The organism is Tritonibacter horizontis, assembly GCF_001518015.1.
GTDB lineage: Bacteria > Pseudomonadota > Alphaproteobacteria > Rhodobacterales > Rhodobacteraceae > Epibacterium > Epibacterium horizontis.
This window is the reverse complement of record NZ_LPUY01000040.1, coordinates 1-56,561: the sequence shown is the minus strand read 5'-3', so window position 1 is coordinate 56,561 and position 56,561 is coordinate 1. Positions and strand designations below refer to the sequence as shown.

Below are 56,561 nucleotides of genomic sequence, written 5' to 3'. Positions count from 1 at the left end.
AGCTCTACAAGGAGCTGGAAGCCATCACCGGCATGTCCTGCGGCCTGCACCACGTGGGCGGCGTGACGCTGGCAGACACGCAGGAGCGCTTCGACATGCTCAAGGCGGAGCGCGCCAAGCACCGCTTCATGGGGCTTGAGACAGAGATCGTAAGCCCCGAGGAAATCAAGAAAATCGCCCCTGTCACCAATATCGACGGCATTGTCGGCGGCCTATATGATCCGCTGGATGGGCATCTTGATCCCTCCGGCACCACCCACGCCTATGCCAAGGCCGCGCGCATGGGCGGCGCCACGATCGAGACCCATTGCAAGGTGATCGAGACCAACCAGCGCCCCGACGGCACCTGGGATGTGGTCACCAACAAGGGCACCATTCACGCCGAACATATTGTCAACGCCGGTGGGCTTTGGGCGCGCGAGGTCGGCGCGATGGCGGGCATCTACTTCCCGCTGCACCCGATGGAGCACCAGTATATCGTCACCGACGAGGTGCCGATGGTTGCTGAGATCATCGACGGCGGCGGTGAGCATCCGCATGTGATGGACCCGGCAGGCGAAAGCTATCTGCGGCAAGAAGGTCGCGGCCTCTGCATCGGGTTTTACGAACAGCCCTGCCGCCCCTGGGCCGTCGATGGCACACCTTGGGATTTTGGCCATGAGCTGCTGCCCGACGACTTTGACAAGATCGAAGAAAGCATTGAATTCGCGTATAAACGCTTCCCGGCCCTGGCCGAAGCTGGCGTCAAATCGGTGATCCACGGCCCCTTCACCTTTGCCCCCGATGGCAACCCGCTGGTGGGGCCGGTGCCGGGGGTGCGCAACTATTGGTCGGCCTGCGCCGTGATGGCGGGCTTTTCGCAAGGCGGCGGCGTTGGCCTGATGCTGGCGCAATGGATGGTCGAGGGCGAATGCGAACGCGACACGGCGGCGATGGATGTGGCCCGCTTCGGCACCTGGATCACACCGGGCTATACCCGCCCCAAGGTGGTTGAAAACTACCAGAAACGGTTCTCCATCGCCTATCCGAACGAGGAACTGCCCGCCGCGCGCCCCTTCCGCACCACGCCGATGTACGACATCTTTGACAGCATGGGCGCGGTCTGGGGCCACCAATACGGCACCGAGATCCCAAACTACTTCGCCGCCGAGGGCGAGGCCCGCTACGAGACCCCGTCGTTCCGTCGCTCCAACGCCTTTGACGCCACCGCGCGCGAGGTAAAGGCCGTCCGTGAAGCTGTTGGAATCAATGAGATTCACAACTTCGGCAAGTATCGCGTCAAGGGCGCCGGGGCACGTGCCTGGCTCGACCGGATCATGGCCGGACGGGTGCCGCAGCAGGGCCGCCTCAGCCTGACGCCAATGCTGTCGCCCAAGGGCCGCCTGATCGGGGATTTCACCATCTCCTGTCTGGCAGAGGATGACTTCCAGCTGACCGCCTCCTATGGCGCGCAGGCCTACCACATGCGCTGGTTCCTGCAGAACCGCGACGCAGGTGTCACCATCGACAATGTCTCGGATCAGGTGAACGGCTTTCAGATTGCAGGCCCCAAGGCACGCGAGGTGCTACAGGCCTGCACGCGCAGCGACATCTCCGATATGCGCTTCCTCGATGTGCGTCGCCTGACGGTGGGCATGGTGGACTGCCTGGTGCAACGGGTCAGCTATACCGGTGATCTGGGCTATGAGATCTACTGCGATTTGCCCAGCCAGCGCGCACTCTGGACCTCGCTTTGGGGCGCGGGTCAAAGCCACGGCATGAAACCCTTCGGGATGCGGGCGATGATGAGCTTGCGTCTGGACAAGTTCTTTGGCTCCTGGCTGTCAGAGTTCTCACCGGATTACACCGCAGCCGAGACCGGTCTGGATCGCTTTATATCCTTCAAGAAACCCGTTGATTTCATTGGCCGTTCCGCCGCCGAGGCCGAGCGTGTTACCGGTGTGAACCGCAAGCTCTGCGCCTTTGAGGTCTCCGCCGAGGACGCCGATGTGGTCGCCTACGAGCCGATCTGGCTCGACGGCGACGTGGTTGGGTTCTGTACCTCCGGCGGCTACAGCCACTATGCGCAAAAATCCATTGCGCTGGGCTTCCTGCCCGTTGATCGTATTGCCGACGGGCTGGAGGTCGAAATCGAAATTCTCGGCAAGAGGCACGCCGCCAGGCTGCTGGCAGAGCCGTTGTTTGACACCGATGGCACTCGGATGCGGGGCTGAACAGCAAAGAAGGTCAGAGTTACTGACCTGTTTCGCCCCCTGTTGCCGCCCCACCGTGCGATTGCCCCAAGGGCGGGCGCAACGTTTGCGACAGAACCGGTTCCCTATTGTTTCGCGCGCGAAACAATAGGGCAGAAATGCTGACCTTTGTGGTTGGCAGGACACGCGCAATTGCGCAATCTGGCCCCGGCAGTGCCACCACCGCGCACCGCCACAAACCGCAGCCAGCAGGACCAAGACCTTGCCCCAAGACCTTGCCATTCTTCTTCTTGCGGCGGGCGCCTCTTCGCGGATGCGCGGGGGCGACAAGCTCTTGGAGGACATATCGGGGCGTCCGCTCCTGACCCATTTGATCCGCGAGGCGCGGGCGACGACGCTGCCGGTCTGGGTCACGCTTCCCGCGCTCGACCATCCTCGTGCCGCCGCAGCGTCAGACGCACGGAGGGTCGTGGTCCCCGACGCCGCCGAGGGGATGGCGGCATCAATCCGACGCGGGGTTGCTGCGCTCCCTGCAACGACGCAGGGCGTCCTTCTGTTGCCGGCGGATATGCCCGAATTGACCTGCGATAGTTTTTTGGCACTTGCTGATCGTTTTGACGGGCCGGAGGGGCCGATTTTGCGAGCAACCGGGACGGACGCCGATGGCGAGATCCGTCCCGGTCATCCGGTATTGTTTCCGCACCGCTGTTTCGCGGCACTGACAGCCCTGCGCGGCGACACCGGCGCGCGCGCTGTCCTGCAGGGCGAACGCGTCCAGTTGGTTCCCCTGCCCGCAGCCCAGGCTCTGACCGATCTCGACACACCCGAAGCCTGGTCTGCCTGGCGTCACCGCCAGTCACAGACATAGACACGAACGCGGGCACGGGCACCCTGAGCTGAGAGCGCGGAACAGAAAAAGGCAGGTCCCGGGACCTGCCTCACTCTGTGTTCTGAAAGTGGACTGCACCTTAGTGGAGCAGCAACTTCGCTTCGTGTTTCTTCAGCGAGCGACGCGCCGCAGAATAGGCCGCGCGGCCCTGGTCGGTTTTCAACTCCGGGAACAACTCGAAAATCTCGTTGCGTTGGGCGTTGTCCAGCCCCCGCAAGGTCAGATCACCCGGCTGGAAGCTTTCGGTCCAGGCTCCATCGGACAGCACCACCTCGTGTTGATCGAACATGAAGTGGATATAGGTGACGGCAGAGGTCTCGACCGCATCGACACCCTTGAGGCCAGTCAGATGCTTGGCCGCAACCAGAACTTCGCGATCCTCGAAATACAGCGCCGTCTTGTCATTGGCGACCAGAACACGGTGGTTCGGGCTGACCATCATGTCGCGTTCCGGCAGGCCATTGCCAAGCGCACCCTGGCGGATCAGCACCGGCTGCAGATGTCCCGCACCGGCAAGATCAGCGCGATCCAGTTCCCGATGACCGACCCAGCGGATCGCTTGGATGCCATTGTCGCGGGTGATGATCCGGTCGCCGACCTGCAGCTCTTCGACCCGACGTTCGCCCTGTGGCGTGGCGATCAGCGTGCCCGGCGTGAAACAGGGGATCACCTGCTCGATTTCCGAGAATTCAAAGGTGCCGATGACGCTGTCGTCACCGTCCAGCAGGTTGATGGTGCCGGAGTAGCTGTTACCATCCGCATCCGCCGTCCGGGACACATATTCAAAGTTCTGACCTGTCAGGTCGAGAATGTCATAATCGTCACCACCAGAGCCGCCGTCGATCGTGTCACCATCGGTCGCCCCCATGAAGGTATCCCGATCATCGCCGCCGCTGAGACTGTCCGCCCCGTGGCCGCCGGTGATCACATCCGCACCCGCACCGCCATCGACGGTGTCGTCGTCAATCCCGGCGTCAATGGTATCATCGCCCGCGCCGCCAGAGATCAGATCGTCATCGTCCTGACCGTAGATCAGATCGTTGCCGTCGCCGCCGTCGATGGTATCCCTGCCATTGGTCGGATCGGGATCGGCATCGCGCCCGTCAGATCCATCATCGGTGATGTTCAGCCCATCCGGGAAGTCGGGGTCAAGCCCGCCATAGATGGTGTCATCACCGGCGCCGCCCATCAGGCTGTCAGAGCCTTCGCTGCCGATGATTTCGTCATTTCCATCACCACCGGTGACCGTGTCGTCGTCGATCCCGGCGTCGATAAAGTCGTCGCCCGCGCCGCCGTCGATCAGGTCATTGTCATCGCCGGTATAGATCGTGTCATTGCCCGCGCCGCCGGTGACCGTATCACGGTCGTCCAACGGATCCGCATCCGGGGTGATGGCCGGGATCGCCGGTGTGGTGCCATCATAGCCGGGAAAGCCACGGTCGACGGCCGGCGCAGAACCGGAGGTGTCGATATAGTCATCGCCGTCACCACCATCGGCGGAATCTCTGCCGTCGCCGCCGGTGAGCGAGTCGTCACCTTCGTTGCCGATCAGCGTGTCATCGCCTTCGCCGCCATCCAGCGTATCGTCGCCGGGTGTGCTGACGCTGCTGTCCGCGACGGTCGCGTCAAAGAAGACATCCGTCAGGAACACGCCCGAGTCGGAATCGCCGTCCTGGGAATGATGCACGACAATGCGCGAGACCGGCCCCGGAATGGTCACCAGAAGCGAGGTCGTCGTGTTGGTGGCCTCTGCATAGTTTCCAGACGCACGCGCGGTGTCGTCGCCGGCAACGCTGTCGTCATCCGACATTGTCAGCGCCGGGCCACCGGCCAGCACGACCTTGACCGGGTCGCCATTGGCGTCAAACGCCGTGACATGCACCACCCCGCCGCCGTCAATGTCGTTGACGCGGAACGAAACGTTTTCGACCGGATCAGAGAAATCCAGCGCATGTTCAGCCGATTGGCCATCGGTCAACAGGTTGGACCGGAGGCTGCTGTTGGCATCTGCGGCATCGCCGCCAGTGTCGATGTTGCCGACATATTGGTCGCGATCGTCAAAGGCGCTTTCGAGGCTCGCCTCGGATTCGGTGACGCTATAGCTGACGTTGACGTTGCCAGTGTCCTGGTCAAATCCGCCGTCCAACTCGTCGCCATTGTCAACCAGCGAGGCATCGTCCGGATCCGGCGCCAGATCCCATTTGAACACTTCACGGGTGGTTGCCCCCGCGCCCGGCGCGTCGGTGTCACCTTCTAGCACATCGTCGCCCGCGCCGCCCACAAGGCTGTCGCTGCCCGATCCGCCATGAACCGTGTCGTCGCCGGCCCCCGCCTCGACGGTGTCATCGCCGCCGCCCGCATGGACGAGATCATCGTCCGGGCCAACCGTTGGATCAATGGCATCGCCGGCGTCGATCCGGTCGCCCTCAGGGTCGCCAAGATAGGCGGTATCAATCAGGTCGTCGCCCTCGGTGCCTTCGACAATCCCATCGAGCCCTTCGCCGGTGACATCCGCATTCAGCACCGCGACATAATCGATGGAGCCGTCCAGCCCCTGATCAAAGGTACCTTCCGTCGTCTCGCGGGCGCCAAAGACAAAGCTCTGTTCATCGTCGCCGGTGATGTCAAAGGACAGGCCCGAAACATCCGAGGACACCGTGGTGCTGGTGCCTTGGGTTTCGTTCTCGACGATCAGGGTGACGCCATCGTCGCCCCAGCCGTAGGTCACATTGACGATATCGCCGACGACAAGAAAGGATGGGTCGGTCGCGAGCGTCACGCTGGCGCCGTCATCGCCGTGATAAAGCTCCACCGCGCCCTCTGGCGTGACGCGGATTTCAAAGAATTCATCCGGCGTATCGGCGAGTCCACGGCTAACGACCGTCTGGTCGCCGGGGCCAAAGCTATAGGGGCGGAAACTGGTGGTCAGGCTGCCCTCGGTCAGATCAAAGGAGGCGTCGTCGCCGTCGTCGACATCCATCCGCCCGCTGCCGCCATTGGTAAAGAGCCAGCCACCGCCGAATGTTGCATCCGCTGACGGGGTGCCATCCTGCGCGATCCCGTCGCCCAGACCACTGTCATCGGTTTCATACCCCGAGCGGAAATCCCATAGACCCACAACGTCTGCAGAATATGGATTATCAAAATTCTTAGCCATACCGCTCACTCCTTCGGCCGCATACCGGCACTCGGCCCAGCCCTGGACAGAGTTAATTTATTCACGACCGCCCAACAGGCTGTGCCGTATCGATCTCAAAAAAACCGTCGAGCAAAAAACCAGTCGATCCTTTGCTCGACGACTTAACACGCGGCGCCTACTCCGGGAGCAACGGGGAAATTCCCTTGATGATCCCGGCACCTGACTGGAGAGGTTAACAACATATTCTCCAAAACCGCATAATTAGAAGTAGCGAAGCGGCCGACCCCGACAAAGACAAATTTAAAGTTAACGCTCGCCCCGTCTGGACACAAAACGGCTCTCTCTGGCCAGAAACACGGCCCCGCCCGGCGGATTGTTTCTGATTTCCTATCGAACGGATAGCACTCAGAGCAAAAGGATGGCGAATTTTAACACAAAAAGCTGAAAATTGTACGGAACAGCCACCTTGCGACGTATCATTGTTTCCATCGGGAAAACAGTCGTCAGGCCATGATCCGCCCGGCGCGGCGCCACGGCCAGTGCCCTGTGAGACGGAAATTGTCGCGCTTCTGGCCACAATCCGCGATGGATCCCGAGAACCGTTTCGCAAAACCCGGGCCGGATGGCCTCCCCGGGGCTGCGAATCGCTCTGCTACAGGGGAGGTCGCCGCGGTGAAAGGCGCTCTGTTGGAACCGGTTTGTTAACAATGGCGCGACGTTTTGGCGCGCGCCACGGGCGTCTATTCGCCGGTCCAATCCGGCATTGCGGTCTTGTCAATGAAGGCACTGATACCGGCCTTGGCATCCTGCGCCATCATGTTTTCGGCCATCACCTGCCCCGCATAGGCATAGGCTTCGGCCAGGGGCATCTGCGCTTGTTGGTAAAAGGCGCGCTTGCCGATCTTCACCGCGGCGGGGGATTTGTCGGCGATCCGGCGTGCCAGAGCGCGGCTTTCGGCGGCCAGCTCCGACAGGGGCACCACCCGGTTGACAAGCCCCATCTCGGCCGCGCGGGGGGCGGAAATAAAATCGCCCAGCAGCAGCATTTCCATCGCGTGTTTGCGTGTCACATTGCGCGACAGCGCCACCATCGGGGTGGAACAGAACAGGCCGATGTTGACGCCAGACGTGGCAAACCGCGCGTCGTCAGAGGCAACGGCCAGATCGCAGCTGGCCACCAACTGGCAGCCCGCTGCCGTGGCAATGCCGGAGACTTCGGCGATCACGGGCTGGGGCAGTTCCACAAGACGTTGCATCACACCAGAGCAGGTCGCGAAGAGGTCCTGAAAATACTGGAACCCGCCATCCGGTTGGGCCCGCGCCGCCGTCATTTCCTTGAGGTTGTGCCCCGCGCAGAAGTGATCGCCAGCCCCGCGCAGGATCACCGCCCGCACGCTGCGGTCATGCGCGATCTCATCCAGCCGGGCGTGCAGCGCCATCAGCATCGCCTCCGACAGGGCATTGATGCTTCTGGGCTGCGCCAGTGTCAGAATGGCAACTGCGGCCTCGTCCTGCCGCGTGACCAATGGCTCGGTGGTGCCGGGCTCCGTCATGAAATGCGCCTCCCTTGTGTTCTGCGGAGCCTAGATCAGCGGCATCCGCCCGCCAAGGGGGGACTAGGTGCCCAGACCAAAGGCGGCGATCACCTCGTCCCGCATGCTGGCGCTGGTGGCGACGGTCAGCCGCCCCTGGCTGAGGGTCGGGGCATAGGCGCGGCCATCGGCCAGCTGGGCAAAGCCCCCCGCCTCTGTCGCGGCCAGCACGCCGGCCGCATGGTCCCAGGCGTTCAGCCCCTCGGTCTGGACAAAATCCGCATGGCCCTGCGCCATCATCCGATATTCATGGCAGGAACAGCACAGGGCATTGACCCGGCGCGCCGCGACCATGCCCTGCGTCAGCCGTGGCTGTTCGGCCTTGGGAAAGAGGTAATGCGGCAGGAACCCCGTTGCCTCTTCAAACGGGCGCTCCGCTGCGACCTGCAGCCGTTGCGGGCTTCGGTTCGGCGCGGCAAACCAAGCGCCACCGCCCAGGCTGGCCTCCACCCAATCGTCCATCACCGGATCATAGAGCAGGCCGAACACGGTCTGCCCGCGCACTGTCACGGCCAGAATCACCCCAAAGGTGGCCAGACCGTTGGCGTAGTTCCAGGTGCCATCAATCGGGTCGAGGATCACAGCAACATCGGCACCGGGCAGCTGATCCAGCAGCCCCGGATCCTCCGAAACGGCCTCCTCGCCGATCACCACGGCCTGGGGCAGGATCTGTGACACTGCGCGGGACATATGCGCCTCGGCAGCGACATCCGCATCGGTCACCAGGTCAATGGCCGAGGATTTCGCCTTGATCGCCCCTGCCCCCAGATTGCGAAAGCGCGGCATGATTTCAGCCCGCGCCGCGGCACGCACCAGTTCGATCAGCGCCAGTTCAATATCCCGTTCCAACCGCATGGCTGCACCTTCCTTGTTCGGATCTTTGCAGTGGTTCTAGTCCCTTGGCGTGGAAAGTTCACGCGCAACTCGGCGGCTCTGTGTGAAGTTTTGACGACAGGCCCGATAAAGCGTGGCGAATTCCTTCTTTTCGCGCCGCAACCGGGCAACTATCACATGGCAACGGTCGCGGTCCGGCGCCGCAGTGCCCCCATGGGCCGCCGGCGCCCATCGGGCCGACAACAGGAGAGACAGGTCATGAAAGTCAACGGCACCCCCTATCGCTCGCTCTGGTGGGACAGCACCAAAGCCGCGCTACAGATCATCGACCAGCGCTGGCTGCCCTATGATTTTCGCATCCAGCAGCTGGACACTGTCGCCGAGTATGCGACCGCGATCACCGATATGCATGTGCGCGGCGCGCCGCTGATCGGGGCGACGGCCGCCTATGGGATGGCCCTGGCCATGGCGCAGGACCCGTCCGATGCGGCGCTGGATCGCACCTGGGATCTGCTGCATGCCACCCGGCCCACCGCGATCAACCTGCGCTGGGCGCTCGATCGCAGCCGCGCGGCGCTTGCCCCCTTGCCCCCCAGCGCACGGGCCGACGCCGCGCTCCGTCTCGCGCATGAGATCGCGGATGAGGATGTGGAGATCAACCGCCGCATTGGGGAACACGGGCTGACACTGATCCGCGAGATCGCCGCGCGTAAACCTGTCGGGGAGCCGGTGCGCCTGTTGACCCATTGCAACGCCGGCTGGATCGCGACCGTCGACTGGGGCACCGCGACAAGCCCGATGTATCAGGCCCATGATGCCGGCATCCCGCTGCATGTCTGGGTCGACGAAACCCGGCCGCGCAACCAGGGCGCCCTGACCTCCTGGGAGCTGGGCAGCCACGGCATCTCTCACAGCTATATCACCGACAACGCCGGCGGCCACCTGATGCAGCAGGGCCAGGTGGATATGGTCATTACCGGCACCGACCGGACCACCCGGCAAGGCGATGTCTGCAACAAGATCGGCACCTACCTCAAGGCGCTGGCAGCACGGGACAACAACGTGCCCTTCTATGTCGCTCTGCCCTCGCCGACCATTGACTGGACCGTGACCGATGGTTTGTCCGAAATCCCCATCGAAGCGCGCAATCCGCGCGAAGTGACCCATGTCCAGGGGACCACCAGCAGCGGTGAGATTGGCGTCATCCAGGTCACGCCAGAGGGCACCCCGGCCGCCAACCCCGCCTTTGACGTGACGCCCAACCGGCTGGTCACCGGGTTGATCACAGAGCGCGGCATTTGCGCCGCCACTGCCGAGGCGCTGGCGGAGATGTTTCCCGATCTGGCGGGCTGACGCAGGCCCGCAAAATCGCCACGCTTTGGTCCCGCGCGCACCATCTGCGCGGGACAGGCACGCGCTGCACGCGGATTGGGCGCGGGGTTGCGCGCGGATTGGGCGCGGGTTGCGCAGGGCCTGTTTGCCGGGGGGGCATCGCCTCCACCGTGTTTGACCTGCTGACTGATACGGATTTAAGTTGTATCGTAGACTAATTTTTAAAGATTCGCTTACCGCTGCTGTTTCTGAGTCAAAAATTGTCTGGAATCCGATGCGACAACAAGATTCTGTCCCCAGCCTGCTGCAGAATGGCGACGGCACGTCCTACGCACGACAAAGAACATCCCGTCGTATCGGTCTGGGTCTGTCCCTCTTGTGTGTTGCAATCGGTCTGGCCACGCTGATCCTTGGCTGGCTCTTCGACCTGGATGTTTTCAAGCGTATTCAACCGGGCTACCCCGCCATGGTTCCGGAAACCGCGCTCTGCGTCATTGCGGGCGGCGTGGCCATTCATGGAAGACTTGCGCGCAAATTACGAATTGTCCCAGCGCTCCTTGCCGGTTTCATCTGGCTGATCGTGCTGGTGGGGCTTAGTCGCGTTTTCCATCCGCTCGCCATGGGCAACGGAGCAACGCGCGATGCAATGTCGCTTGCGACTGCGGGCGCCAGTCTGACCCTGGCCACCGGGCTGCTGGCGATGTGCCTTCCGAATGCATTTGGCCGACACACCATCACCCTGTTGGGCACGCTGGGGATCACAATCTCGGCGGTGCCCATGCTGGGCTATCTGTTCAATGCCGATGCGCTGTTTGCGACGACGATTTACACGGAAATGGCGTTGCATACCGCGATCACCCTGTTCCTGCTCAATCTGGCGCTGTTGCTGGCGCAGCCGAACAAGGGGTGGGTCAGAACAATCCTGGCCGATCAGATCGGCGGCGAGATGATCAGACATCTGATCCCGGTCATTGTGACTGGTCCGATCACCTTTACCATGACAGCGCTGATCGCCTCGCGACACGACATCTTCAACCCCGACATGCGCGCCGCGATCCTGACCTATATCATGATCGCAACGACCTTTGCCGCCGCAGTGATTTTCGCGCGTCAGAGCAACGCGGGTCAGATCGAAGCGGACGCCGTCCGGCGCAAATTGCGCGAGATCGAACGCGCCCACAAGGAGCAGCAAATTGCCACCCTGAGGTCGCAACACGCCGAGGGGTTGGGCAAACTGGTCGGTGGGGTTGCCCATGATTTCAACAACACACTGGCGGTCATCATGGGCAACCTGCAGCTGTTTGACGAAGACCCGGATGACGACAAACACAAGGAATACCTGCAGGCCGCAATCAACGCCGCACGGCAAGGGGCCGACCTGACCAGTCAGCTGCTGGCCTATGGGCGCAAGTCCATGCTCAATCCGGTCGAGGCACGATCCGAGGATCTGATCGACTCTGCGATGCGCATGTTCAGCCGTTTGCGCCCCGCCAATCTGGCCCTGAGCGTCGAAATCAGGGAGCGCAACGCCATTGTCCATGTCGATGGCACCGGTTTCCAACAGGCGCTGCTCAATCTGCTGATCAACGCCCGCGACGCCCAGCCCCACGGCGGCAGCATTCACGTGGAAACCTGTGTGACGGACCTGAACCGGGAAGATTTCCTGGATAAATTCCCCCAGTCCGACCTGATGTCGGGCCGATATGTCGCGATCAAGGTCAAGGACACCGGGCCGGGCCTGAAACCCGAAGAGATCGCCCGCGTCACCGAACCCTTTTACACCACCAAGAAATTTGGCGATGGCTCGGGCCTTGGCCTCTCTGTCGTCGAGGGGTTCTGCCGCCAATCCGGCGGAGACCTGACGCTGCGCTGCCATCCCGAAGGCGGGCTGGTGGCCACCATGCTGTTGCCCTTTGTCCGCACCGCTGCCGCGCCGTCCTCTGCGCCGCCCCAGGAGGCCGAGATCTCGGCGGCGCCCGCGCTCCGCATTCTTGTCGTCGAAGATATGCGCGAAGTGGGGCTGGTCATCGCGCGTCAGTTGCGCCGCGACGGGCATGAGGTCGTTCTTGCCGACACGGCCGAGGAAGCCTTGTCGCTTCTGAGCGGCGACTACCTTCCGGACCTGTTGCTGTCCGATATTGCCCTGCCCGGCCATATCCAGGGCAACGACCTGGTTGGCCTCTTCGCTGAAAATCACCCCACGATCCCGGCCATTCTGATGTCTGGCTATATTTCCAACGAGGTACGCGATGATCTCAGCCAGCGGTTCAGTGGCCAGGTGTTGAGAAAACCGATCGAACAGAGCGACCTGCGCCGTGCCATCCGGCGCGCCGTCGCGCGCTGAGGTCGTCGGCGTGGTGCATCTGCCCGCACGCCAGTCCCCCTGCGCCACAGCCGCCTTCACAGGCAGTGGCACAGGCATGAGCATGGGCATGGGCATGGGAGCCCGGGGAGTGCGCGCTAGCGCGGCGTCAGATAGGCGCGCACCGCGTCCTGCACCCGCCGGAACCTGTCTCCACCAAGCTTTTTACTACCGTACCAACGGGTTACGATGATTACGTGATCTTCGATATTGTCCCGTTCCATCATCCGCAGGATCACCATCCCGGCACCGTTTTCGCCATCATCGGCCTTGAGCCCGCCGGTGGGAAGGCGCGCGGCCCAACTGTTGTGCGTCGCCTTGGCATAGGACCGGTCCTGTTTCAATGTGGCCAAAACGGCGTCCACCTCTGCCCGGCTGGACACGGCGGCACCGGTCACGGCATATTTGGACCCGCGATCTGTCAGCACCACACCGAGCTTGCACAGCTCTGGCGCGGGGGGCTTGGGGGATGCCATTCGCGACCTCAGTTCAGCTGAAATTTGCGGATCGTTTCGGTGACCACCAAAATCCGGTCCGGGTTGGCGGGGTGCGTGCCGAGGAAACTGTCGCCCGGGTCGGGAATTTCCTCAAAGAACCGCACGCCGATGCTGGGCCGATAGCCGGCCAGATGGGTGATCACGGTCCCCATAGCATCGGCTTCCAGCTCGAAGGATTTGGAATAGCTGCGGGCCCCCACCACGGCGCCGACATATTGCGCATTGGCGATTTCCTCCGCCGTGCCCCCTTCGAGCGAGACCAGTTCCCCGAGGAACACCGCCCCCTGCATGGCGTTGCGCCGTTGTTTGTCCAGATGCCCCAGGATGTGATGCGCGACCTCGTGGCTCATCACAAAGGCCATTTCGTCCCGGTTGCGAAAACTCTGGATCATGGAGGCGGTAAAGATCACCACAGGACGCCCCTTGCGATCCACGGTCTGAAACGCGTTCGGCGGCTGGTCCGGGTCCAGGTCGACCTGCACCTGAAAATCGCAGTTCCGGCTGGGGTCTTTGTCCAGACACTCGGCCCTGGCCACCGGCTCGACCCGCTCTGCCACCTCCGCAAAGCTGCGGAAGCTGGGATCGACCGGCGCAAGGCTGGCGCAGCCTGCGAGACCGAGGAAAAAGAGAATCAAGACGCGGCGCATGGGACTTTCCGGTTGGGCATGGCGGCAGGCTAGACCGGTTTTTGCTGCAGGTGCAATCAAGTGACGCCGCTTGGCGTCTCTGTTTCGCCCCAGCCGCGCGAAGACCGCTTGCCAGCGCTTTGAAACCGGTGGCAAACTGGGCTTATGTTTACCATCGAGCATGAATTCGATTCCACCGTGATCACGCTTGTTGACGAGGGCGATTCCCCGCTCAACGAAGATGTGATCATCAATGCGTTTTCCGAATGTATCACTGTCGAGCAGTTCGATGCCCGGACCAATACGGTCCAGCGGCTCACCCTGTCGCCAGAACAATTGCGCGACCTCGCCGCGGCGCTGGATCTGCCCGAAGGGGTCTATCGGCTGGCGCTGCAATCCGATGGTTAGCGTGGCAGGTCGGCATCTTACCCCTTGAACTCTCTCCTTTGCCGTCCGACATAGGGCAGCAAAGATGTAAAGAGGTTTTACATATGCTGACCCGCAATGATGCTGCCCTGGATTTTCTGCTGTCCCGCCGGTCCCGTCCTGCCAAGACGCTTGTCGCGCCCGCCCCCAGCCGTGCCGAATTGAGGCCGCTGCTGACCGCCGCCGCACGGACGCCGGATCATGGCAAGCTGGAGCCCTGGCGGTTTATCGTGGTCGAAAAAGGCGCCATGGCACGGCTTGCCCAGTTGACCGAAGAGGCCGGAGAGCGGCTCGGCAAACCCGCCGAGGAGATCGCCAAGGGCCGCAGCCAGTTCGACCTTGGACAGCTCGCCGTGGTGGTGGTCGAAATCCAGAAGGACAGCCCCAAGGTGCCCGCGCTGGAGATGACCTATTCCGCCGGTGCCGTCTGTCTGGCGTTGCTCAACGCCGCGCTGGCAGCCGGTTGGGGCGCCAATTGGCTGTCGGGCTGGATGAGCCATGACCGGGGGTTCTGCGAGGCGGCTTTTGACCTGGCGCCCCATGAACGCATCGCCGGGCTGATCCATATTGCCACCGAAGGCGCGGTTCCGCCGGACCGGCCAAGGCCGGACCTCGATGCGCTTACGACCTGGGTCGATGCATGATCTTCACCGCGTTTGCCAAGGCTCTGGGGCAGTTCGGAGATCCGCGGTTCCGTCGGGTGCTGTTTCTCGGTATCGGGCTGACTTTTGCATTGTTGATTGCCGCTTATGCGGCGCTGTTGATGCTGATCCAATGGCTGGTTGGCCCCGACACGGCCCTGCCGTTCCTGGGTGAAGTCACCTGGCTGAATGACCTGCTGTCGGTCGGGTCGTTCTTCTTGATGATGCTGCTGTCGGTTTTCCTGATGGTGCCGGTGGCCTCGGCGATCACATCGATGTTTCTGGATGAGGTGGCCGAGGCGGTCGAGGCCAAACACTACCCCCATCTGCCCCCCGTGCCCGGACTGTCGTTCTGGGACGGGTTCAAGGACACGGTGAATTTTCTCGGCGTGCTGATCACCGCCAATATTCTGGCACTGATCTTTTACGTGCTGTTTGCACCGGCGGCGCTGTTCATTTTCTGGGGCTTGAACGGCTTTCTGCTCGGGCGGGAGTATTTCACCCTGGCCGCCGCGCGTCGGGTCGGTCTGGTAGAGGCAAAGCGCCTGCGCCGCCGCCATGGCGCGATGATCTGGGCGGCGGGGGTGCTGATGGCCATGCCGCTCTCGGTGCCGCTGGTCAACCTGCTGATCCCGATCCTCGGGGCGGCGACCTTTACTCATATCTTTCACGCGGTTGCCCGGCGGAGCTGACCTGCCCCGGGCGTCGCAAGGCGGGCGTCGCAAGACGCGCTATCAGGGGCGGTCTGGCAGCCTGTTGAACCAGTCAAAGTCATTGACCGAAATCACCCCGGACAGGATCACCCCAGCCAGAACGACCCAGATCAGCGCCGCCACGCCCGTGGTGATCCAGGCCTTGGCCTTCAGGAAATGCCGTTCCGGCGCACCGGCGTGGGTGCCCGGCACCACCTTGCCCCGGTCACCCTGGGTTTCCAGACGGATCGGGATCACGATCAGAAAGGTCAAAAACCAGATGACCGCGTATAATACCAGGCCCGAGGTGATACCCATGTGCCGTTCCTTCTGTTCTGTACCGGGGTCTGCCGGCTCCGCGCCGGTCTAGCCTCAAACCTGTTCGAGTTCCACCAGGCAGCCGTTGAAATCTTTGGGATGGAGGAAGAGCACCGGCTTGCCATGGGCACCGATTTTCGGCTCGCCCGTTCCCAGCACCCGTGCCCCCTGATCCCGCAGATGATCCCGCGCCGCAAGGATGTCTTCGACCTCGTAGCAGACATGATGGATGCCGCCAGAGGGGTTCTTGTCCAGAAACCCCTGTATCGGAGAGCCCTCGCCCAGGGGATAGAGCAGTTCGATCTTGGTGTTCGGCAGCTCGATGAACACCACAGTCACGCCGTGATCCGGTTCGTCCTGCGGCGCACCGACGTCGGCGCCCAATGCATCGCGGTATTGGGCCATGGCGGCCTCCAGATCAGGCACCGCGATGGCGACATGGTTCAATCGTCCGATCATGAGCAAAGTCCTTATGTAGGGTTATGAAATTACGCGTTAGAGATCAAATTCGCACGTATATTTCAAGGCCAACCCGACGGATCGCAGCCACCTATACCTGCGTCCAGACGTCACAGAACGGCCTGTTAAGGCATTGTTAGCCCAGACTCCATAACTTTGGTTTATCCAATAGTGAGGATCAGGACATGGATGATTCGGATCTCTTTGCCTCCGCAACACGGCTAGGCAATGGTCGCCGCCCCCTTCTGGGATTGACCATTCTTGTGGTCGAAGACAGCCGTTACGCGTGTGAAGCGCTGCGACTTTTGTGTTTGCGCAGCGGTGCCCGAATCCGACGCGCTGACAGTCTGAAATCAGCGCGAAAGCATCTTCAGGTCTATCGGCCCTCTGTCGCCATCATCGACCTTGGGCTGCCGGATGGGTCCGGCAGTGAATTGATTGCCAGCCTGGCGAGCACGACGCCACGGGTTTCGGTGATCCTGGGGATTTCCGGCGATGAAAATACCCAGACCACCGCGCTTGAGGCCGGCGCCGACGGGTTCCTGGCCAAACCGATCACCTCTCTCGCGGCCTTTCAGAATGCCATCCTGACCAACCTGCCCGCAGAGCGGCAGCCGGTGGGGCCACGGTCCGTAACGGACGAAGCGGTGGTGCCTGACATCCTGGCCTTCCGCGACGACATGGCCCATGCCGCTGACGTCCTGGGGGAGGCCGACAACGAGCGCTCGCTTGATTATCTTGCGCAATTTCTGGCCGGGGTGGCCCGCAGCGTCGGTGACGCGCCGCTTGCCACGGCGGCTGATCGCCTTGCGCGCATCCGCAAGGATGGCGGTCCGATCGCGGTGGAGACCGCGCATATCGCGGATCTGGTGCAAGAGCGGCTCGAACGCAAGATCGCGATTTGACGATGGTCGAAGCCATTGTTGTCACCGCTGCGACGCTTGTGATCGTGTTGGGTCTTCAGGCCGGGCTTGGCGCCCGCGACCGACGGGCGATGACCGAACAGGCAGGTCGGGCCCGGCGCTGGTTTTCCTGATCACAGCGTTTTACAGCCGCCCGTTACCGCGGCGCTTTAACGCCACCCGTTACCGCCGCGTTTTACCCCCGCTCGTTTCGGCGGCTGACACCGCAACCTGACCGACGACACCCGTTGTTCTGTGCAACGCCAGCCTACAACCTGCCACCGGACGCGCGCCCTGTAGGTCATGAAAACGCCCCCGAAGATAACTTCGAGGGCGATCTGTCACGCCGCGCGTTTCAATTGCGCGCTGCGGTCCGTTAGCAGGGCCTTAGCTGTCCTGCGGGATCACGCGCAGGCCCAGTTCCATCAGCTGTTCGCTCAGCGGCTCGCTCGGGGCGGACATCATCAGATCCTCGGCACGCTGGTTCATCGGGAACATGATGACCTCGCGGATATTCGCCTCATCCGCCAGCAGCATCACCATCCGGTCGATACCGGCCGCGCAGCCCCCGTGCGGCGGAGCGCCGTATTGGAAGGCGTTGACCATACCGCCAAAGCGCTTTTCGACCTCATCCTTGCCATAGCCGGCGATTTCAAAGGCCTTGAACATGATTTCCGGCTTGTGGTTCCGGATCGCGCCCGACACCAGCTCGTAACCGTTGCAGGCCAGATCATACTGGAAGCCGCGCACGGCCAGCGGATCGCCCTGCAGCGCCTCCATCCCGCCCTGCGGCATCGAAAACGGGTTGTGTTCAAAGTCGATCTTGCCGGTTTCCTCGTCCTTTTCATAGATCGGGAAATCCACGATCCAGGCAAAGGCAAAGCGGTCCTTGTCGGTGAGGCCAAGTTCCTCGCCAATCACGTTCCGGGCGCGGCCCGCGACGCTTTCAAACGCTTTCGGCTTGCCACCAAGGAAGAAGGCCGCATCGCCGACACCCAGGCCCAGCTGCTGGCGAATGGCCTCGGTGCGCTCGGGACCGATGTTTTTGGCCAGGGGGCCTGCGGCTTCCATGCCGTTGCCCTGATCGCGCCAGAAGATATACCCCATGCCGGGCAGACCTTCCTTCTGGGCAAAGGCATTCATGCGGTCGCAGAACTTCCGTGAGCCGCCGGTGGGGGCCGGAATGGCGCGGATTTCGGTGCCGTCCTGCTCCAGCAGCTTGGCGAAGATCGCAAAGCCGGAGCCTGCGAAATGTTCGGACACCACCTGCATCTTGATCGGGTTGCGCAGGTCAGGCTTGTCAGAGCCGTACCACAGAGCCGCGTCCTTGTAGGAGATCTGCGGCCAGTCCTGCGCCGCGTCCACCTTGCGGCCCTTGCCGAATTCCTCAAACACGCCCGCCATCACCGGCGCGATGGTGTCAAACACATCCTGCTGGGTGACAAAGGACATCTCCAGGTCGAGCTGGTAGAAATCGGTCGGCGAGCGGTCGGCGCGCGGATCCTCGTCGCGGAAACAGGGCGCGATCTGGAAATACTTGTCGAATCCCGACACCATCATCAGCTGTTTGAACTGCTGTGGCGCCTGCGGCAGCGCGTAGAATTTACCCGGATGCAGGCGGGACGGCACCAGAAAGTCGCGCGCGCCTTCGGGGCTGGAGGCGGTGATGATCGGGGTCTGGTATTCGTTGAACCCCTTGTCCCACATCCGCTTGCGGATCGACTGGATCATGTTGGAGCGCAGCACCATGTTGGTCTGCATCTTCTCGCGTCGCAGGTCGAGGTAGCGATACCGCAGGCGGGTTTCTTCCGGGTATTCCTGCTCGCCAAAGACCATCAGCGGCAGCTCTTCGGATTTGCCGAGCACTTCGATGTCGCGGATAAAGACCTCGATCTCGCCGGTGGGGATCTTGGCGTTTACCAGGCTCTCGTCACGGGCCTTCACCTCGCCGTCGATCCGGATGCACCATTCGGAGCGGACCTTTTCGATCTCGGAGAACACCGGGCTGTCCGGGTCGGCCATGACCTGGGTGATGCCGTAGTGGTCGCGCAAGTCGATGAACAACAGCCCCCCATGGTCGCGGACCCGATGGACCCAGCCAGACAGGCGAACGGTTTCGCCAACGTTGGATTTGTTCAATTCGGCACAGGTGTGGCTGCGGTAAGCGTGCATGGGTCAGGTCTCTTTCGGCTGCGGCCGGCGGGTTTGCTTGCAAGAAGGCCGGGCAAAATTTGTACGCTCCCGTACACAGGGTTCGCGCCCGGTTGTCAAGCAAACCAACCCTCCGCGCGCCGGATCGGACGTGATTTTCCCGCCGCCGCTGGCTGCCGCCCCCAACGACCACTCTGCCTGCGCAGAGCGACAGGCTTGGGGGTGGACGTGGCGCCGCGCGTAGCGCGGCCCGGCCCAACGGGAGCGGGCGCATTTTCAATGCAGCGCGCGACGGGCGGGAGGCCCCCCGCGCCCCTCTCGTCCCGCGCCCACGCCTCTGTGCTGGATCGCCGGCCTGGGTCGGTTCAGCCCGCTGCCTGAAGGATCGCGGGGATCTTGCCTCTGACGGCGTTCATCAGGTGAACATCCCGCGCCGTCTGCAGATCCGTCAGCGTCAGAACCGCCTCGCGCAGCGCGCCTCGGTCAAGCAGGCTCTGACGGAACACCCCCGGCAGACAGCCTGAGGCCAATGGCGGCGTCAGCCCGACGCCATCACAGGTCGTAACCGCGATGTTGGTGATCGTGCCTTCACACAGCTCGTCCCGCTCATTGAGGAAAACCAACTCCTGCAGCCCCTGCGGCAGGTGTGCGCGGGCACGGTCATAGCGCGCCCGTCGCGTGGTCTTGTGCCGCAGATAAGGATCAGCCTGATCCAGCCGCTCCGCCGCGATGGCAAAAACCCAAGAGGACGCCGCTTCAGGCATCGCCGATGTCGTCAATTCCAGCGTGCCGGTCGCGGACAGGGTCAACCGGCAGCGCAACATCTCTTGGCCGCGCAGCCCCGCCAGCAAACGCGCAACCCCGTTCGGATCGAAGGGGATGCCAAAGGCAGCGGCGGACCGGGACAGCCGCGCCAGATGCAACCGCAATCGGGCCACGCCTTTGTCCGAGCTGTTCTGCCCCGCCAACACTGGCGCATAGGCAAAGGTCTCAATCAGGCGGAAATCCGGGTCGTCACCTGCGCAAAGCGGGTTTTCCATAAAGCTTCCTCATATTCCGATGCCGCGGTGCTGTCCCAGACCACGCCACCGCCGACATTGAACCGCGCCAGCTCCGCGTCCAGGATCACGGTCCGGATCGCCACGCTGAATTCCGAACGCCCATCCGGAGCTGCCCAGCCGATGGTGCCACAGTAAATCTCCCGCGGCCACGGCTCCAGCTCTGCCAACACCTCCATCGCGCGCATCTTCGGCGCGCCCGTGATCGAACCGCAGGGATAAAGCGCGGCAAAAATCTCCGCGAGCCCGACACCCGCCGCCAGACGCGCGCGCACCAGCGAGACCATCTGATGCACGGTGGCATAGCTTTCGACCGCGAACAGCTCTGGCACATGTACCGATCCAATCTGGGCGACCCGGCTGATATCATTGCGCAGAAGGTCAACGATCATCAGGTTCTCAGCCCGGTTTTTCTCATCCTCGGCCAGGAAGGACCGGCGCCGCGCATCCTCTGCCGGATCCGCGCTGCGCGGCTGGGTGCCCTTCATCGGGCGGGTTTCAATGATCCCCTCGGCCGTGGTGCGAAAAAACAGCTCCGGACTGCGCGACAGGATGGTTGGCCCCTCCGCCTGATGGATCAAGGCTCCGTGGCCAACAGGCTGACGCTGGGCAAGCGCCGCATAAAGCGCCTCTGCGCCGCCAAAAGCCTGTGCCTCAATCGGAAAGGTCAGATTGGCCTGATAGATATCGCCGGCGGCGATCAGCGCCTTCACCCGGTCAAACGCCTGCTCGTAGCGGTGAAAATCCCAGCGCGGCGTCGCCCCGCCAAGCCCTGCATCGCCCGCCCAGGGCGCAATCCTTGCCGCCACCGGCGCGCGATACAGGCCAAATTGCAGCAACGGCAGACGCCGGTGCTCCGGCATGCGCGCCGCAAGGCGCGGCTCCAGCGCGTAGCCCATCTCGTAACTGGCAAAGCCCGCAACCCAATAGCCGGCCGCCCGCGCCGCATCCAGTTCCGCCAGCGCCGGGCGCACCTCGGCCGGGGTTTCAGCGCGGATCAGTCCTTCGGCGGCCTGAAACAGGGCCACGCCCCCATCTGGGCCATTGTCAAAGCGGATTTGCACCGTCAGGGTCTCCTTGGGCTCTCGACGCCCCGCCTATACCGGTTTGCGCCGCGCACGGAAGGGCCGAAAACGGCAATTTGCACCGCAGGGCCGATCCCCCTTGCACCTTTCGTCTCGCTGCCTATAACGCAGGACAATTTGGGTGCCCGCCTGCGCCCGATTCAGACTGCCACGCCCCGCAAGAACTCCAAAGGACCGCACGCCATGCCCAAAAGAACCGATATCCAGTCGATCATGATCATTGGCGCGGGGCCGATTGTCATCGGGCAGGCCTGCGAATTTGACTATTCCGGTGCTCAGGCCTGCAAGGCGCTCCGGGAAGAGGGGTACCGGGTCATCCTGGTGAACTCCAACCCGGCGACGATCATGACCGATCCCGGCCTCGCCGATGCCACCTATATCGAACCGATCACCCCCGAGGTGGTCGCCAAGATCATCGAAAAGGAACGTCCCGACGCGCTGTTGCCGACCATGGGCGGCCAGACCGGCCTCAATACCTCGCTCGCGCTTGAGGAAATGGGCGTGCTGGCGAAATACAACGTCGAGATGATCGGCGCCAAGCGCGAAGCCATCGAGATGGCCGAAGACCGCAAACTGTTCCGCGAGGCGATGGATCGTCTCGGCCTTGAAAACCCCCGCGCCACCATCGTCACCGCACCGAAAAAGCCCAACGGCAATGCCGATCTCGAGGCCGGTGTGCAGATCGCGCTTGAAGCGCTTGAGGATATTGGCCTGCCGGCGATCATCCGCCCCGCCTTTACCCTGGGCGGCACCGGCGGCGGTGTGGCCTACAACCGCGAGGATTACATCCATTTCTGCCGCTCCGGCATGGATGCCTCTCCGGTGAACCAGATCCTGGTCGATGAAAGCCTGCTGGGCTGGAAGGAATACGAGATGGAAGTGGTCCGCGACAAAGCGGACAATGCGATCATCGTCTGCTCCATCGAGAACATCGACCCGATGGGCGTGCATACCGGCGACAGCATCACCGTGGCGCCCGCGCTGACGCTGACGGATAAGGAATACCAGATGATGCGCACCGCCTCGATTGCGGTGTTGCGTGAAATCGGTGTCGAAACCGGCGGCTCCAACGTGCAATGGGCGGTGAACCCCGACGATGGCCGCATGGTGGTGATCGAGATGAACCCGCGGGTGTCGCGCTCTTCGGCGCTGGCCTCCAAGGCGACCGGTTTCCCGATTGCTAAGATCGCGGCCAAGCTGGCGGTCGGCTATACGCTGGACGAGCTGGACAACGACATCACCAAGGTGACACCGGCCTCCTTCGAGCCGACCATCGACTATGTCGTCACCAAGATCCCGAAATTCGCCTTTGAGAAATTCCCCGGTTCCGAACCCTTCCTGACCACGGCGATGAAATCCGTCGGCGAGGCGATGGCGATTGGCCGCACCATCCACGAATCGATGCAAAAAGCGCTGGCCTCGATGGAATCCGGCCTCACCGGTTTTGACGAGGTCACCATCCCCGGCGTGTCTGCCGGCCTGTGGGAAGATGTCGGCAGCACCGACAAGGCCGCCGTCATCAAGGCGATCAGCCAGCAGACCCCCGACCGGCTGCGCACCATTGCCCAGGCGATGCGCCATGGCCTGTCCGATGACGAGATCTTTGGCGTCACCAAGTTTGACCCCTGGTTCCTGGCCCGCATCCGCGAAATCATCGACGCGGAGCGCGACATCCGCAAGAACGGCCTGCCGATGCGCGAAGACGGGTTGCGCCAGCTGAAGATGCTCGGCTTCACCGACGCCCGCCTCGGCCTGCTGACGGGGCGCGACGAGGACAACGTGCGCCGGGCCCGCCACAACCTTGGCGTCAAGGCGGTGTTCAAGCGCATCGACACCTGCGCGGCCGAGTTCGAGGCGCAGACGCCCTATATGTACTCCACCTACGAGTCCCCGATGATGGGCGAGGTCGAATGCGAGGCGCGCCCCTCTGACCGCAAGAAGGTCGTCATCCTCGGCGGTGGCCCGAACCGGATCGGTCAGGGGATCGAATTCGACTACTGCTGCTGTCACGCCTGTTATGCGCTGACGGACGCGGGCTATGAGACCATCATGGTCAACTGCAACCCGGAGACGGTGTCGACCGACTACGACACCTCGGATCGGCTCTATTTCGAACCGCTCACCATGGAGCATGTGATGGAAATCCTGCGGGTCGAGCAGGACAAGGGCACCCTGCACGGCGTCATCGTGCAGTTCGGCGGCCAGACCCCGCTGAAGCTGGCCCGCGCGCTGGAGGCCGAAGGGATCCCGATCCTCGGCACCACACCCGACGCCATCGACCTGGCCGAAGACCGCGAGCGGTTCCAGGAGCTTGTGACCTCTCTCGGCCTCAAGCAGCCCCATAACGGCATCGCCTCCACGGGCGAACAGGCGCTGAAAATCGCCGAGGAAATCGGCTTTCCGCTGGTGATCCGCCCGTCCTACGTGCTGGGGGGGCGCGCCATGGAAATCGTGCGGGATATGGATCAACTGAAACGCTATATCAACGAGGCCGTGGTGGTTTCCGGCGACAGCCCGGTGCTGTTGGACAGCTATCTCTCCGGCGCGGTCGAACTGGATGTGGATGCCATTTGCGACGGCACCGACGTGCATGTGGTCGGCATCATGCAGCACATCGAAGAGGCCGGGGTGCACTCCGGTGACAGCGCCTGTTCGCTGCCGCCCTACTCGCTCGACAAGGCGATCATCGAAGAGATCAAGGTGCAGACCAACGCGCTGGCCAGGGCGCTCAACGTGGTCGGGCTGATGAACATCCAGTTCGCGGTCAAGGATGGCGACATCTATCTGATCGAGGTCAACCCGCGTGCCTCGCGCACGGTGCCGTTTGTTGCCAAGGCCACCGACAGCGCCATCGCGTCGATCGCCGCCCGCGTCATGGCGGGGGAGCCGCTGTCGAACTTCCCCAAACGCGCGCCCTATGAACCGGACGCCGGCTATGACGTCAACACGCCCATGGCGGACCCGATGACCCTGGCCGACCCGGACATGCCCTGGTTCTCGGTCAAGGAAGCGGTGCTGCCCTTTGCCCGCTTCCCCGGTGTCGATACCATCCTCGGGCCGGAGATGCGGTCGACCGGTGAAGTCATGGGCTGGGATCGCAGCTTTGCCCGCGCCTTCCTCAAGGCGCAGATGGGGGCGGGCATGGTGCTGCCCCGCAAGGGCCGCGCCTTTATCTCGATCCGGGACACCGACAAGACCGAAGTGATGCTCGACACCGCCCGGATCCTGATCGCACAGGGGTTTGACCTGGTCGCGACGCGGGGCACCCAGGGCTGGCTGACCGGTCATGGCGTGGCCTGCGCTGTGGTCAACAAGGTTTATGAGGGCCGCCCCCATGTGGTGGATATGCTCAAGGATGGTGAAATCCAGCTGGTGCTGAACACCACCGAGGGCAGTCAGGCGGTCGAGGATTCAAAGCCGATGCGCTCGGTCGCGCTCTATGACAAGATCCCGTATTTCACCACGGCGGCGGGTGCCCATGCAGCCGCCCGCGCCATCGAGGCGCAAGCCGAGGGCGAGGTTGAGGTCAAAAGCCTGCAGGGCTGAACCGGATCAGGCTTGGGGGGCGCCCGCAACCGGCCGCCGACCAGCCCGACACGAATTGACTGAACTGTCAGAGGTCCCGTTTTCGGGGCCTCTGGTCGTTTTGGGGCGCCGGATCTGAGGGGCGCTCTGGGTTGGCTCTCGTTCGGCTCCGGGGTGCTGTCCTTGCCACCGCGCCCGGACCTGCGTCGAGAGCGGACAGCTTCAGAAGATTGCAACCTTCGCCCGTCATGGTGCAGAACAGACCCAATGCCCTTGTGGCCAAACCTACCGGAGTTCTGTCATGACCCGCTTGTTCTGCTTTCTTGCCCTCCTCAGTCTCACGGCCTGCGGCGTGCCGTTCGTTCCCTTGATCTGATCCGACCGCCCTTTGCACCGCAGTCCCTGCCAGCGCCATCAGCCATCGCCCGGCGCGGCCCTGTCCTGCGCAAAGGTTTCGAAAACAAGCCAATTTTCGCGAAATTGAATTCCAGTTTTGCGCCAGCTTCACGCCCGGAGATTAAGGCAAGATTGCGGCGACTCACTGTTGACGGCAATGTGGTGGGGCAAAGATCAGCTCAGAAGGGCTGCGGTAGATCATGTTCCCTCCGGCCATATTTGCTCTCTCACCCCTCGCGATGGCCAATCTATGATCTCTCCTCATATCGAAAAGCCCCGAGGGTTATCCTTCCCCGGGGCTTTTCTATTGTGCGTCAGTCGGCTGTGTGCGCCCCCACATGATTTCGGGCACAGCTGGCTTTTGACCTCAACGTGACCCGAACCCCGCCCCCAACTGGGTTTGGGTCACGCGCAGGCCATCAGGCCGCTGCCGTTTTTTGCTCCCGGCGTTCCACCCCGCGAAAGAAGATCAGGTAGAACACCGGCGCCGCCACCAGCGTCAGCACGGAGGCAAAAGCAAGCCCCCCCATGATGGTCACCGCCATCGACACAAAGAAGGCGTCGCTCATCAGCGGAGCCATGCCAAGGATCGTGGTCACCGCAGCCAGCATCACCGGCCGCAGACGCGAGACGGAAGCCTTGACGATGCTCTCGCGCAGCGGCAGGTCTTCTTCGCGCCGCACGATGTCGATTTCCTCGACCAGCACGATCCCGTTCTTGATCAGCATCCCCGACAGGCTCAGCAGGCCAAGCAGCGCGGTAAAGGTAAAGGGCATGCCCGTGCCCAGCAGGCCGATCACCACACCGTTCACGCTCATCGGCACCAGGAGCCAGATAATGATCGGCTGACGGATCGCATTGAACAACAGCACCGAAATCAGCACCATGATCAGCAGCGACAGCGGCAGCTGCTTGCCGAGGCTGGCATTGGCATCGGCAGAGTTTTCATGCTCGCCGCCCCATTCCATCTTGTAGCCAACCGGGACCTTGATCGCCTCGACCGCGGCCTTGACCTCGCCAAAGGCGGTTGCCGCCGTCACATCGGCCACCACGTCGGCGCCGACGGTGATGGTGTAGACCCGGTCACGGCGATGCACGAGCGTGTTCTGCACCTCGTAAGTGATCCCGTCCAGCATCTGTTCGATCGGAATCCAACTGCCTGCGGTTTCAGAGAACACCACCTGGTTCATCAGGTTGTAGGGCTCTTGCGGCGGGCGCCGCATGACAATCGGGATCAGGCGTTCGCGTTCCCGGAAAACGCCCGTGGTTATGCCATCCGTCGAGAACTGCAGCGCACCGGCCACCGCATCGCGGGTGACCCCCGCGGTCTGGGCCCGGTCGGTGGCATAGACCGGTTTCAGCACCATTTCCTGTTCGCGCCAGTCGTGGCGGATGTCGCGGGTCAGATCGGTGGCCGTCTTGAGCGCCACCGTGGCCTGTTCGGCCAGGGCCCGCAACACCGCCGGGTCAGAGCCGGAGAAGCGCACTTCGATCGGAGCACCGCCGCCAGGACCAAAGACCAATCGCTCCGTTCTAAACTCGCCTTCCGGAAAACGCTCTTTGCCAAAGGCTTCGAGTTCCGCCTGGATCGGCGGGATCTGATCAAGCGTTTCCGTGCGGATGATCAGGTGACCATAGCTCGGGTTCGCTTTCTCCGCGGCATAGGTCAACAGGAACCGCGTCGCGCCCTGCCCGACAAATGTGGCCACCGACACAACGTCATCGCGCTGGCCCAGCCAGTCCTCGACCACGGCCATATGGGCCGACGTGGTTTCAATCGCCGTGCCTTGGGGCAGTTTGTAGTGCACGTAAAACAGCGGCGTGTTGGAGTTCGGGAAGAACTGCTGTTTCAGCATGCCAAAGCCCATGAAACAGACCACCGTGATGGCCGTCAGCCCGATCACCACCAACCAGCGCAGTTTGAGCGCGGCCCGCAGAACGGCCGCATAGCCGCGAAACAGGAAACCATTATAGCTCTCGTGAACCTCGCCCGTGCCGCGCTTGAAGAAGTAATGCGCCAGAAGCGGTGTGGCGGTCAGCGCCAACAGCCAGCTCAGCAGCAACGAGATGGCAATCACGGCAAACAGTGAGAACAGGAACTCCCCGGTCGCATCCGGGCTGAGCCCGATCCCGGCAAAGGCCATGATACCGATGACCGTCGCGCCGAGCAGCGGGATTTGTGTCTTCGACGCCGCCTCATGCGCGGCCTCGCGCGAAGATTTACCGCGCAGCATAGAGATCTGCATGCCCTCGGCGACGACGATGGCATTGTCCACCAGCATCCCCATGGCAATGATCAGCGCCCCGAGCGAAATCCGCTCCATTTCAATCGAAAAAAGCGCCATGAAAAACACGGTGCCCACCACCGTCAGCAACAGTGTCGACCCCACCACGATTGACGCGCGCCAGCCCATGAAAACCGCCAGTACGACGATGACGATTGCCACGGACATGGCAAGGTTGACGAGGAAATCGTTCGACGCCTTTTCGACCACGACGTGCTGTTGGTAGATCGGTTGCAGCTCGACGCCAAAGGGGATTTCGCTGTCCAGCTCGGCCAATTTGGCGTCAACCCGGTGCCCCACATCAACGATGTTTTCGTTGGCAACGCCGGACACGCCCAGGGTAAAGGCCTCGACCCCGTTAAAACGGATCAATTCGCTTGGGTCCAGTTCGCGACCGCGCCAGACATGGGCGATATCAATGATATTGATCGTCTCGCCGCCGACGCCGACGGTCAAACCGGCGATTTCATTGACGGAATCGGTCCCTTCTGGGGTTTGGAGCCGGGTATTCACCGTCCCCGCCTTGATCTCGCCGGACGAGCTGACAGAGTTCGAGGTCGCAATCGCATTGGCAATTGCATCGACCGACACACCAAGGTTGGTGGCGACAGGCATGTCCGGCTCGACATAGATCGTTTCATTGCGCAGGCCGGCAATATCCACATCCGCGACCCCCTCCACGGTCAGCAATTCGCGCCGTAGAAAGGTGGACAGCTCGTATTTTTCCTTGTCGGAGAACCCCTCCGCCGTGACCGCATAGAAAATGCCAAAGACATCGCCGAAACTGTCATTGACCTGAGGTTCGCCAACCCCATCCGGCAGACCGCGCGCCGCATCCCGGACGCGGGCGCGCAGCTTGGTCCAGATCTCGGGCAGTTCAGAACCGTCATAGGTGTCCTGCATTTCCACCTCGATCACCGAGACCCCCGGTTGGTTCATCGAGGTGATCATTTTGACTTCTGCCATCTTCTGGATGGCGGATTCCAGCGGCTCTGACACTTCCAGCGCCACCCGTTCGGCACTGGCGCCGGCATAGGTGGTCTGGATCACAGCCTGTTTGATGGTAAAGGCCGGGTCTTCGAGCCGGCCGAGGGTCATAAAGCCCCAGATGCCCCCGAACAGGGCGAAGAGCATGATAAGCCAGGTATAAAGTGGCCGTTGGATTGATCCGCGTGCAATATCCATGTGTCGCGACCTCAGTTGCTGAAGCCGGTGAACCGGCGAACCGGCTGACCGTCTTCCAGCGCGGCACCACCCGTCAGCACCACCTCGTCGCCATCATTGACGCCAGACAGTACGTCGAAACTGCCAAACTGGTTCGGCTCCAACGTGACCTCAGTCCATTGCACCGCCCCCCGGTCAGCGCCGGTCGGAGTGAAGATCATCACGCCGGTTTTGCCCGACGGATCGGTGATGATCGCCGTCACAGGCAGGGCAATGCGGCGCGCGCCGGTCTTGACGCTGATTTTCACCGTCGTCGAGGCGCCGGGCAGCACTTGCCGGTCCTCTGGCGGCTCCATCCGCAGGGTCACGCGATAGGTCTGCCCCACAGCAGACGCCTCGGCTGCGTATTCCAGAATCTCCGCCGGATATTGTTTGTCTGACCCGGGAAAGGTGGCGACGATACGGAATTCATCGCTTTCGCTGGCGCGTTGGAACAGCAGCTCCGGTACGTCAATCTCCACATGCAATTCCGACATATCATGCAGGCGCGTGATCGGCGTCCCGGCCGAGACGGTCGTGAACAGGGCCACCTCGCGGCGGGCCACCAATGCGTCAAACGGAGCGTAGAGCGTGGCGTGGTTGAGGTCGGTCTGCGCATTGCGGACGGCGACCTCTGCCAGGCTGGCCGCGGTTTCGGCATCTTCGATTGCGACCTGACTGACAGTTCCCGCCAAACGCGCGTTGCGTTCTTTCGCTCTGTCGGCCTGCTGTTTGTTCAGGACCGCTTGTTCCAGCTGCAATTCGAACTGGACCAGATCCAATTGCGCGATCAGCTCGCCCTTGGGGATCACTTCGCCTTCGGTGACCGGCAACCGCATGACCTGACCGCCAACCTGAAAGGCAAGGTCAACGGTTCGCTTTGCGGCGACCTGACCAAAGAACTGCCGCTCCAGAAGCGCATCGCCTGCGCTTGCCGTCATCAGTTTGACCGGCTTTAGCGGCGCGGCGTCCTGTGCCTGACCGAGAGAGGGCAGCGCCACGGCCACGGCCAGCGCCGCCGCGCGGACCCCTGCGGCTCGAAAAATTGAAAATGTCATGTCTGATCTCCTTCACAGGGTCCCACCGCGCCCGATTGAACGGCCTTGTTGTGGATTTTTTGGGCCAGGACCGCGAGCGTTTCCGCTTCTGCGCGGCTAAGGCCGGTTGTGTCATAAAACAGCTGCGCCGCGTCCGTGACCAAAGTCTCGCGGCGTTTTCGTCCTTCGCATGTCAATTCCAGCAGCCAGGCGCGACCATCTTGCGCATCGCGCACGCGCCGCACCAGCCCCAGACGTTCCAGCGTGGCCGCGGCCGCGGTGACGGCCGAGGGGGCCTTCATCGTCAATCGCGCCAGTTCCCCCATGCGGCGGGGCATGGCGAGAATCAGCAGCAGCTGGCACTCTGGCCGTCCCAGCTGCCCTTCCAGTCGGATTTCGTTCAGTCGCTGCTCCAATTGCCAATGGAGTGTAAAGACCCCCATGATCGCCTGGACCTCAGGCGTGTATAGGTCCCAGTTTTCCGAAGTGTCTGAACTCATGTCCCAATCCCAGTTGCCTCACCGCAGATAGTTCACTGGGTGAAATATTTAAAGGGGCCGATTTAACATTCCCCTACGGCACCGCGGCTGTGACACTTGACCTCCCGCCACGAAAGAGGCCCTATATGCGCCTCTTTGAGACTTGAGACGTGAAGTAGGACGATAACTAGTATGTATAGAGCTGCCATCACCGGCACCGGAGTCTTCACCCCTCCAGAGCAGATCACCAATGCAGAACTCGTCACCGCGTTCAACGCTTATGTCGACCTGCAGAACGCGCGCAATGCAGAGGCCATCGCCGCCGGGGACGTGGATGCGCTGGAGTATTCCTCCGAAGCCTTCATCGAAAAGGCCTCCGGAATCCAGAGCCGCTATGTGATGGACAAGTCCGGCATCCTCGATCCAGAGGTGATGCATCCCCAGCTGCGCCAGCGCAGTGACGACGAACCCGGCATCATGGCAGAAATGGCGCTGAAGGCGGCCAGACAGGCGCTGGACAAGGCAGGCAAAACTGCCTCCGACGTTGATGCGGTGATCTGCGCCGCGTCGAACATGGAGCGGGCTTACCCGGCGGTTGCCATCGAAATTCAGCAGCTTCTCGGGATCAAGGGGTTTGCCTTTGACATGAATGTCGCCTGTTCCTCTGCCACGTTTGGCATCCAGGCGGCGGCAGACATGGTGCGGTCCGGTTCGATCCGCTCGGCGCTGGTGGTCAATCCGGAGATCTGCTCTGGCCATCTGGAATGGCGCGATCGGGATTGCCATTTTATCTTTGGCGATGTCGCCACGGCGACGCTGATCGAGCGGAAAGAAGACGCGTCCGGCCCCTGTTTCGAAATTCTCTCGACGCGTTGCGCCACCGAATTTTCCAACAATATCCGCAACAACAACGGCTATCTGCGCCGCTCGCGCCCGGATGGGGTCGCGGATCGTCGGGATATGCAATTCATGCAAAATGGGCGCAAAGTCTTCAAGGAAGTGCTGCCGATGGTGAGCCAGCATATCGCCGACCATATGGCAGCGGAGCACATCGAAACAGACGCGCTCAAACGCCTGTGGCTGCATCAGGCCAACAAGGCAATGAACGACTTTATCGGCAAAAAGGTCCTGGGGCGCACGCCAGAGGGCAACGAACAGCCCAATATCCTTCAGGACTACGCCAATACCTCATCTGCCGGCTCGATCATCGCCTTTTCACAGAACAGCGACGATATGAAGGACGGGGAAACCGGTCTGATCTGCTCTTTCGGTGCTGGCTATTCTGTTGGCTCGGTGCTGCTCCGCCGTCACAGCTGATCGCCTGATCCACGACGGATCAGGTGCTTTCTTCCTCCAGGTGCAGCTTCATGTCGAGCAGCACTTGTTGCAGCAACACCGTTTCGCGCAGCAGCCGTTTTGCCTCGTTCACCGTAATGATGCCGTCAGCGATGGCATCCTGATACTCGCTCATCAGCTCGGCAAAGCGGCGGCTAAGCGCGATCACATCGGTGTTCACACCACCTGGGCGCGACTCGGCGGAGCCGCCGCCGGAATAGGACAATGTAATGTTCTTCAGATCCGCCAGCGCCGATGTCACATGCGGAAAAGAGGCCGCGCCTTCTAGTCTCGCGACCGCGTCAACGGGAATGAACCTGTCAGAATGTTCCGCGTTATCAGAGTAGTAACGACCCAGTGTTGCCTTGGACTTGCCGGTAATCTTGCACGCGGCTTCGATCCCCACATCCTTGACCAATGCCTCTGTGTGCTTCTTCAGATAGGATCCGATATCCGCCATATTGCTCTTTCACTCAATCGGCCCACCCTCATACACGTCTGCGGGGGAACCTTACGCTTAATTTCCCATTAAGATTGCTTAGCCGAAGTGGCAAACCTTTGCCATACCCACTGTGGCTTCTCAAATTTATGAGTGGTGTACGTTGCGATTTTGTTCATGGTGGGGATGTGTGGGTCACCCTTGTGAGTGGGGAATGACTTTTTCAGGGCAATTGATCTGCCCGACAGGTGCCTCCGGGTCAGGTTACCTTTCTGGATACAGCACTTGGTGCTCCGGAACAGGTCCCTGTAACCCGGGGGCATCGCTTTCCCACGGTCTGCTTTCTTTTCAACGGTCTGACCGCCTTCTTGCAGGTTCCCTGACATGCGTTTCGGGGCCGAGACCGGGGATGACACGGCATTGCGCGCCGGGTCCACAGAGGCGATGGAGCCCCCGTGCAGCGCGGCGCAAATTCTATCTTTTCTCGCTCCGCCGAAGCGGATAGATCAGCGCCATGGCCAAGCTCTATTTCAATTACTCCACCATGAATGCCGGTAAATCGACCGTGCTTCTGCAAGCGTCCCACAACTACCGCGAAAACAATATGCAGACCTATCTGCTTACGGCGCGGATCGACGACCGCGCGGGCACCGGGCGCATTGCCTCGCGGATTGGGATCGGCGCCGAAGCCGATGTCTTCCTGCCCGATGATGATCTGTTCGAACGCATCACCGCACGGCTGGCCGAGGGCGACGTGGCCGCGATTTTTGTCGATGAGGCGCAATTCCTCACCCGCGATCAGGTCTGGCAACTGGCCCGCGTGGTGGATGACCGCAATATTCCAGTGCTGGCCTACGGGTTGCGGGTCGATTTTCAGGGCAACCTCTTTCCAGGCTCTGCAACACTATTGGCGCTGGCCGATGAGATGCGTGAGGTCCGGACCATCTGCCAATGCGGCAAAAAGGCCACCATGGTGGTGCGGCAGGACGACCAGGGCAATGTGCTGACCGAAGGCGATCAGGTTCAGATCGGCGGCAATGAAACCTATGTCTCCCTCTGTCGCCGCCACTGGCGAGAAGCAATGGGAGACACGGGCGGGGCCACGCGCTAAGCACCCCCTACCCTCGCGCGCGCCAGCCCCGGCGGCAGAGATGCGACCGGCGCGTGTGGCCCGATCAGGCCGACCCTACCTGTTCAGGCGGGCCGGCCCACGACGGTCAGACCGGATTGGGCAACTTGCGTCCTTCAAGGCAGGCTGCCACATTGTCGAGCGCCATATGGCCCATATGACTGCGCACGTCTTCGGTGGCGGTTCCGAGATGCGGCAAGAGCGTCACTTGCTCCATGGCGCGCAGCGCCTCCGGGACGTCCGGCTCGAACTCGTAGACATCAAGTCCCGCCCCGGCGATCCGGCCGGCCTGAAGGGCTGCGATCAGAGCGGCCTCATCGACCACCTCGCCGCGCGCGATATTGACGAGATGCGCATGCGGCTGCATCGCGTCCAGAACCTGCGCGTTGATCAGGTGCCGCGTCTCGGCACCGCCAGGCACCGCAACCACCAGAATGTCCACCTCTGCCGCCAATGCGACCAGGCTTTGGGCGCGCTGCGCCGGATAGGTCGTCTCCTTGTCGCTGCGGGCAACATACGCGATCTCCATTCCGAACCCAAAATGCGCCCGCCGCGCAATGGCATCACCGATCCGACCGAGACCGATTACGCCCAGCCGCTTGCCGCTGAGGTGCAGGCCCAGCATCTGCGTTGGATGCCACCCCGCCCAGTTGCCGGACCGCACCAGCCGCTCCCCCTCGCCCGCGCGCCGCGCGCTCATCAGCATCAGGGTCAGCGCGATATCTGCTGTCGCATCGGTCACGGCACCGGGGGTATTGGTCACCTCGATCCCGGCGGCGCGGGCGGCCTCGGCATTGATGTGATTGTACCCAACACCGAAATTCGCCAACAAACGACAGCGCGGCGCTGGAACCTCTGCGAAAATCTCCGCGCTATAGGCGTCCCCGAGGGTCGCCACCACGACGTCAAAATCCTGCAGGCTGGCCACCATTTCGGCCCGGCTCATCGGCGCGGTCCGGGCGCGGATCTCAACGTTGAAGGCGGCGCGGGCACGGGCCTCTACCGCAGCGGTCATCGGGCGGGTGATCAAGACCCGGCCGGCAGCGTGCTGCGCCACCATCAATGCATCCGCCCGCCGGTCGGCACCTGTGCGGGCACAGCGCCATCCGGTCCGATCAAAACGATTTCTCCGCTCTCATCCGGCAGGCCAAGCACCAGCACCTCGGACATGAACTTGCCAATCTGGCGCGGTGGGAAATTGACCACCGCCATCACCTGTTTGCCCAGCAGAGCCTCGGGAGTGTAATGCGCCGTCACCTGGGCAGAGGTCTTTTTCTCGCCGATCTCAGCTCCGAAATCGATCCACATCTTGATCGCAGGCTTGCGCGCCTCGGGGAAAGGTTCGGAATGGGTGACGGTCCCGACCCGCACGTCAACCTTGAGGAAGTCGTCAAAGGTGATCTCAGCCATTGGACAGCTCCTTTGACCGGTCCGCGGCGGCGGCCACTGCGCGGCGCAACAGCGGCGGGAACCCTTTTTCCTCGTTCATCAGGACCTCAAGCGCAGCCTGAGTGGTTCCATTCGGGCTGGTGACATTGACCCGCAACTGCGCCGGGCTGTCGTCGGAGGACTGGGCCAGCGCCCCGGCGCCCGCAACGGTTGCCGTGGCCAGCTGCAAGGCCAGTTCGCCGGACAGGCCCTGCGCCTCGCCCGCGGCCGCGAGCGTCTCGATCAGGTGAAAAACATACGCCGGACCAGAGCCGCTGACGCCGGTGACCGCATCCATCTGCGCTTCGCTGTCCAGCCGCACGGTTTCGCCGACAGCCTGCATCAGGCCTTCGGCCTGCGCCATGTGATCGGCACTGGCGTGGGAATTCCCGATAAGCGCGGTGATTCCGCGGCCAATGGCAGCGGGCGTATTTGGCATCGCACGGATCACCGGTGTCCCGGCCCCCATCAACGCCTCGTAGGTGGCAATCGTCGTGCCCGCCGCAACAGAGATGAACAGCGTTTCGCCGCCACCATGAGACTTCAGCGACGGCAAGGCTGCGCCCATGACCTGCGGTTTGACTGCAACCAGAACGATTGCCGGACGGTCTGGTGCGGCGGCGTTGATATTTACCCCGGTCGCGCGGAGCCAGTCAGAGGGATTCGGGTCCATGACCCAGACGGCCTCACGCGGGATACCGCGTTCCAGCCAGCCGGCGAGCATAGCCGACCCCATTCTGCCGCAGCCCAATAGCACCAGCCCTCGCGCTGCGATCTGTTCCATATCCATGATGTCCCCCATCTGTTGCGGTCGTTGCCGTTCCTGATGGGGTAAGACTTAAGCCCGTCCGTAGGCCTCTGCAATGGCGACCTGCATCGCTTCGGCCGCAGGGCGTTCGCCCCAGACCATCAGCTGGATCGCCGGATAATAGCGTTCGCAGTTGCTGACGGCGGCCTGCACGATGGCATCCACCTGCTCCGGTGTCGCCATCTGCCCGCCCGAAAGAACCAGCCCATAGCGATAGAGCATCAGTTTATGCTCGGGCCAATAACTGAAGGCGCCGGCCCAGCATTGATCGTTCATCAGGTTGATCAGCTCGTAGAGCTTTTGCACCTTGGCCTCTGGCGGCTCCATCTCGAAGCTGCAAACCATCCGCAAGGTTTCGTCGTAATCCGACCAGGCGAGGGTCAGGGAATAGGTCCGCCACTGCCCCTCGACCGCCATCGCGATCTGGTCATCGGCGATGCGATCAAAATCCCAGTCGTGATACGACGCGAGGTTTTCAACGATGTCGATGGGGTGAATGTCGTCGTCCTGCAGGTGATGCTCGGAAAGTGCCATGATGCCACCTCTCTGGTCTCTAGCTTGGGGAACCGCAGATGGCCCCTATTGCTAGCTATAGGATCTAGGAACCGGGTGATTTCCCTGCCCCTATACTAAATATGGTGATCAGCTGCGCGGGTCGTGGCAACCCTTTATTTGGGGACAACTGCAATAAGTTGTGGATGAATGGAAAAACTATGCAAAATGTCGATGGTTTTGCTAGAGTGACAGGACACGGTCTCGCAGAGTCCCAGATATGGGGCCCTGTCAGGAAACCTTGATCGTGAACCTGATCCCAGAGAAGACGCGACCTGCGCCTATTGCGCGCGGACAGGATCGGTTTCACACCGCCCCCGCGCGCCGTCGGGACAAAGGCGACTCACCCCGTCCATCGCGACACAGCAATCGGGTGCCACCGGCGCGCCGAACGGCCCGGACGGCATGAGATTTACCTAACGGGAATTGAACCGGGCTGCGCGGACGCACAGCGCAACAGATACACCTCCAGCCAGACCCGCATCGCGCGCGCCAAGCCCGAAACGCCGAAGATCGCACCCGGTTGTGGGACTGCGCTTATTTCTGCGCAGCTTCCAAAGCTTCAAGACGCGCTTTGAGCGTTTCGTTTTCCTCACGGGCCTTCTGCGCCATGGCGCGGACCGCATCGAATTCCTCACGGGTGACAAAATCGCGATCCGCAAGCCAGCGGTCGATCACCCCCTTCATGGCGGTTTCGGCTTCGTCCTTGGCCCCCTGTGCCACGCCCATGGCGTTGGTCATCAGGTGTGAAATATCATCCATAAACTTGTTGCGAGTCTGCATGGCCATCTCCCATTGCATGTCTTACCTCTGTGAGGCTCGCTCCTTATATGGGCGCACAAGACACAAACGGCAAGCCGTTGACAGGCCTTGCCCCAACGAGGCACACAGACCCCATGCAGGCAGGACCGCTCCCCTTTCCCAACCTTTCGCCCGAGTTGTTCTCCATCTCTTTGTTCGGGATGGAGTTCGCGCTGCGCTGGTATGCGCTGGCCTATATCGTCGGTATCCTCATCGCCTGGGGGCTGGCGACACGGGCGCTGAGGCGGCCCGCTCTGTGGCCGGGTGGCACCCCGCCGATGCAGCCCCGGCAGGTCGAGGACCTGCTGACCTGGATCATCCTCGGGGTGATCCTCGGCGGGCGGCTGGGCTACGTTCTGTTCTACCAGCCGGGCGTCTATCTTGACGACCCGTTCCAGGTTCTGCGCATCTGGGAAGGCGGCATGGCGTTTCACGGTGGCCTGTTGGGCGTGGTCCTGGCGTCCTGGATCTATGCCCAGCGTCAAGGGATCGACAAACTGGCGATGGCGGATCTTGTGGCCCACTCGGTTGCGCCCGGTCTGCTGCTCGGCCGGCTGGCAAATTTCATCAACGCCGAGCTTTGGGGTCGCGCGACCGACCTGCCCTGGGGCGTTGCCTTTCCCACTGCGGCGGCACAGGACTGCGGACAGCCTCTGGGCGTGCTCTGCGGACGCCACCCCAGCCAGCTTTACGAGGCCGCGATGGAGGGGCTGATCCTCGGCGCACTGATCCTCTGGATGGTCTACCGCCGCCATGCCTTTCACGCGCCGGGCCGGGTTCTCGGGGTGTTCATGGCGGGCTATGGCAGCGCCCGTTTCATCGTTGAATTTTTCCGTCAGCCGGACGTGCAGTTCGTCACAGAAGGCAATCCGCTTGGTCTGGCCTGGCAGTTTGGTGGCGTTGGCCTGACCCAGGGGCAAGCGCTGTCTCTGCCGATGATCGCCATCGGGCTTTGGTTTGTGCTCCGATCCCGGCATGAGGCCGCGAAGGAGCGCCCGGCATGACCCTGAAGGATACGTTGATCCGGCGCATCTCCTTGGACGGGCCGCTCAGCCTGGCGGACTATATGTCCGAATGCCTGCTGAATCCCCAATATGGCTATTACACAACGGCGACCCCGATCGGCGCCAAGGGGGATTTCATCACCGCGCCCGAGATCAGCCAGATGTTTGGTGAATTGCTCGGGCTGGCGCTGGTGCAGGCCTGGCTCGACCAGGGGAGCCCGGACCCATTCACCCTGGCGGAGCTGGGTCCCGGGCGCGGCACCCTGATGGCCGATCTGCTGCGCGCAACGGCTGCTGTCCCCGGCTTTCATGCGGCGATGACGCTGGTCCTGATCGAGGCCTCGCCCCGCATGCGCGAACAGCAGGCGGTTGCGTTGAAACCCTACGCGCCGCGCTGGCTGCCGTCGGTCGAGGATCTGCCGCAACAGCCGTTGTTCCTTGTGGCCAACGAATTCTTTGATGCGCTGCCCATTCGCCAGTTCCAGCGCGACGGCACCGGGTGGCGAGAGCGCCGGGTCGGGCTTGACGCGGAGGGCACGGGATTGCGGCTCGGTCTGGGGGCGCAGGCCGATCAGCCCGCACTGGCGCATCGTCTGCCGGACACCAAGGACGGTGATCTGGTTGAAACCTGCGAAGCCGCCGCCGTGCTGACCGAAGCCATCGCCCAACGGATCGCCCGACATGGGGGCGCGGCTCTTCTTGTGGATTACGGCGACTGGCGGTCGCTGGGCGATACCCTGCAAGCGCTGCGGGCGCATGCCCCAACGGACCCGCTGCAGGACCCGGGCGCGGCCGACCTCACCGCGCATGTGGATTTTGAAATCCTGGCCGAGGCAGCCACCCGTGCGGGATGCGCGCATACGCGGCTTTGTCCGCAGGGGATTTTTCTGGAACGCCTCGGAATTACCGAACGTGCGCGCAGTTTGGCCGCCGCCCTCGACCCGGACCCGCTTGCACAGTTGACCGCCGCACATCGACGGTTGACGCATCCGCAGGAAATGGGAAACCTGTTCAAAGTGCTCGGCCTCTATCCGCCATCCTCCCCTCCCCCCGCAGGACTGGAACCATGACGCTTGAATTTGTCGCCTCCGATCTCCTGACCCCAATCGAACACGGGTTCTTTACCCGCAAGGGCGGGGCCTCTTCCGGCATTTTTCTCGGGCTGAACTGCGGCACCGGCTCTTCGGATCAGCGCGAGGCCGTTCTGTTGAACCGGGCTCGTGTCGCCGAAACCTTTACGGTCGCACCAGAGCAGCTGATCGGCATGCATCAGGTTCATTCTGCCGCGGTCAGCGTCGTGACTGACGTCCCGAGCCCCACCGATGAACCGCGCCCCAAGGTGGATGCGCTGGTCACCGCGACGCCGGGCCTGGTTCTTTCCGTTCTCACGGCCGATTGCCAGCCTGTGCTTTTTGCGGACCCAGAGGCGCGGGTGATCGGTGCCGCCCATGCCGGCTGGCGTGGCACGCTCGACGGCGTTCTGGAGGCCACAGTTGAGGCGATGCTGTCACTCGGCGCGCAGCGAGACCGCATCCGCGCGGTCATCGGCCCCAGCATTTCACAGCGCGCCTATGAGGTCGGCCCGGAATTCTTTGACGATTTCCTGCTCCAAGATCAGGACAACGCGCGCTTTTTTGCCCAGGGCACAGGTGATCGCATGATGTTCGACCTGCCCGCCTTTGGCCTGAGTCGCCTCCGCGCGGCAGGCCTTGCGCATTGCGAATGGACGCGCCACTGCACCTATAGTGACCCAGAGCGGTTCTACTCCTACCGACGCACCACCCATGCCAAAGAAGCCGACTACGGACGCCTGATTTCCTGCATTCGGCTCTGACCCGGTCGGCCCCAAGCTGAGGCAGGATGGACGCCGCGAATGCGGCCGGGCCGAATGAATTTCGCCACATTTGCAAGACCACAGCCCTATGCGGCTGCCTTCGGACCTCAACGGTCCGATTTTTTCGTTTATTTTACAGACGATTACAAAGGTATATTAATTTTAAAAAGTTTTCCTGAGAGCTTTCCGGTGTTTTCACTGCTCGGCCATATTCAGACCGCAATAGTCGTCAAAAACAGAATACATGAAAGCTAAGCTGTCGGGAGGGTTCCCTGCGCCAGTTGCACCGAACCGGCCGACCAGAAGACTCGTCAATCCTGCAAAATTTGTTGCAGGCCTCATCTCGCCTGCACCACAGACGCGGCGACGGTCCGGACAGGATCCCGGCATCCTGCCTTTTAGGGTGGCATGCCATGGACACCGGCCCAACGTCCCGTTTCGGGCGACGGATCGAGGAGTATCTCGCACGCGTAATCTCGGTGGGGGCCGGGACTGCGCCACGCCAATTGAGAGGGCAAGGAATAATGAGTGTACCTCAATCGTTGCAGCGCGCTGCAATGAATATTGCAGACACCAAACCGCTGTTGCGGGATCATTCTGGTGCCCGCGGCTCTGCCAAGCCGCAGCTGCGCCGATATGAGGTGTGCAGCCTGCTTTCGGGCGGTCAGGTTGCCGAAACCCGGCATATCGCCCCGGCGCTGCCTCTCTTTGAACAGGCCTTCACCGCTTTTACCCGTGGCTCGCTTGTTGAGACGGATCACGGTCCCATCGCGATCGAGGATCTGTATCCCGGCGACAGAATCCTGACCCGCAAAGGCACCTACGAGCCACTGATCTGGAAGGGCATGACGACGCTGATCCCCAGCCGCAAGGCTGCCACGGGCACGGTTCAGGCGCTCACCAGTTTCATGGCGGATGCCTTGGGCATGGAACGGCCGGCCTCCTGCGTCGTGACAGGGCCAGCGGCGCGTCTGCTGCGCACGCCCGCCCATATGCGCCACGCCGAAGGGGACAGCCCGCTGCTGACGCCGGTGCAGGAATTTCTTGATGGGATGAACATTGTCGAAACCGCGCCACCAGCCCCCATCGACATGTACCACCTCTGCCTTGCACAGCATGCGGTGATCCGCGTCGGCGGGCTTGAGCTGGAAACCTATCACCCTGGCCCCGACGCGCTGCGACTGGTGAGCTATCCGATCAAGACGCTCTTTTTGAACATGTTCCCACATGTGGAGCAGATCAGCGATTTTGGCCCGCTCGCCTTTGACCGGGCCCGGGTCATGCAGGCCTGATCAGGCGTTGCGCGCCAAACGTTCTTCCAGGACGTCAAACGGCACCCCCGGTTCATCCTTGGCACCCCGGATCACCAGCGACGTCTTGACGCTGGCCACATTTGGCGTTGTCAGAAGATCACCGGTCAGGAACCGCTGAAAGGTCGACAGGTCAGGCGCGACACATTTCAGGATGAAATCCACCTCGCCATTCAGCATGTGGCATTCCCGCACAAGCGGCCAGCCGCGGCATTTTTCCTCGAACGCAGACAGTTCCGCCTCCGCCTGACTTTCCAGACCGACCATGGCAAAGACCTGAACCTCGAATCCCAGCTCCCGGTCGTTCACATCCGCATGGTAGCCCCGGATCAACCCTGCCTCTTCCAACGCCCGCACGCGCCGCAGACAGGGCGGCGCAGATATTCCAACCCGTTTGGCCAGTTCGACATTCGTCATTCGGCCATCAGCCTGTAATTCCGACAAAATCATACGGTCAATCGGGTCAAGGCGAGTGGTGACCATTTCAGTGCCCTCTTCTCATTTTTGTAATTCTTATAGCAGCGATGCGCGATTGCGCAATATTGTTTCACAAGGCCGCAACATTCCTGTCATCAGCCCCATCAGGCGCGGCCCTCCCATTCGTTGACCTGCGCCGGAAAGGGGTGGCCGCATTGCACCCGGCGCCGCAACGAAGGGCTTTAAGCAGGCGCGCGACGCAGTTATATGCAGTCTCCGACGGCGGCAAGACCGCAAACACTCCGCAATAGACCGCAAGACGTTAGGGAAAGCACATGAGCGAAACGCGCCATACCAAGGTTCTGATCATCGGCTCCGGCCCGGCAGGCTATACCGCAGGCGTCTACGCCAGCCGGGCGATGCTGGAACCGATCCTGGTTCAGGGGATCGAACCGGGCGGTCAGCTGACCACCACCACAGAGGTGGAAAACTGGCCCGGCCACACCGAAATTCAGGGGCCGGACCTGATGGTCAACATGGAAGCCCACGCGCGCGCCATGGGCACCGAGATCATTGGCGATATCATCACCTCGCTCGACACCTCGACACGGCCGTTTGTGGCCAAAGGCGACAGTGGCAACACCTACACCGCTGATGCGGTCATTCTGGCCACCGGCGCCCGTGCCAAATGGCTGGGCCTGCCATCGGAAGAGAAATTCAAGGGCTTTGGCGTTTCCGCCTGTGCCACCTGTGACGGGTTTTTCTATCGTGGTCAGGAAATCGTGGTGATCGGTGGCGGCAATACTGCGGTGGAAGAAGCGCTGTTTCTGACCAACTTTGCCTCCAAGGTCACCCTGATCCACCGCCGGGACGAACTGCGGGCCGAAAAGATCCTGATCGACCGGCTGATGAAGAACCCCAAGATCGAGCCGCTGTGGTTTCACGAACTGGAAGAGGTGACCGGCACCGACACGCCACTCGGCGTGGAAGGCGTGCGCGTGCGTCACACCAAGACAGGTGAAATCACCGAAATCCCGGCAAAGGGCGTTTTTGTCGCCATCGGCCATGCTCCGGCGACAGAATTGGTCAAAGACGTGCTGGAAACCCACAATGGCGGCTATGTCACTGTGAAGCCTGGCTCTACCGAAACCTCCATTCCCGGCATCTTTGCGGCCGGCGATCTGACCGACCACAAATACCGACAGGCGGTGACCTCGGCCGGCATGGGCTGCATGGCCGCACTGGACGCCGAACGGTTCCTGGCGGAACAGGACTGACCCAAAAGCGCCAAGCCGGATACGACCTCAAGACTCTCGAAGGCAACTTCGGGGGTCTTTATCCTGCAAGGCCTCCGGAGTTGCCTTGGCGGCGGGGGCTTTTGTCGTCCGCCCTGCCCTGCCAGGGCGAAGCTGCGCCGAAAAACACCCAAATCAGCGATGCGGTCTCTTGCAAGACGGCCTGCGCAGGCACATTCTAAAAGAACGCAGCGTGTTCGAATTCCGCCGCGTGCGACTCATCGAAGTCATCGCCCTGATGCCGGTCAGGCAACCCTGATTTTTCTGAGGATCGATCTGCCCGGCATATCGCCGGCGCAGAATTTCAATCTGTGTGAGGTCATGATGGGAAAAGGCAATAACAAGCGTGGAAATAAGGAAGCCAAGAAGCCAAAGCAGGAAAAGCCCAAGGTGCTGGCAACAGCGAACTCTGGCGCTATGAAGCCGCTGTCTCTTGGTGAGAAGAAAAGCAAATAAAAGACAGACGGGCGAGCAGCAATGGCTCGCCCGCGCTCCCGGGCAGAGGATCCGGGCCTGGGGATCGCAGCTGTCCGCGAGATCGCGCCGAATGCCTCGGCAAGAGCCAGGCTTGGTGCGGCGCAGTGCGTCGACGTGTTCCGGGCGCGCCACTCTCCCGTGAAGATACGCGCCCGCAGCGCGAACAGGTGACAGCATCCAAGAGATCGCATACTGAACCCTGAACCGACAGGGGGTGTGACCAACCGTGGCGCAAGCACTTTGGCAAGGCAACTGGATCCAAATCAGCCGGCTCGTCTCCGGGCTTATTCTGTTCCTGTTTGCGTTTTTCCACTTCCTGAACGTGGCTGCTGGACTTGTTTCGCCAGACCTGTTGGAGGCGGTCCAAAAGGGGCGCGAAGCGATCACCGCAAATCCGCTTGGACAGCTTACTCTATTTGGCGCACTTACCACCCACATGGGGTTGGCCCTCTGGCAGGTTGCGACCCGGCGGACCCTGAGGATGAGCTTCAGCCAATGGTTCCAACTGGCGCTTGGTCTACTGATCCCGCTGCAACTTTTTCAGCATATCGTCCACACCAATTACGCCGAGCGCGTGTTCGGTGTGGAGGACGACATGTCCTCGGTCATACTCATGCTCTGGTCTTCTCCGGAAGCTTTGCAGCAGTACCTACTACTGCTCGCTGTCTGGATTCACGGCTGCATTGGTTTGCATATGTGGCTGCGGCTGACCTGGTGGTGGCGAATGACCACGCCCTATATGATCGGTGCCGCCGTGCTGGTGCCCAGTCTTGCGCTTGCGGGCTTGGTCACCGAAGGGCGGCGGATGTGGGACCTCTTTGACGACGACGGTTTCGCGGCGCAGATCATGGCCGATTACAACTGGCCAAACCCGACAGAGGCCTCCCATCTGGCAGAGGTCTCCCGCAGTGCGCTCTGGATTTTTCTGGGCCTCTTGGCAGCCGCCATCAGTCTTTATTATCTGCGACGGCTGGTCCAGCGCAGCCGCTCGGTCCGCGTCACTTACATTGACGGGCCACAGATCACAGCGGATCGTGGTCTGACCCTGCTGGAAATGTCGCAGATGCAGGGCATCCCGCACCCCTCCCTCTGCGGTGGCAAGGGCCGCTGCACCACCTGCCGGGTCGCGGTGCAGGACGGTCTGGACTTGCTGCCCGCCCCCAGTGCCGCCGAGACCCGCAGCCTCAGGGCGGTGAATGCCGCCGAAGATGTCCGCCTCGCCTGTCAAATTCGACCAACTGCGGCGCTGACGGTCAAACGGGTCTATACCCCGAAAGGGCGGCGACAGGTCCATTCAGCACAGGGCGAAGAAAAGGCCATCGCCATCCTGTTTCTGGACATTCGCGGCTTTACCGCGCGTTCTGCAGGGCTGTTGCCCTATGACGTTGTGTTTCTGCTGAACCGGTTTTTCGATGCCATCGTCCCCGAAGTCACCCGCGTCGGCGGCACCGTCGACAAATATATGGGCGATGGCATGCTGGCCTTGTTCGAAACAAGCGATCCGAAATCCTCCGCCCGCGCCGCGCTTGCCGCTGCATCGAATATCGGCGTGGCGCTGGCCCGGTTCAACCGGGTACTGGCCTCGGAAGGCGAGGACCCCGTCCGCATCGGCATGGGACTGCACGCAGGCACTGTTGTACTGGGTGAAATCGGCACCGTTGACAATGCGCCCCGCACCCTGATCGGCTCTGCCGTCAATGTCGCCAGCCGCCTGGAGGCCAAGACAAAGGAGCGCGGTGTCGAATTGCTGGTCTCGCACGAGGTTTTCCAAGCCGCCGAGATCCCCGATCCGGGAATCGAATTCGAAACCTTCGAGCTGCGCGGCGTGGATGTTCCGGTTCGCGCCCTGCCCCTGCCACGGGCATCCAGCCTCGATCCAGTGATCACCACACTGGACCCTTCCGCCATGACCTGAACCCTCCGTCTTGCCCGGGCCGCGAAAACGGGCAGTCTGTTCCACATTGAACGGTTTTGGGATAACCGTTGATCGTCCTCCGGCAATTCACGCCCAATTCTTCCTTTTTAGAATGTGCGACTAGACATTCTCCCCCGCGATGAGCTACTCCCGCGAATATCGCCGCCACGTCAGCCGAAAGAGACTTTTATGACTATGTTGAGAAATTTGGCACCCATCCCAGAACTCTTTGTATCTTATGATTCCGCCCAGAAATTAAAGGTTGAAGCCGGTGAACTGACCAGCCATGACCTGACACCCCGACAGATTTGCGACCTCGAACTGCTGATGAACGGTGGTTTCAACCCGCTCAAAGGCTTCCTGACCGAGGAAGACTACAACGGTGTCGTCGAAAACATGCGCCTCGCCGACGGCTCGCTCTGGCCGATGCCGATCACCCTTGATGTGTCCGAGGATTTCGCCTCGTCCATCGAGATTGGTCAGGACATCGCCCTGCGCGATCAAGAGGGCGTCATCCTGGCGACCATGACCGTGACCGATCGCTGGGAACCGAACAAATCGGTCGAAGCGGAAAAAGTCTTTGGCGCTGACGATGAAGCGCATCCCGCCGTGAATTACCTGCACAACCATGCGGGCAAGATCTATCTTGGTGGTCCGGTCACCGGCATTCAGCAGCCGATCCACTATGATTTCCGCGCCCGCCGCGACACCCCCAACGAATTGCGCACCTTCCTGCGCAAAATGGGCTGGCGTCGTGTGGTTGCGTTCCAGACCCGCAACCCGTTGCACCGCGCGCACCAGGAACTGACCTTCCGCGCGGCCAAGGAAGCACAGGCCAACCTGCTGATCCATCCGGTTGTCGGCATGACCAAACCGGGCGATGTGGACCACTTCACCCGCGTGCGCTGCTATGAGGCGGTTCTGGACAAATACCCGGCCGCCACCACAACGATGTCGCTGCTGCCGTTGGCGATGCGCATGGCCGGCCCGCGCGAGGCCGTCTGGCACGGATTGATCCGCAAGAACTACGGCTGCACCCACTTCATCGTTGGCCGCGACCACGCCGGCCCCGGCAAGAACTCCGCCGGCGAAGATTTCTATGGCCCCTATGATGCACAGGACCTGTTCCGCGAGCATCAAGAGGAAATGGGCATCGAGATGGTCGATTTCAAACACATGGTCTGGGTGCAGGAACGCGCCCAATACGAGGCCATTGACGAAATCAAAGACAAGGATGACATCACCATCCTGAACATCTCCGGCACCGAGCTGCGTCGGCGTCTGTCCGAAGGTCTGGAAATCCCCGAGTGGTTCTCCTTCCCCGAGGTTGTGAAGGAACTGCGCCGCACCAAGCCGCCGCGCGCTCAGCAGGGCTTCACCGTGTTCTTCACCGGCTTCTCCGGCTCCGGCAAGTCCACCATCGCCAACGCGCTGATGGTCAAGCTGATGGAAATGGGCGGTCGCCCTGTGACGCTTCTGGATGGCGATATCGTGCGTAAGAACCTCAGCTCGGAGCTGGGATTCTCGAAAGAGCACCGCGATCTCAACATCAAGCGTATCGGCTATGTTGCGTCCGAGATCACCAAGAACGGTGGCATCGCGATCTGTGCGCCGATCGCCCCCTATGCGGCGACACGCCGCCACGTGCGCGAGGAAATCGAACAGTTCGGTGCCTTCGTCGAAGTGCATGTCGCCACCTCCATCGAGGAATGCGAACGCCGGGACCGCAAAGGGCTCTACAAGCTCGCGCGTGAAGGCAAGATCAAGGAATTCACCGGCATCTCCGACCCTTATGATGTGCCGCAGAACCCTGAGCTGAGCATTGAGACCGAAAACACCGAAGTCGATAATTGCGCCCATCAGGTTCTTTTGAAACTGGAGAGCATGGGCTTGATCAGCGGGACCTGACCGGCTGACACAGCCTGCGTGATTTAGATCTGCATTTTCAACGGCTCGCCAGATTGGCGGGCCGTTTTCGTTTCAATGCCATCCTCGGCCTGATGCAGTGGCCTGTCGTGACCGACTATTGAAATCGCATCAGGGACCGCCTGAATTTCCCGATGTATCAACTGATTGCTAACGAAAGGGGCGTATGGCTTTTAAACGAGCTACAAGGAAAGCCATGTCGTACCTGATTGTTTCCCTGTCCTGCCTATCGGCCGTGTTGTTGGCCCCACTTCTGGCGCTGGCAGGGGCACCTGCGCCCATGGCAGGGGAACCGGCACTTGTTGTAGCAGCGCCCTGGTCGCGCGCCGTTGATATCGCTCGCCGCGCTGCGGTTTCAGAGATGATCACGGCCGAGGCCCCTATGGGGGTCTTGGTGATCCCCGAGGATGCGGAGGATATTCACCGCCTCTTCGACATGGGTGCCTGGTTCGTTATCGATGGAAAAAGGATCGCAGAACTATGCGCCGTTTGACCCGCTCCCTTCCCAAGCTCTCGTTGCCAAGGTTTATTTACTCGGGGCGGTTCATCCAGCAAGCAACCAGCTGGCTCCTCGTCCCCTTGCCAGCCATTGCCGCCTTTATGGTTGCCGAAGACAATAACGCCTGGTGGGTTTTCGGCCTGATCAGCGCCGCGCTTGGTGCACTCGGCTATGTCGCGACGCGCCTAGACAAAAGCGCGCATGACTATCTGCTCAGCGCATGTCTGGTCGGTCATTGTATCGTCCTGACCTCCTCGATGAGCGGTCACGCTTGGCAGATCGACACCCATATGCTGTTTTTCGCGGTTCTGGCGATCGTTTCAACCCTGGCGAACGTCAAGGCCTTGTTGCTGGCGACGGTCCTGGTCGCGCTGCACCACGTATCCTTTAGCGTCCTGTTGCCGTCTCTGGTCTACCCGTCGGGGGGCATTCTGGCCAATATCGAACGCACCGTTGTCCACGCGCTGATTGTTGTTCTGGAAAGCAGTGTTCTCCTGCTCAGCCTGGCTAAAAAGGCGGCGGCCGACCTGGCCCTGGTTCAGAAACAAACAGAAGCGGAAGAACAGGCTGAACGGGCCGAACGCGCCACGGCCGAGGCCGAACAGCGACAGGCGGATGCCAATGAAGTTGTCGAAATCCTCAGTCGCCGACTTGGCGATCTGGCGGACGGCAAGCTGGACTGCCACATCACCGAAACCCTTGCCGACGAATACCAGGTCCTGCACACGAATTTCAATGTCGCCGTGGATAAAATGGCCGACACATTGGCCCGCGTTCACGAAAAGACCCATACGCTGATCACAGGCGCCGCCGAAATCAACCGCGCCGCCAGCGACCTGTCTGAACGCACCGAAGGACAGGCCGCAACGCTGGAGCAAACCGCCGCCGCGCTGGAAGAAATGACAATCTCGGTCAAATCCGCCGCCAGTGGCGCGCGCGAAGTCGAGGACGCGATGAACAGCGCCCGGATCGAAACCGACAGTTGCAGCGCCACAGTCAAGACCGCCGTTGCCGCAATGAACAAGATCGAGGCCTCTTCGTCCCAGATCGGCCAGATTATCTCTGTCATTGATGACATCGCTTTTCAGACCAACCTACTCGCCCTGAACGCAGGGGTGGAGGCGGCGCGGGCGGGCGAAGCCGGGCGTGGATTTGCGGTTGTGGCCGCTGAAGTGCAAGCCCTCGCTCAACGGTCGGCGGATTCCGCCACCAAAAAATAAAGACGTTGATTTCCGAAAGCTCGAACCACGTCGGCGAAGGTGTCAAGCTGGTGGACCAAGCTGGCGACTCCATCGCGAATATTGCAGCCCGGGTGAACCAGATTTCAGAATCGATTTCCGGCATCGCAAATGGCGCCGCGGAACAATCGACAGGCATTGGTGAAATCAACATAGCGGTGGCACAGCTGGACCAGATGACCCAACAAAACGCAGCAATGGTTGAAGAGACAACCGCTGCCGGACAGGTGCTTGATGATGAGGCGCGCCAATTGGGGAGCCTGGTGGCACGGTTCACTTTCCAATCCGAGGCCCCGCCGATGCAGGTTCGTGACGTGGCCTGACCGCACTCAACGTCACGGTCGGTGGCGACAAGATGTGCTCCGCAAACGCGCCGACGAAATGCGCGCTCAAGACCCTGTCGTCATTGATCGCCTTGCTGCGACACACGCCACCGATCCCCGCTAGACCTGATCGGGCAGGTCTACGGATCCCCGCATCAGAACGGTTCCTTGCCCCCCGACCCGCACCCCGGTCGGGGCGTCAGGACGGCCCAACCGCGTGACCACCGCCTGACCGGGACGCCCCATCAAATGCCCTTGTTCAGCAATGAACTCAGTCTTTTCCATAAAGCCGTGCCGCCAGAGGTAAGCCGCCATCGCGCCCGTGGCCGATCCGGTGAAAGGATCCTCGGCCGGGCTGGGCGGCAACAGAAGCAGGCGCGAAAACGTGTCTCCCGCAGGCGTGTAGCCCTCTAGCGTGACCAGAAACGGCTCCATCATATCATCCCCGTCCGACCCGAGGACCTTGCCAAGCGCCCCCATTGCCGCCGCATTGAGTGTGGCCGCCTTTAGGGATGCATGATCCTTCAATAGGGTGATACAGAACGGCAAACCGGTGGAAACCAGCTGCGGTTTGCCAATGATCTGGTCAACGGGCAGGTTGATCGCCGCGGCCACCAGCTCTGGCGCGGGCTGCACGCCAAAGGTTGGCGCCACCTGCTGCATGACGATTCTGTCTCCGACCAGATCCACCGGCACCAGACCCGCCCCGGTCTCCAGCACGATCCGGTCACCCGAAATCATGCCCCGATCCCGCATCGCCGCCACGGTTGCAATCGTCGGGTGGCCTGCAAAAGGGATCTCGCGGCTGGCGAGAAAGTAACGCACGCGGACGTCGGCAATGTCCGACGGACCGGTAAAGGTGCACTCGACCAGGGATGTCTCGCGCACGTAGGCGCAGGCAACCGTCTCGGGCAGGACCGCGCCGCCATGGACCACCGCGCAGCCATTGCCGCCAAAGGGGCGGTCGCTAAACGCATCCACCCAATCGAATTGGAATTGCGCCATCTCGTTCTCCCTGTTTGTGCTCTCGCTGCTCCGGTGGCCGGATCGCCGCAAGGCAACCATCTGCACCCTGCCGCCTCAAGCCCGGAGCGTTGTGCCGATACAAAATTCTCTGCAAAGACAAATGGCTCCGGGTCGGCCCCGCACGCATCAAAAAAAACCCGCTCCGCCAACCGGAACGGGGTCTTTATGACATTGAATGGCGCATTGGACGCTGCAGCAGTCTGGAACAGCTCAAAACGCGAGGGACCAGACCGCTGCGGCGCAAACCGGATTTAGTGCACGGCGACGGGTGCGTAGTCGTGTTGACGCGCCAGAACGAAAGCCATGTTTCGATCGGCAACCAGAGCCAACTGTTCCCCGGCTTCGTCATGCACCGCATAAAGTTGTTTGTGACCCGGCACAGTGGCCTGAACCGTTTCGGGCAGATCGGCTACGTCCACGGTTTTCACATAAACGGTACGACCGCCGGTCTCTGCGATGTTCACTGGTGTCTGCATGATTTACCCCTTTCTGATGTTTATTGTCTGGACGACAGTTTCCGGTCGCGACCGCGTGAGATCCACATGCAGTAGCCCGTTTTCCATCACCGCTTCGCCGACTTCGACGCCATCTGCCAGCACAAACATGCGCTGGAATTGACGGGCAGCAATCCCCCGATGCAGAAAAATCCGCCCATCGGACTCGTCACTCTGGCGACCCCGAATCACCAATTGCCGATCCTCGACCGTGATCGCCAGATCCCGCTCCGCAAACCCGGCCACGGCCAGGGTAATGCGATAGGAATCCTCGGAAGTCTGTTCAATATTATAGGGAGGATAGCCCTCATTACCGGATTTGGCAGAGCGTTCCAGAAGTCGTTCCAGCTGCTCAAAGCCCAGCATATGCGGGTATGCACCCAAGGTAAGTTTCGACACTGTTTTCTCGTCCTTAATTCGAAAGCGACGGTTTCTTTCGGTCCCAATCTGGCAACCGATATGGTATAGAATATGGGATGTTCCTGCCGTTTCACAAGTCCAAGCTTCTGTATTCCCGCAAAGGTACCTCTGGTACCGAGGTCTGACAGAGCCTAATGTGCCTACTGTTTCACTGTCCTTAACAAGAGTCGCAAATGAACGAGCGGTCCGATCTGTCAATGGCTACCGAAGATGTGCTTCGGGTAGAGCTGGAAGTCTTTCGTCGCGAACACCGCGATCTGGACGAGGCGATTGACGCGCTGGAAGAGAGGGGCACCGCAGATCCATTGACGATCCGTCGCCTCAAAAAGCAGAAACTGAACCTGAAGGACAAGATTTCACTGATCGAAGACCGACTGTTGCCGGATATTATCGCCTGAGTGAGACCCGTTCGAACGCCCGGGTGTCGCCCGAATGAACGTCGGCATGCAACCCCGGCCGGGAGGGCTCCCAGCCGGGACGAGGCTGGCGCGGAGCAGCAAGACGCCGCTCCTCCCTGGAGTCGGTCGAATGCCAGTACAGGCGCAGGCGCTGCGGGGTGCCGCATCGGATCCCTTTGGTTTTCTTCTGCCAACTGGCCCCTGCAACAATGCCGAAACACCCGTTGCAGCGCATTGCCATTTCAGCCATTTTGGCTAAGGTGCGCGCTCCTTCCACAGAGAGGCGAGATATGGCCGAGATCAAAGTAGGGATCATCATGGGGAGCCAGTCCGACTGGCCCACGATGAAAGAAGCCGCCACGATTCTGGACGAACTGGGCGTCGTTTACGAGACACGCATCGTCTCCGCCCACCGCACGCCAGACCGGCTATGGGACTACGGAAAGACCGCAGCCGACCGTGGCCTGCATGTGATTATCGCCGGGGCCGGCGGGGCGGCGCATCTGCCTGGCATGATGGCCTCGAAAACCCGTGTGCCCGTCGTCGGTGTCCCGGTGCAGACCCGCGCGCTTTCTGGTGTCGACAGCCTCTATTCCATCGTCCAGATGCCCAAGGGGTTCCCGGTGGCCACCATGGCGATCGGCGCCGCCGGGGCTGCCAACGCAGGCCTGATGGCCGCGGGGATCCTCGCGGTGAGTGACCCTGCCCTCGCCGCGCGTCTGGATGCCTGGCGCACGGCCCTTGCCGCTTCCATCCCCGAGGAACCAACCGATGACTGATCCCGCCCAAATCCTAGAACCCGGTGCCAGAATTGGCATTCTCGGCGGTGGCCAACTGGGTCGCATGCTCTCCGTGGCGGCCGCGCGCCTGGGGTTCACCACCCATATCTTTGACCCGTCATCCGCGCCCCCAGCGGGCCATGTCGCGGATCGGGTGACCACGGCAGGCTTTGAAGATGAGGCCGCGCTGCGCGCCTTTGCCGAGACCGTGGATGTCATCACCTACGAGTTTGAGAATATCCCAACCGCAGCGCTGGACATTCTTGAGGAGCTGAAACCCATCCGCCCCGGTCGCGAGGCGTTGCGGGTGTCGCAGGATCGGTTGACGGAAAAGACGTTTCTTCAGGATCTTGGACTGGCCACCGCCCCCTTTGCAGAGGTGGCAGACGCCGCAGAGCTGGACGCCGCGCTGGAACATGTCGGCACACCGTCAATCCTCAAGACACGGCGCTTTGGGTATGACGGCAAGGGTCAGGTGCGCCTGATGGACCCGTCCGAGGCGCCGGCGGCGCTGGCCGCCATGCAGGGCGCGCCCGCCATTCTCGAAGGTTTTGTGCCCTTCAGCCACGAGGTCTCGGTGATTGCTGCCCGCAGTCTGAACGGCAAGGTCGCCTGCTACGACCCGGCCGAGAACGTGCATCTTGAAGGGGTGCTCAGCACCTCGACGGTGCCTGCAAACCTCAGCACGGGGCAGAGTATGGACGCGGTGCTGATGGCCGGCAAGATCCTGAACGCACTGGATTACGTTGGCGTTCTGGGGGTGGAGATCTTTGTCACCGGTCATGGGCTCGTGGTCAATGAGATCGCGCCACGGGTGCATAACTCCGGCCACTGGACGCAAGAGGGTTGCACCATCGATCAATTCGAGCAGCACATCCGGGCCATCGCAGGGTGGACCATCGGAAACGGTGCGCGCTATGCGGATGTGGTCATGGAGAACCTGATTGGTGACGATGTGGACCGCATTGCCGACCTTGCCAAAGAACCGGACTGCGCCATCCACCTTTACGGAAAGACGGAGGCAAAACCCGGTCGCAAGATGGGCCATGTCAATCGCGTGATCCGGTCCGAAGGGCGCGACGGCTGGTAGGCCCACGATCGGTGATCGCGCCCGTTTCGGGCGGGGGTCACCGCGCCGCAAGGAGGGCCCATTGGGCCTGACGCGCGGCGGGCCCCCTTCGCAGCCTGCGGCAACGGCCTCTGCGGGCTTGCTGACTGACCTCAGGGATTTTCTTTCAGCGTTCAACGCGACTTTTCCAACGGGTCAGGCCAGGAACCGTGCTGCAATATCACCGCTCATATAGCTGACGCGGCCACCGGATATGGTTGCCGCGACATGATCCTGTTCATCCAGGATCACCAGATCCGCGCGCTGTCCGGGGCCAAGGTCGCCGCGATCCGCAAGGCCAAGGACCCGCGCCGGTCCGGTCGACAACAGCGCCCAGGCAGTCTCCGGGGACAGAACACCGGATTTCTCCAACAGCAGCGCCGCACGACGCGGACTGGGGTAGTGGTAATCTGACGCCAACGCATCACAAAACCCCATCGTGATCAATTCCAGAGCCGAGGCATTGCCCTTGTGACTGCCTCCGCGCACCACGTTGGGGGACCCGAGTATAATGTGGTCACCGCCCGCGCGCGCCGCCTCTGCCGCCTCCACCGTTTCAGGAAATTCTGCGATTCGGGCACCTCGGGTCCTCCAGGCGGCACGATCCTCTTGGCTCTGATCGTCATGGCTGCCAAAAAGGACACCATCCTCCCGCAAGCGCGCACAAAGACCATCCAATGCGGCGGGGACCTCGTCGCGGCGCCCATGCAGCGCCAGGAGCATTTCAAAATGCGCGTCCGGGTTGCGCCCCGCTTTCAAGGCCTGCCCTGTCAGGCGCGGCGGCTTCTTTCCCAAAGCCAGCCGGTCATGCGGCAAATGATCGTTGAAGACCACATAGGGAATGCCCCATTGGGCGATCAGCTCCGGCAAGGCGTCATATGTGTCGAGCATATGAACCTCAAACCGCAATTGCGGGATCAGATCGGTGACCAGCTGGTCGCGCACCTGGCTGAGGCCTGCAAACACCTCGGCGGCGAATTCGGGCCCACGCAGCCCCCCCTCCCAAGAGAGGAATTGGGCCAACACGCCGGTCGTGATACCGTTGGCGGCCAGTTCCGCCTCTGTGGCGCGAATGCCTTCGCCCATCTGCTTCATGGCACCACGCCGCGGTGCAACGTGCCGTTCAAAGCCATCCCCGTGCAAATCAATAATGCCGGGTCGGATGCGATAGCCGCGCAAATCAATCTCACGCGTCTTGCCCGCAGGCGCGCCCTCTGCGACACGCCCGTCGGCGATCGTCAGCGCCCCGTCCCGCTCGATCCCGGTCGGGTGCAGGACATCCGCCGCCACCAGCCGCAGCGTCACATGTCCGGTCACTGCCATTTTCTAGTCCTCTCCATTCAACCCGCCATCCCAGTTCTGCCCCAATACGCCGTCGAGCCACCCAAGCGAGGGCTCAAACCGACCCGTCTTGAGGAACTGCGCGACCTGCGCAATCACCCGTGGATTGTTCATCATATATGTGTGGGTCACCGGTAGGATCAGCTGCGCCGACATGCCGGCAACCGCAGTGCTCTCCACCGAAACCTTGCTATCGTCAGGGCCTGGAATCATCGCCGAGAACATCGGGTTCAGCGACTGGTTGCCCGCGATCACCCCCACAGGATAGTCCACAGGCGGCAGGCGGTTGGGCAGGCTCGTCGGGCCGGTCCCCAGCTCCTGACCGGCCGGGCCGTGCAAAAGGTCGAAGACCGCCCAGTCGCCCATTTCGTCAACCAGCTCGCTGCCTTTGTTCGGAGGGGCGAGCATCACCACACGCCCCAAGGTGACCGGACGCGTGTGCGAAAGCCAATAGCGCACAAGGATCCCCCCCATTGAATGGGTGACCAGATGCACCGGAGTGGTGTCGTGACAGGCGTCAAAGGCACGCGGCAGAACCGCATCAGCGAGCCGCTCAACCGTGTGTTCTGTCGAGGGGTACCCGGGACGAACGACCACGTAGCCGCGCGCGGTCAGCGCCTCTTCCATCACCAGAAACGATGCCTCGGTTCGCGCCAGACCATGCAACAGAATGACACAGCCGTCCTCCGCCAGCGCCGGGCGGGCAAATGCACTGGAGCATAGGAAAACAAACGATAGGACGATTTTTTTCATGCGCCCTGACATAGGCTCAGAAACCAATGAGGAAAAGCCCTCGTTCTGTCAGCTGCCGCTCGATGCCTGCGGCGGACAGAAGATCACCAGCGCAATTCCGCCCAACACGATCGCAGAGCCAAAGATCAAGCGGCCGCCAATCGCCTCGCCCAGCAGCAGGGCGCCGGCGAGGATGGCAATGACGGGCACGCTCAATTGCACCGTGGCCGCGACCGGGCCGGAGATCTGTGGCAAGACGCGATACCAGAGCGCATAGCCAAGCCCAGAGGTCAGCGCCCCCGACACCATGGCCAATACCACCCCGAATGGCTGGATCACATTGCCGCCACCGAACCACCAGACCGCCGGCAGGATCATCACCGTTGCAAGCGCGAAATTCACCGCGCTCGCTGCAACCGGTGCCTGCGCGCCACGGCCGATCAGGCTGTAGATCCCCCAACCAAGCCCCCCTGCTCCCATGCAGAACACCGCCCAGAGCGGGGCTTCGACCTGACCACCCGGCCAGACCACATAGCCCAGCCCCAAAAGCGCTGCCGCAGCCCCGGCAATTTGCAATGGTGCAACGGGATGTCGGCAGACAATTCCCCACCCAAACATCGACACTTGAACCACACCAAACAGCACCAAGGCCCCAAGCCCCGCGTCCAGCGCAACATATGCCACTGAAAATCCGACGATATAGAGTGTCAGCGCCGCTCCGCCGGCAAGCGACCGCCGCCGCCCCTCTGTCGGACGTCCGCCCTGCAGAACGCATAAAAACGCCAGCATCGCCGCCCCCGAGGCCAGGCGCACGACCCCAAACCCGGTTGCGTCCATATGACCGCCCCCAATCGCCCATCGTCCCAGGATTGAATTTGCGGCAAACGCGATCATGACAAGAATTGTGAGGAAAATCAGCCGCATGTCCGGGCTCCTGATAGGTAACGAAAGAGCCAGCGCGGCTGGCCGCACCCAGCCTGTCCCTGACCTCTTTGTCAAGCTGTCCATCGACGACGTGCACGGCTAATCCCCGGGACACAAAGCAAGCGCGCAGAACCCACATCAGGGCTGACGTGACAAACCGCAGCGCGGTCTTTGGCACGAGCAACCTGAAACATACAACAAACTGGGGTTATGGCGGAGAGACAGGGATTCGAACCCTGGAGACGGTCTCCCGCCTACACACTTTCCAGGCGTGCGCCTTCGACCACTCGGCCACCTCTCCGTGAGGCGCATATCTGATGTATTGGGGCGGGAAATGCAATAGCCAATCCCAGAAAAAATTCAGTTTTTTTCTGCACCGGCGTTCTTCGGGTAAACATCTGTGAACATGAGCTTAATTGCCATCACGAGAGCCGCCCACCGGCCTCTGATTTGCGCGGCGCCTTCCGCACGCGGGAATAAAATCCCGCG

General features: G+C 61.8%; 52 protein-coding genes and 1 tRNA gene (1 of these 53 running past the window's edge). 26 read left to right on the top strand and 27 right to left on the bottom strand.

The window, feature by feature from the left end; all coding sequences use genetic code 11:
- On the top strand, window positions 1-2,213 hold the 3' portion of the coding sequence (locus TRIHO_RS06305; RefSeq protein ID WP_068241357.1) for a GcvT family protein. 205 nt of this gene lie to the left of the window's left edge; the window shows 2,213 of its 2,418 coding nt (coding positions 206-2,418); the start codon falls outside the window, past its left edge; its stop codon occupies window positions 2,211-2,213.
- A gap of 241 nt (window positions 2,214-2,454) precedes the next feature.
- Window positions 2,455-3,060 (top strand): nucleotidyltransferase family protein, encoded by a 606-nt coding sequence (locus TRIHO_RS06300; protein ID WP_269745351.1) that lies wholly within the window; start codon window positions 2,455-2,457, stop codon window positions 3,058-3,060.
- A 100-nt stretch (window positions 3,061-3,160) separates the two neighbouring features.
- On the opposite strand, the gene TRIHO_RS06295 is transcribed toward TRIHO_RS06300, so the two are convergent.
- The 3 genes from TRIHO_RS06295 to TRIHO_RS06285 all read right to left on the bottom strand — a co-directional run bounded on the left by TRIHO_RS06295 (window position 3,161) and on the right by TRIHO_RS06285 (window position 8,667).
- On the bottom strand, window positions 3,161-6,238 hold the full coding sequence (locus TRIHO_RS06295) for a Hint domain-containing protein (RefSeq protein WP_068241355.1): 3,078 nt from the start codon (window positions 6,236-6,238) through the stop codon (window positions 3,161-3,163).
- Window positions 6,239-6,960: 722 nt separating this feature from the next.
- On the bottom strand, window positions 6,961-7,773 hold the full coding sequence (locus TRIHO_RS06290) for an enoyl-CoA hydratase (RefSeq protein ID WP_068241353.1): 813 nt from the start codon (window positions 7,771-7,773) through the stop codon (window positions 6,961-6,963).
- A gap of 63 nt (window positions 7,774-7,836) precedes the next feature.
- Complete coding sequence (locus tag TRIHO_RS06285; protein WP_068241351.1) at window positions 7,837-8,667, bottom strand: inositol monophosphatase family protein; 831 nt, start codon at window positions 8,665-8,667, stop codon at window positions 7,837-7,839.
- A 237-nt stretch (window positions 8,668-8,904) separates the two neighbouring features.
- Between TRIHO_RS06285 and mtnA the strand changes: the two genes are divergently transcribed.
- Both mtnA and TRIHO_RS06275 read left to right on the top strand, forming a co-directional pair.
- A complete protein-coding gene (gene mtnA, locus TRIHO_RS06280; RefSeq protein WP_068241349.1) occupies window positions 8,905-9,999 on the top strand; it encodes an S-methyl-5-thioribose-1-phosphate isomerase in 1,095 nt (364 codons plus the stop codon).
- A 253-nt stretch (window positions 10,000-10,252) separates the two neighbouring features.
- Window positions 10,253-12,322, top strand: a complete 2,070-nt coding sequence (locus TRIHO_RS06275) for an ATP-binding protein (protein ID WP_068241347.1) — start codon at window positions 10,253-10,255, stop codon at window positions 12,320-12,322.
- A gap of 116 nt (window positions 12,323-12,438) precedes the next feature.
- On the opposite strand, the gene TRIHO_RS06270 is transcribed toward TRIHO_RS06275, so the two are convergent.
- Together TRIHO_RS06270 and TRIHO_RS06265 are read right to left on the bottom strand one after the other, a co-directional pair.
- Entirely contained in the window at window positions 12,439-12,816 is a 378-nt protein-coding gene (locus TRIHO_RS06270) for a YigZ family protein (protein WP_068241345.1), read from the bottom strand.
- 8 nt (window positions 12,817-12,824) lie between these two features.
- On the bottom strand, window positions 12,825-13,484 hold the full coding sequence (locus tag TRIHO_RS06265) for a M48 family metalloprotease (protein WP_068241343.1): 660 nt from the start codon (window positions 13,482-13,484) through the stop codon (window positions 12,825-12,827).
- A gap of 144 nt (window positions 13,485-13,628) precedes the next feature.
- Between TRIHO_RS06265 and TRIHO_RS06260 the strand changes: the two genes are divergently transcribed.
- From TRIHO_RS06260 to TRIHO_RS06250, 3 genes are all read left to right on the top strand, one after another.
- Window positions 13,629-13,871, top strand: a complete 243-nt coding sequence (locus TRIHO_RS06260) for a phosphomannomutase (protein WP_068241341.1) — start codon at window positions 13,629-13,631, stop codon at window positions 13,869-13,871.
- An 83-nt stretch (window positions 13,872-13,954) separates the two neighbouring features.
- Window positions 13,955-14,533, top strand: coding sequence for a nitroreductase family protein (locus TRIHO_RS06255; protein WP_068241339.1), 579 nt, complete (start codon window positions 13,955-13,957; stop codon window positions 14,531-14,533).
- Window positions 14,530-15,222 carry an EI24 domain-containing protein gene (locus TRIHO_RS06250; RefSeq protein ID WP_068241337.1) on the top strand — a complete coding sequence of 231 codons (693 nt, stop codon included), beginning with the start codon at window positions 14,530-14,532 and terminating at the stop codon, window positions 15,220-15,222. Before TRIHO_RS06255 ends, TRIHO_RS06250 begins: the two co-directional genes overlap by 4 nt.
- A 42-nt stretch (window positions 15,223-15,264) precedes the next feature.
- Here the strand turns inward: TRIHO_RS06250 and TRIHO_RS06245 are convergent, their stop codons facing one another.
- Window positions 15,265-15,540 carry a DUF1467 family protein gene (locus TRIHO_RS06245; protein ID WP_068241334.1) on the bottom strand — a complete coding sequence of 92 codons (276 nt, stop codon included), beginning with the start codon at window positions 15,538-15,540 and terminating at the stop codon, window positions 15,265-15,267.
- Between the two features lie 54 nt (window positions 15,541-15,594).
- Window positions 15,595-15,999 (bottom strand): methylmalonyl-CoA epimerase, encoded by a 405-nt coding sequence (gene mce, locus TRIHO_RS06240; RefSeq protein ID WP_068241332.1) that lies wholly within the window; start codon window positions 15,997-15,999, stop codon window positions 15,595-15,597.
- A 185-nt stretch (window positions 16,000-16,184) separates the two neighbouring features.
- Here mce and TRIHO_RS06235 point away from each other — a divergent pair, with 185 nt between their 5' ends.
- Together TRIHO_RS06235 and TRIHO_RS24280 are read left to right on the top strand one after the other, a co-directional pair.
- Entirely contained in the window at window positions 16,185-16,904 is a 720-nt protein-coding gene (locus TRIHO_RS06235; protein ID WP_068241330.1) for a response regulator, read from the top strand.
- Entirely contained in the window at window positions 16,901-17,035 is a 135-nt protein-coding gene (locus TRIHO_RS24280; protein ID WP_269745350.1) for a hypothetical protein, read from the top strand. Before TRIHO_RS06235 ends, TRIHO_RS24280 begins: the two co-directional genes overlap by 4 nt.
- A gap of 253 nt (window positions 17,036-17,288) precedes the next feature.
- Here the strand turns inward: TRIHO_RS24280 and aspS are convergent, their stop codons facing one another.
- The 3 genes from aspS to TRIHO_RS06220 form a co-directional block, all read right to left on the bottom strand.
- The gene (gene aspS / locus TRIHO_RS06230; protein ID WP_068241328.1) at window positions 17,289-19,073 is read right to left on the bottom strand and encodes an aspartate--tRNA ligase; all 1,785 of its coding nucleotides are present in this window, start codon (window positions 19,071-19,073) and stop codon (window positions 17,289-17,291) included.
- 344 nt (window positions 19,074-19,417) lie between these two features.
- Window positions 19,418-20,092 carry an aminotransferase class IV gene (locus TRIHO_RS06225; protein ID WP_068241368.1) on the bottom strand — a complete coding sequence of 225 codons (675 nt, stop codon included), beginning with the start codon at window positions 20,090-20,092 and terminating at the stop codon, window positions 19,418-19,420.
- Window positions 20,047-21,174: an aminodeoxychorismate synthase component I gene (locus TRIHO_RS06220; protein ID WP_068241326.1), complete on the bottom strand. Its 1,128-nt coding sequence runs from the start codon at window positions 21,172-21,174 to the stop codon at window positions 20,047-20,049. The genes TRIHO_RS06225 and TRIHO_RS06220 overlap by 46 nt, the downstream gene beginning before the upstream one ends.
- A gap of 204 nt (window positions 21,175-21,378) precedes the next feature.
- Between TRIHO_RS06220 and carB the strand changes: the two genes are divergently transcribed.
- Window positions 21,379-24,741 carry a carbamoyl-phosphate synthase large subunit gene (gene carB, locus TRIHO_RS06215; protein ID WP_068241366.1) on the top strand — a complete coding sequence of 1,121 codons (3,363 nt, stop codon included), beginning with the start codon at window positions 21,379-21,381 and terminating at the stop codon, window positions 24,739-24,741.
- Window positions 24,742-25,535: 794 nt separating this feature from the next.
- Here carB and TRIHO_RS06210 read toward each other — a convergent pair.
- From TRIHO_RS06210 to TRIHO_RS06200, 3 genes are read right to left on the bottom strand one after another with little or no spacing between them, the layout of a single operon-like run.
- Window positions 25,536-28,586: an efflux RND transporter permease subunit gene (locus TRIHO_RS06210; protein WP_068241324.1), complete on the bottom strand. Its 3,051-nt coding sequence runs from the start codon at window positions 28,584-28,586 to the stop codon at window positions 25,536-25,538.
- Between the two features lie 11 nt (window positions 28,587-28,597).
- Window positions 28,598-29,662, bottom strand: coding sequence for an efflux RND transporter periplasmic adaptor subunit (locus TRIHO_RS06205; protein ID WP_068241322.1), 1,065 nt, complete (start codon window positions 29,660-29,662; stop codon window positions 28,598-28,600).
- Complete coding sequence (locus tag TRIHO_RS06200) at window positions 29,659-30,141, bottom strand: MarR family winged helix-turn-helix transcriptional regulator (protein WP_068241320.1); 483 nt, start codon at window positions 30,139-30,141, stop codon at window positions 29,659-29,661. Before TRIHO_RS06200 ends, TRIHO_RS06205 begins: the two co-directional genes overlap by 4 nt.
- 171 nt (window positions 30,142-30,312) lie before the next feature.
- Between TRIHO_RS06200 and TRIHO_RS06195 the strand changes: the two genes are divergently transcribed.
- A complete protein-coding gene (locus TRIHO_RS06195) occupies window positions 30,313-31,437 on the top strand; it encodes a beta-ketoacyl-ACP synthase III (RefSeq protein WP_068241318.1) in 1,125 nt (374 codons plus the stop codon).
- Between the two features lie 19 nt (window positions 31,438-31,456).
- Here the strand turns inward: TRIHO_RS06195 and TRIHO_RS06190 are convergent, their stop codons facing one another.
- On the bottom strand, window positions 31,457-31,915 hold the full coding sequence (locus TRIHO_RS06190; RefSeq protein ID WP_068241316.1) for a hypothetical protein: 459 nt from the start codon (window positions 31,913-31,915) through the stop codon (window positions 31,457-31,459).
- Window positions 31,916-32,408: 493 nt separating this feature from the next.
- On the opposite strand from TRIHO_RS06190, the gene TRIHO_RS06180 reads away from it, so the two are divergent.
- Window positions 32,409-33,005 (top strand): thymidine kinase, encoded by a 597-nt coding sequence (locus TRIHO_RS06180; protein ID WP_068241312.1) that lies wholly within the window; start codon window positions 32,409-32,411, stop codon window positions 33,003-33,005.
- Between the two features lie 106 nt (window positions 33,006-33,111).
- On the opposite strand, the gene TRIHO_RS06175 is transcribed toward TRIHO_RS06180, so the two are convergent.
- From TRIHO_RS06175 to TRIHO_RS06155, 5 genes are all read right to left on the bottom strand, one after another.
- A complete protein-coding gene (locus TRIHO_RS06175) occupies window positions 33,112-34,083 on the bottom strand; it encodes a 2-hydroxyacid dehydrogenase (protein WP_068241310.1) in 972 nt (323 codons plus the stop codon).
- On the bottom strand, window positions 34,083-34,433 hold the full coding sequence (locus TRIHO_RS06170) for a tRNA-binding protein (protein WP_068241308.1): 351 nt from the start codon (window positions 34,431-34,433) through the stop codon (window positions 34,083-34,085). Before TRIHO_RS06170 ends, TRIHO_RS06175 begins: the two co-directional genes overlap by 1 nt.
- Window positions 34,426-35,241 (bottom strand): pyrroline-5-carboxylate reductase, encoded by an 816-nt coding sequence (proC, locus tag TRIHO_RS06165; RefSeq protein WP_068241364.1) that lies wholly within the window; start codon window positions 35,239-35,241, stop codon window positions 34,426-34,428. The genes TRIHO_RS06170 and proC overlap by 8 nt, the downstream gene beginning before the upstream one ends.
- Before the next feature lie 48 nt (window positions 35,242-35,289).
- A complete protein-coding gene (locus tag TRIHO_RS06160) occupies window positions 35,290-35,793 on the bottom strand; it encodes a type III secretion system chaperone family protein (RefSeq protein ID WP_068241306.1) in 504 nt (167 codons plus the stop codon).
- Between the two features lie 555 nt (window positions 35,794-36,348).
- On the bottom strand, window positions 36,349-36,594 hold the full coding sequence (locus TRIHO_RS06155) for an accessory factor UbiK family protein (RefSeq protein ID WP_068241362.1): 246 nt from the start codon (window positions 36,592-36,594) through the stop codon (window positions 36,349-36,351).
- A gap of 113 nt (window positions 36,595-36,707) precedes the next feature.
- Here TRIHO_RS06155 and lgt point away from each other — a divergent pair, with 113 nt between their 5' ends.
- The 4 genes from lgt (at window position 36,708) to TRIHO_RS06135 (ending at window position 40,742) form a co-directional block, all read left to right on the top strand.
- Complete coding sequence (gene lgt / locus TRIHO_RS06150) at window positions 36,708-37,616, top strand: prolipoprotein diacylglyceryl transferase (protein ID WP_068241304.1); 909 nt, start codon at window positions 36,708-36,710, stop codon at window positions 37,614-37,616.
- On the top strand, window positions 37,613-38,686 hold the full coding sequence (locus TRIHO_RS06145; protein ID WP_068241302.1) for a class I SAM-dependent methyltransferase: 1,074 nt from the start codon (window positions 37,613-37,615) through the stop codon (window positions 38,684-38,686). The genes lgt and TRIHO_RS06145 overlap by 4 nt, the downstream gene beginning before the upstream one ends.
- A complete protein-coding gene (gene pgeF, locus TRIHO_RS06140; protein ID WP_068241300.1) occupies window positions 38,683-39,450 on the top strand; it encodes a peptidoglycan editing factor PgeF in 768 nt (255 codons plus the stop codon). The genes TRIHO_RS06145 and pgeF overlap by 4 nt, the downstream gene beginning before the upstream one ends.
- 524 nt (window positions 39,451-39,974) lie before the next feature.
- On the top strand, window positions 39,975-40,742 hold the full coding sequence (locus tag TRIHO_RS06135; protein WP_068241298.1) for a Hint domain-containing protein: 768 nt from the start codon (window positions 39,975-39,977) through the stop codon (window positions 40,740-40,742).
- On the opposite strand, the gene TRIHO_RS06130 is transcribed toward TRIHO_RS06135, so the two are convergent.
- A complete protein-coding gene (locus tag TRIHO_RS06130; RefSeq protein ID WP_068241296.1) occupies window positions 40,743-41,243 on the bottom strand; it encodes an Lrp/AsnC family transcriptional regulator in 501 nt (166 codons plus the stop codon).
- A gap of 269 nt (window positions 41,244-41,512) precedes the next feature.
- On the opposite strand from TRIHO_RS06130, the gene trxB reads away from it, so the two are divergent.
- From trxB to TRIHO_RS24365, 7 genes are all read left to right on the top strand, one after another.
- Window positions 41,513-42,454 (top strand): thioredoxin-disulfide reductase, encoded by a 942-nt coding sequence (gene trxB, locus TRIHO_RS06125; protein ID WP_068241294.1) that lies wholly within the window; start codon window positions 41,513-41,515, stop codon window positions 42,452-42,454.
- 159 nt (window positions 42,455-42,613) lie between these two features.
- Window positions 42,614-42,928 carry a hypothetical protein gene (locus TRIHO_RS23655; RefSeq protein ID WP_131811179.1) on the top strand — a complete coding sequence of 105 codons (315 nt, stop codon included), beginning with the start codon at window positions 42,614-42,616 and terminating at the stop codon, window positions 42,926-42,928.
- A gap of 247 nt (window positions 42,929-43,175) precedes the next feature.
- Window positions 43,176-44,864 (top strand): adenylate/guanylate cyclase domain-containing protein, encoded by a 1,689-nt coding sequence (locus TRIHO_RS06120; RefSeq protein ID WP_068241292.1) that lies wholly within the window; start codon window positions 43,176-43,178, stop codon window positions 44,862-44,864.
- 189 nt (window positions 44,865-45,053) lie between these two features.
- Window positions 45,054-46,772, top strand: coding sequence for a bifunctional sulfate adenylyltransferase/adenylylsulfate kinase (locus TRIHO_RS06115; protein ID WP_068241290.1), 1,719 nt, complete (start codon window positions 45,054-45,056; stop codon window positions 46,770-46,772).
- A gap of 214 nt (window positions 46,773-46,986) precedes the next feature.
- On the top strand, window positions 46,987-47,283 hold the full coding sequence (locus tag TRIHO_RS06110; protein WP_068241288.1) for a hypothetical protein: 297 nt from the start codon (window positions 46,987-46,989) through the stop codon (window positions 47,281-47,283).
- On the top strand, window positions 47,271-48,509 hold the full coding sequence (locus tag TRIHO_RS06105; protein WP_207498641.1) for a methyl-accepting chemotaxis protein: 1,239 nt from the start codon (window positions 47,271-47,273) through the stop codon (window positions 48,507-48,509). Before TRIHO_RS06110 ends, TRIHO_RS06105 begins: the two co-directional genes overlap by 13 nt.
- Before the next feature lie 50 nt (window positions 48,510-48,559).
- Window positions 48,560-48,850: a hypothetical protein gene (locus TRIHO_RS24365; RefSeq protein WP_332307196.1), complete on the top strand. Its 291-nt coding sequence runs from the start codon at window positions 48,560-48,562 to the stop codon at window positions 48,848-48,850.
- A gap of 120 nt (window positions 48,851-48,970) precedes the next feature.
- Here the strand turns inward: TRIHO_RS24365 and TRIHO_RS06100 are convergent, their stop codons facing one another.
- From TRIHO_RS06100 to TRIHO_RS06090, 3 genes are all read right to left on the bottom strand, one after another.
- Window positions 48,971-49,855: a PhzF family phenazine biosynthesis protein gene (locus TRIHO_RS06100; RefSeq protein ID WP_068241286.1), complete on the bottom strand. Its 885-nt coding sequence runs from the start codon at window positions 49,853-49,855 to the stop codon at window positions 48,971-48,973.
- Window positions 49,856-50,127: 272 nt separating this feature from the next.
- Entirely contained in the window at window positions 50,128-50,352 is a 225-nt protein-coding gene (locus TRIHO_RS06095) for a DUF1150 family protein (RefSeq protein ID WP_068241284.1), read from the bottom strand.
- Window positions 50,353-50,355: 3 nt separating this feature from the next.
- A complete protein-coding gene (locus TRIHO_RS06090) occupies window positions 50,356-50,769 on the bottom strand; it encodes an Hsp20 family protein (protein ID WP_165595892.1) in 414 nt (137 codons plus the stop codon).
- 194 nt (window positions 50,770-50,963) lie between these two features.
- Between TRIHO_RS06090 and TRIHO_RS06085 the strand changes: the two genes are divergently transcribed.
- The 3 genes from TRIHO_RS06085 (at window position 50,964) to TRIHO_RS06075 (ending at window position 53,057) form a co-directional block, all read left to right on the top strand.
- Complete coding sequence (locus TRIHO_RS06085; protein ID WP_068241280.1) at window positions 50,964-51,188, top strand: YdcH family protein; 225 nt, start codon at window positions 50,964-50,966, stop codon at window positions 51,186-51,188.
- 290 nt (window positions 51,189-51,478) lie between these two features.
- The gene (purE, locus tag TRIHO_RS06080) at window positions 51,479-51,967 is read left to right on the top strand and encodes a 5-(carboxyamino)imidazole ribonucleotide mutase (RefSeq protein ID WP_068241277.1); all 489 of its coding nucleotides are present in this window, start codon (window positions 51,479-51,481) and stop codon (window positions 51,965-51,967) included.
- On the top strand, window positions 51,960-53,057 hold the full coding sequence (locus TRIHO_RS06075; protein ID WP_068241276.1) for a 5-(carboxyamino)imidazole ribonucleotide synthase: 1,098 nt from the start codon (window positions 51,960-51,962) through the stop codon (window positions 53,055-53,057). The genes purE and TRIHO_RS06075 overlap by 8 nt, the downstream gene beginning before the upstream one ends.
- Window positions 53,058-53,231: 174 nt before the next feature.
- Here TRIHO_RS06075 and TRIHO_RS06070 read toward each other — a convergent pair whose 3' ends face one another.
- The 4 genes from TRIHO_RS06070 to TRIHO_RS06055 all read right to left on the bottom strand — a co-directional run bounded on the left by TRIHO_RS06070 (window position 53,232) and on the right by TRIHO_RS06055 (window position 56,373).
- A complete protein-coding gene (locus tag TRIHO_RS06070; protein WP_068241274.1) occupies window positions 53,232-54,398 on the bottom strand; it encodes an alpha-D-ribose 1-methylphosphonate 5-triphosphate diphosphatase in 1,167 nt (388 codons plus the stop codon).
- Between the two features lie 3 nt (window positions 54,399-54,401).
- Window positions 54,402-55,169 (bottom strand): alpha/beta fold hydrolase, encoded by a 768-nt coding sequence (locus TRIHO_RS06065; RefSeq protein ID WP_082705048.1) that lies wholly within the window; start codon window positions 55,167-55,169, stop codon window positions 54,402-54,404.
- Between the two features lie 48 nt (window positions 55,170-55,217).
- Window positions 55,218-56,072, bottom strand: a complete 855-nt coding sequence (locus TRIHO_RS06060; protein ID WP_068241272.1) for a DMT family transporter — start codon at window positions 56,070-56,072, stop codon at window positions 55,218-55,220.
- 211 nt (window positions 56,073-56,283) lie between these two features.
- Window positions 56,284-56,373: transfer RNA gene (locus TRIHO_RS06055), tRNA-Ser, on the bottom strand.
- Window positions 56,374-56,561: the final 188 nt, after the last annotated feature.

Bases quoted from the DNA above. Each gene is read 5' to 3' on its own strand.
- TRIHO_RS06295 (WP_068241355.1), bottom strand. From the start codon at position 6,238: ATGGCTAAGAATTTTGATAATCCATATTCTGCAGACGTTGTGGGTCTA.
- TRIHO_RS06290 (WP_068241353.1), bottom strand. From the start codon at position 7,773: ATGACGGAGCCCGGCACCACCGAGCCATTGGTCACGCGGCAGGACGAG.
- TRIHO_RS06285 (WP_068241351.1), bottom strand. From the start codon at position 8,667: ATGCGGTTGGAACGGGATATTGAACTGGCGCTGATCGAACTGGTGCGT.
- mtnA (WP_068241349.1), top strand. From the start codon at position 8,905: ATGAAAGTCAACGGCACCCCCTATCGCTCGCTCTGGTGGGACAGCACC.
- TRIHO_RS06275 (WP_068241347.1), top strand. From the start codon at position 10,253: ATGCGACAACAAGATTCTGTCCCCAGCCTGCTGCAGAATGGCGACGGC.
- TRIHO_RS06270 (WP_068241345.1), bottom strand. From the start codon at position 12,816: ATGGCATCCCCCAAGCCCCCCGCGCCAGAGCTGTGCAAGCTCGGTGTG.
- TRIHO_RS06265 (WP_068241343.1), bottom strand. From the start codon at position 13,484: ATGCGCCGCGTCTTGATTCTCTTTTTCCTCGGTCTCGCAGGCTGCGCC.
- TRIHO_RS06260 (WP_068241341.1), top strand. From the start codon at position 13,629: ATGTTTACCATCGAGCATGAATTCGATTCCACCGTGATCACGCTTGTT.
- TRIHO_RS06255 (WP_068241339.1), top strand. From the start codon at position 13,955: ATGCTGACCCGCAATGATGCTGCCCTGGATTTTCTGCTGTCCCGCCGG.
- TRIHO_RS06250 (WP_068241337.1), top strand. From the start codon at position 14,530: ATGATCTTCACCGCGTTTGCCAAGGCTCTGGGGCAGTTCGGAGATCCG.
- TRIHO_RS06245 (WP_068241334.1), bottom strand. From the start codon at position 15,540: ATGGGTATCACCTCGGGCCTGGTATTATACGCGGTCATCTGGTTTTTG.
- mce (WP_068241332.1), bottom strand. From the start codon at position 15,999: ATGATCGGACGATTGAACCATGTCGCCATCGCGGTGCCTGATCTGGAG.
- TRIHO_RS06235 (WP_068241330.1), top strand. From the start codon at position 16,185: ATGGATGATTCGGATCTCTTTGCCTCCGCAACACGGCTAGGCAATGGT.
- aspS (WP_068241328.1), bottom strand. From the start codon at position 19,073: ATGCACGCTTACCGCAGCCACACCTGTGCCGAATTGAACAAATCCAAC.
- TRIHO_RS06225 (WP_068241368.1), bottom strand. From the start codon at position 20,092: ATGGAAAACCCGCTTTGCGCAGGTGACGACCCGGATTTCCGCCTGATT.
- carB (WP_068241366.1), top strand. From the start codon at position 21,379: ATGCCCAAAAGAACCGATATCCAGTCGATCATGATCATTGGCGCGGGG.
- TRIHO_RS06210 (WP_068241324.1), bottom strand. From the start codon at position 28,586: ATGGATATTGCACGCGGATCAATCCAACGGCCACTTTATACCTGGCTT.
- TRIHO_RS06205 (WP_068241322.1), bottom strand. From the start codon at position 29,662: ATGACATTTTCAATTTTTCGAGCCGCAGGGGTCCGCGCGGCGGCGCTG.
- TRIHO_RS06200 (WP_068241320.1), bottom strand. From the start codon at position 30,141: ATGAGTTCAGACACTTCGGAAAACTGGGACCTATACACGCCTGAGGTC.
- TRIHO_RS06195 (WP_068241318.1), top strand. From the start codon at position 30,313: ATGTATAGAGCTGCCATCACCGGCACCGGAGTCTTCACCCCTCCAGAG.
- TRIHO_RS06190 (WP_068241316.1), bottom strand. From the start codon at position 31,915: ATGGCGGATATCGGATCCTATCTGAAGAAGCACACAGAGGCATTGGTC.
- TRIHO_RS06180 (WP_068241312.1), top strand. From the start codon at position 32,409: ATGGCCAAGCTCTATTTCAATTACTCCACCATGAATGCCGGTAAATCG.
- TRIHO_RS06175 (WP_068241310.1), bottom strand. From the start codon at position 34,083: ATGGTGGCGCAGCACGCTGCCGGCCGGGTCTTGATCACCCGCCCGATG.
- TRIHO_RS06170 (WP_068241308.1), bottom strand. From the start codon at position 34,433: ATGGCTGAGATCACCTTTGACGACTTCCTCAAGGTTGACGTGCGGGTC.
- proC (WP_068241364.1), bottom strand. From the start codon at position 35,241: ATGGATATGGAACAGATCGCAGCGCGAGGGCTGGTGCTATTGGGCTGC.
- TRIHO_RS06160 (WP_068241306.1), bottom strand. From the start codon at position 35,793: ATGGCACTTTCCGAGCATCACCTGCAGGACGACGACATTCACCCCATC.
- TRIHO_RS06155 (WP_068241362.1), bottom strand. From the start codon at position 36,594: ATGCAGACTCGCAACAAGTTTATGGATGATATTTCACACCTGATGACC.
- lgt (WP_068241304.1), top strand. From the start codon at position 36,708: ATGCAGGCAGGACCGCTCCCCTTTCCCAACCTTTCGCCCGAGTTGTTC.
- TRIHO_RS06145 (WP_068241302.1), top strand. From the start codon at position 37,613: ATGACCCTGAAGGATACGTTGATCCGGCGCATCTCCTTGGACGGGCCG.
- pgeF (WP_068241300.1), top strand. From the start codon at position 38,683: ATGACGCTTGAATTTGTCGCCTCCGATCTCCTGACCCCAATCGAACAC.
- TRIHO_RS06135 (WP_068241298.1), top strand. From the start codon at position 39,975: ATGAGTGTACCTCAATCGTTGCAGCGCGCTGCAATGAATATTGCAGAC.
- TRIHO_RS06130 (WP_068241296.1), bottom strand. From the start codon at position 41,243: ATGGTCACCACTCGCCTTGACCCGATTGACCGTATGATTTTGTCGGAA.
- trxB (WP_068241294.1), top strand. From the start codon at position 41,513: ATGAGCGAAACGCGCCATACCAAGGTTCTGATCATCGGCTCCGGCCCG.
- TRIHO_RS23655 (WP_131811179.1), top strand. From the start codon at position 42,614: ATGCGGTCTCTTGCAAGACGGCCTGCGCAGGCACATTCTAAAAGAACG.
- TRIHO_RS06115 (WP_068241290.1), top strand. From the start codon at position 45,054: ATGACTATGTTGAGAAATTTGGCACCCATCCCAGAACTCTTTGTATCT.
- TRIHO_RS06110 (WP_068241288.1), top strand. From the start codon at position 46,987: ATGTCGTACCTGATTGTTTCCCTGTCCTGCCTATCGGCCGTGTTGTTG.
- TRIHO_RS06105 (WP_207498641.1), top strand. From the start codon at position 47,271: ATGCGCCGTTTGACCCGCTCCCTTCCCAAGCTCTCGTTGCCAAGGTTT.
- TRIHO_RS06100 (WP_068241286.1), bottom strand. From the start codon at position 49,855: ATGGCGCAATTCCAATTCGATTGGGTGGATGCGTTTAGCGACCGCCCC.
- TRIHO_RS06095 (WP_068241284.1), bottom strand. From the start codon at position 50,352: ATGCAGACACCAGTGAACATCGCAGAGACCGGCGGTCGTACCGTTTAT.
- TRIHO_RS06085 (WP_068241280.1), top strand. From the start codon at position 50,964: ATGAACGAGCGGTCCGATCTGTCAATGGCTACCGAAGATGTGCTTCGG.
- purE (WP_068241277.1), top strand. From the start codon at position 51,479: ATGGCCGAGATCAAAGTAGGGATCATCATGGGGAGCCAGTCCGACTGG.
- TRIHO_RS06075 (WP_068241276.1), top strand. From the start codon at position 51,960: ATGACTGATCCCGCCCAAATCCTAGAACCCGGTGCCAGAATTGGCATT.
- TRIHO_RS06070 (WP_068241274.1), bottom strand. From the start codon at position 54,398: ATGGCAGTGACCGGACATGTGACGCTGCGGCTGGTGGCGGCGGATGTC.
- TRIHO_RS06065 (WP_082705048.1), bottom strand. From the start codon at position 55,169: ATGAAAAAAATCGTCCTATCGTTTGTTTTCCTATGCTCCAGTGCATTT.
- TRIHO_RS06060 (WP_068241272.1), bottom strand. From the start codon at position 56,072: ATGCGGCTGATTTTCCTCACAATTCTTGTCATGATCGCGTTTGCCGCA.